The organism is Pseudofrankia coriaricola, from assembly GCF_001854805.1.
Lineage (GTDB): Bacteria > Actinomycetota > Actinomycetes > Frankiales > Frankiaceae > Pseudofrankia.
Map to the genome: position 1 here is coordinate 1 of NZ_MBLO01000004.1, position 56,549 is coordinate 56,549.

General features: G+C 70.1%; 53 protein-coding genes and 1 pseudogene (1 of these 54 running past the window's edge). 23 read left to right on the forward strand and 31 right to left on the reverse strand.

The genetic code is table 11. The features are described 5' to 3' along the window. Nucleotides 1–185: 185 nt before the first annotated feature. Entirely contained in the window at nucleotides 186–2,606 is a 2,421-nt protein-coding gene (locus BCD48_RS00660; protein ID WP_083417998.1) for a phosphoketolase family protein, read from the reverse strand. A 1,064-nt stretch (nucleotides 2,607–3,670) separates the two neighbouring features. Here BCD48_RS00660 and BCD48_RS00670 point away from each other — a divergent pair. After that, on the forward strand, nucleotides 3,671–4,177 hold the full coding sequence (locus BCD48_RS00670) for a universal stress protein (protein ID WP_131803690.1): 507 nt from the start codon (nucleotides 3,671–3,673) through the stop codon (nucleotides 4,175–4,177). A 50-nt stretch (nucleotides 4,178–4,227) separates the two neighbouring features. Here the strand turns inward: BCD48_RS00670 and BCD48_RS00675 are convergent, their stop codons facing one another. Beyond that, nucleotides 4,228–5,187, reverse strand: a complete 960-nt coding sequence (locus BCD48_RS00675; protein ID WP_071046254.1) for an NAD(P)-dependent alcohol dehydrogenase — start codon at nucleotides 5,185–5,187, stop codon at nucleotides 4,228–4,230. Between the two features lie 880 nt (nucleotides 5,188–6,067). On the opposite strand from BCD48_RS00675, the gene BCD48_RS00680 reads away from it, so the two are divergent. Continuing rightward, entirely contained in the window at nucleotides 6,068–7,990 is a 1,923-nt protein-coding gene (locus BCD48_RS00680; protein ID WP_083417990.1) for a phosphoenolpyruvate carboxykinase (GTP), read from the forward strand. A gap of 33 nt (nucleotides 7,991–8,023) precedes the next feature. After that, on the forward strand, nucleotides 8,024–9,622 hold the full coding sequence (locus tag BCD48_RS00685; RefSeq protein WP_071046255.1) for an aspartate:alanine exchanger family transporter: 1,599 nt from the start codon (nucleotides 8,024–8,026) through the stop codon (nucleotides 9,620–9,622). Between the two features lie 169 nt (nucleotides 9,623–9,791). Here BCD48_RS00685 and BCD48_RS56300 read toward each other — a convergent pair. Further along, a pseudogene (locus BCD48_RS56300) lies at nucleotides 9,792–9,839 on the reverse strand (hypothetical protein); the annotation flags it as partial. 88 nt (nucleotides 9,840–9,927) lie between these two features. Then, nucleotides 9,928–10,260 carry a helicase associated domain-containing protein gene (locus BCD48_RS00690; RefSeq protein WP_116271385.1) on the reverse strand — a complete coding sequence of 111 codons (333 nt, stop codon included), beginning with the start codon at nucleotides 10,258–10,260 and terminating at the stop codon, nucleotides 9,928–9,930. Nucleotides 10,261–10,756: 496 nt separating this feature from the next. Between BCD48_RS00690 and BCD48_RS00695 the strand changes: the two genes are divergently transcribed. Then, the gene (locus BCD48_RS00695; RefSeq protein WP_071046257.1) at nucleotides 10,757–11,869 is read left to right on the forward strand and encodes a nuclease-related domain-containing protein; all 1,113 of its coding nucleotides are present in this window, start codon (nucleotides 10,757–10,759) and stop codon (nucleotides 11,867–11,869) included. Between the two features lie 567 nt (nucleotides 11,870–12,436). Here the strand turns inward: BCD48_RS00695 and egtD are convergent. The 6 genes from egtD to BCD48_RS00725 form a co-directional block, all read right to left on the reverse strand. Further along, nucleotides 12,437–13,432 (reverse strand): L-histidine N(alpha)-methyltransferase, encoded by a 996-nt coding sequence (egtD, locus tag BCD48_RS00700; protein ID WP_071046258.1) that lies wholly within the window; start codon nucleotides 13,430–13,432, stop codon nucleotides 12,437–12,439. Then, nucleotides 13,425–14,792 carry an ergothioneine biosynthesis glutamate--cysteine ligase EgtA gene (gene egtA, locus BCD48_RS00705; RefSeq protein WP_071046259.1) on the reverse strand — a complete coding sequence of 456 codons (1,368 nt, stop codon included), beginning with the start codon at nucleotides 14,790–14,792 and terminating at the stop codon, nucleotides 13,425–13,427. The genes egtD and egtA overlap by 8 nt, the downstream gene beginning before the upstream one ends. A 524-nt stretch (nucleotides 14,793–15,316) precedes the next feature. After that, on the reverse strand, nucleotides 15,317–15,592 hold the full coding sequence (locus BCD48_RS00710; RefSeq protein ID WP_071046260.1) for an anti-sigma factor family protein: 276 nt from the start codon (nucleotides 15,590–15,592) through the stop codon (nucleotides 15,317–15,319). A 966-nt stretch (nucleotides 15,593–16,558) separates the two neighbouring features. Then, nucleotides 16,559–16,843, reverse strand: coding sequence for a hypothetical protein (locus tag BCD48_RS00715; RefSeq protein WP_071046261.1), 285 nt, complete (start codon nucleotides 16,841–16,843; stop codon nucleotides 16,559–16,561). 213 nt (nucleotides 16,844–17,056) lie between these two features. Next, nucleotides 17,057–17,911 carry an SAM-dependent methyltransferase gene (locus tag BCD48_RS00720; RefSeq protein WP_083418000.1) on the reverse strand — a complete coding sequence of 285 codons (855 nt, stop codon included), beginning with the start codon at nucleotides 17,909–17,911 and terminating at the stop codon, nucleotides 17,057–17,059. 234 nt (nucleotides 17,912–18,145) lie between these two features. Then, nucleotides 18,146–18,682, reverse strand: a complete 537-nt coding sequence (locus BCD48_RS00725) for an MmyB family transcriptional regulator (protein ID WP_198543013.1) — start codon at nucleotides 18,680–18,682, stop codon at nucleotides 18,146–18,148. Between BCD48_RS00725 and BCD48_RS00730 the strand changes: the two genes are divergently transcribed. After that, nucleotides 18,681–19,037, forward strand: a complete 357-nt coding sequence (locus BCD48_RS00730) for an MFS transporter (RefSeq protein WP_198543014.1) — start codon at nucleotides 18,681–18,683, stop codon at nucleotides 19,035–19,037. The genes BCD48_RS00725 and BCD48_RS00730 overlap by 2 nt on opposite strands. Nucleotides 19,038–19,373: 336 nt before the next feature. Next, complete coding sequence (locus BCD48_RS00735; RefSeq protein ID WP_131803692.1) at nucleotides 19,374–20,438, forward strand: hypothetical protein; 1,065 nt, start codon at nucleotides 19,374–19,376, stop codon at nucleotides 20,436–20,438. A gap of 62 nt (nucleotides 20,439–20,500) precedes the next feature. Here BCD48_RS00735 and BCD48_RS00740 read toward each other — a convergent pair whose 3' ends face one another. Beyond that, on the reverse strand, nucleotides 20,501–21,067 hold the full coding sequence (locus BCD48_RS00740) for a TetR/AcrR family transcriptional regulator (RefSeq protein WP_198543015.1): 567 nt from the start codon (nucleotides 21,065–21,067) through the stop codon (nucleotides 20,501–20,503). Nucleotides 21,068–21,232: 165 nt separating this feature from the next. Between BCD48_RS00740 and BCD48_RS00745 the strand changes: the two genes are divergently transcribed. Continuing rightward, nucleotides 21,233–22,219, forward strand: a complete 987-nt coding sequence (locus BCD48_RS00745) for an aldo/keto reductase (protein ID WP_071046264.1) — start codon at nucleotides 21,233–21,235, stop codon at nucleotides 22,217–22,219. 121 nt (nucleotides 22,220–22,340) lie between these two features. Here BCD48_RS00745 and BCD48_RS00750 read toward each other — a convergent pair whose 3' ends face one another. Then, the gene (locus BCD48_RS00750) at nucleotides 22,341–23,531 is read right to left on the reverse strand and encodes an RNA-guided endonuclease InsQ/TnpB family protein (RefSeq protein ID WP_071046265.1); all 1,191 of its coding nucleotides are present in this window, start codon (nucleotides 23,529–23,531) and stop codon (nucleotides 22,341–22,343) included. A gap of 221 nt (nucleotides 23,532–23,752) precedes the next feature. After that, nucleotides 23,753–24,256 carry a MarR family winged helix-turn-helix transcriptional regulator gene (locus BCD48_RS00755; protein ID WP_071046266.1) on the reverse strand — a complete coding sequence of 168 codons (504 nt, stop codon included), beginning with the start codon at nucleotides 24,254–24,256 and terminating at the stop codon, nucleotides 23,753–23,755. Between the two features lie 109 nt (nucleotides 24,257–24,365). On the opposite strand from BCD48_RS00755, the gene BCD48_RS00760 reads away from it, so the two are divergent. From BCD48_RS00760 to BCD48_RS00780, 5 genes are all read left to right on the forward strand, one after another. Further along, nucleotides 24,366–24,806, forward strand: a complete 441-nt coding sequence (locus tag BCD48_RS00760; RefSeq protein ID WP_071046316.1) for a MarR family winged helix-turn-helix transcriptional regulator — start codon at nucleotides 24,366–24,368, stop codon at nucleotides 24,804–24,806. 73 nt (nucleotides 24,807–24,879) lie between these two features. After that, the gene (locus BCD48_RS00765) at nucleotides 24,880–25,293 is read left to right on the forward strand and encodes a nuclear transport factor 2 family protein (RefSeq protein ID WP_071046267.1); all 414 of its coding nucleotides are present in this window, start codon (nucleotides 24,880–24,882) and stop codon (nucleotides 25,291–25,293) included. 600 nt (nucleotides 25,294–25,893) lie between these two features. Then, nucleotides 25,894–26,400, forward strand: a complete 507-nt coding sequence (locus BCD48_RS00770) for a hypothetical protein (RefSeq protein ID WP_131803693.1) — start codon at nucleotides 25,894–25,896, stop codon at nucleotides 26,398–26,400. A 30-nt stretch (nucleotides 26,401–26,430) separates the two neighbouring features. Continuing rightward, nucleotides 26,431–28,455, forward strand: coding sequence for a sensor histidine kinase (locus tag BCD48_RS00775; protein WP_131803694.1), 2,025 nt, complete (start codon nucleotides 26,431–26,433; stop codon nucleotides 28,453–28,455). Next, entirely contained in the window at nucleotides 28,452–29,105 is a 654-nt protein-coding gene (locus BCD48_RS00780; protein ID WP_116271386.1) for a response regulator, read from the forward strand. The genes BCD48_RS00775 and BCD48_RS00780 overlap by 4 nt, the downstream gene beginning before the upstream one ends. Before the next feature lie 135 nt (nucleotides 29,106–29,240). Here BCD48_RS00780 and BCD48_RS00785 read toward each other — a convergent pair whose 3' ends face one another. From BCD48_RS00785 to BCD48_RS45175, 9 genes are all read right to left on the reverse strand, one after another. Beyond that, nucleotides 29,241–30,356 (reverse strand): fatty acid desaturase family protein, encoded by a 1,116-nt coding sequence (locus BCD48_RS00785; RefSeq protein ID WP_071046270.1) that lies wholly within the window; start codon nucleotides 30,354–30,356, stop codon nucleotides 29,241–29,243. 11 nt (nucleotides 30,357–30,367) lie between these two features. Continuing rightward, nucleotides 30,368–31,447, reverse strand: a complete 1,080-nt coding sequence (locus tag BCD48_RS00790; protein ID WP_071046271.1) for a ferredoxin reductase — start codon at nucleotides 31,445–31,447, stop codon at nucleotides 30,368–30,370. Between the two features lie 228 nt (nucleotides 31,448–31,675). Further along, nucleotides 31,676–31,816 carry a hypothetical protein gene (locus BCD48_RS48430; RefSeq protein ID WP_198543021.1) on the reverse strand — a complete coding sequence of 47 codons (141 nt, stop codon included), beginning with the start codon at nucleotides 31,814–31,816 and terminating at the stop codon, nucleotides 31,676–31,678. 462 nt (nucleotides 31,817–32,278) lie between these two features. Beyond that, a complete protein-coding gene (locus BCD48_RS00795; RefSeq protein ID WP_241841420.1) occupies nucleotides 32,279–33,724 on the reverse strand; it encodes an FAD-binding oxidoreductase in 1,446 nt (481 codons plus the stop codon). Then, on the reverse strand, nucleotides 33,721–34,917 hold the full coding sequence (serA, locus tag BCD48_RS00800; protein WP_071046272.1) for a phosphoglycerate dehydrogenase: 1,197 nt from the start codon (nucleotides 34,915–34,917) through the stop codon (nucleotides 33,721–33,723). The genes BCD48_RS00795 and serA overlap by 4 nt, the downstream gene beginning before the upstream one ends. A 364-nt stretch (nucleotides 34,918–35,281) precedes the next feature. After that, complete coding sequence (locus BCD48_RS00805) at nucleotides 35,282–36,931, reverse strand: purine-cytosine permease family protein (RefSeq protein ID WP_071046273.1); 1,650 nt, start codon at nucleotides 36,929–36,931, stop codon at nucleotides 35,282–35,284. A gap of 182 nt (nucleotides 36,932–37,113) precedes the next feature. Beyond that, nucleotides 37,114–40,374 (reverse strand): hybrid sensor histidine kinase/response regulator, encoded by a 3,261-nt coding sequence (locus tag BCD48_RS00810; protein ID WP_071046274.1) that lies wholly within the window; start codon nucleotides 40,372–40,374, stop codon nucleotides 37,114–37,116. Then, nucleotides 40,371–41,708: a BTAD domain-containing putative transcriptional regulator gene (locus BCD48_RS00815; protein ID WP_071046275.1), complete on the reverse strand. Its 1,338-nt coding sequence runs from the start codon at nucleotides 41,706–41,708 to the stop codon at nucleotides 40,371–40,373. The genes BCD48_RS00810 and BCD48_RS00815 overlap by 4 nt, the downstream gene beginning before the upstream one ends. 146 nt (nucleotides 41,709–41,854) lie before the next feature. Beyond that, nucleotides 41,855–42,019 carry a hypothetical protein gene (locus BCD48_RS45175; protein ID WP_241841421.1) on the reverse strand — a complete coding sequence of 55 codons (165 nt, stop codon included), beginning with the start codon at nucleotides 42,017–42,019 and terminating at the stop codon, nucleotides 41,855–41,857. A gap of 156 nt (nucleotides 42,020–42,175) precedes the next feature. On the opposite strand from BCD48_RS45175, the gene BCD48_RS00820 reads away from it, so the two are divergent. Continuing rightward, nucleotides 42,176–42,475, forward strand: a complete 300-nt coding sequence (locus BCD48_RS00820) for a DUF1905 domain-containing protein (protein ID WP_071046276.1) — start codon at nucleotides 42,176–42,178, stop codon at nucleotides 42,473–42,475. Nucleotides 42,476–42,738: 263 nt separating this feature from the next. Here the strand turns inward: BCD48_RS00820 and BCD48_RS51860 are convergent, their stop codons facing one another. Then, a complete protein-coding gene (locus BCD48_RS51860; RefSeq protein ID WP_198543016.1) occupies nucleotides 42,739–42,900 on the reverse strand; it encodes a hypothetical protein in 162 nt (53 codons plus the stop codon). A 327-nt stretch (nucleotides 42,901–43,227) separates the two neighbouring features. On the opposite strand from BCD48_RS51860, the gene BCD48_RS00825 reads away from it, so the two are divergent. Genes BCD48_RS00825 through BCD48_RS00835 form a run of 3 tightly spaced genes read left to right on the forward strand, consistent with a single transcriptional unit; the run spans nucleotide 43,228 to nucleotide 44,280 of the window. Continuing rightward, nucleotides 43,228–43,590: a DUF2089 domain-containing protein gene (locus BCD48_RS00825; RefSeq protein ID WP_071046277.1), complete on the forward strand. Its 363-nt coding sequence runs from the start codon at nucleotides 43,228–43,230 to the stop codon at nucleotides 43,588–43,590. Continuing rightward, nucleotides 43,587–43,847, forward strand: coding sequence for a hypothetical protein (locus BCD48_RS00830; protein WP_071046278.1), 261 nt, complete (start codon nucleotides 43,587–43,589; stop codon nucleotides 43,845–43,847). The genes BCD48_RS00825 and BCD48_RS00830 overlap by 4 nt, the downstream gene beginning before the upstream one ends. A 10-nt stretch (nucleotides 43,848–43,857) precedes the next feature. Next, entirely contained in the window at nucleotides 43,858–44,280 is a 423-nt protein-coding gene (locus BCD48_RS00835; protein ID WP_071046279.1) for an SHOCT-like domain-containing protein, read from the forward strand. 462 nt (nucleotides 44,281–44,742) lie between these two features. Here BCD48_RS00835 and BCD48_RS00840 read toward each other — a convergent pair whose 3' ends face one another. Then, a complete protein-coding gene (locus tag BCD48_RS00840) occupies nucleotides 44,743–45,075 on the reverse strand; it encodes a hypothetical protein (protein WP_071046280.1) in 333 nt (110 codons plus the stop codon). Nucleotides 45,076–45,427: 352 nt separating this feature from the next. Here BCD48_RS00840 and BCD48_RS00845 point away from each other — a divergent pair, with 352 nt between their 5' ends. From BCD48_RS00845 to BCD48_RS00860, 4 genes are all read left to right on the forward strand, one after another. After that, the gene (locus BCD48_RS00845; protein WP_071046281.1) at nucleotides 45,428–45,664 is read left to right on the forward strand and encodes a hypothetical protein; all 237 of its coding nucleotides are present in this window, start codon (nucleotides 45,428–45,430) and stop codon (nucleotides 45,662–45,664) included. A 435-nt stretch (nucleotides 45,665–46,099) separates the two neighbouring features. Then, nucleotides 46,100–47,314, forward strand: coding sequence for an amidohydrolase family protein (locus BCD48_RS00850; RefSeq protein WP_071046282.1), 1,215 nt, complete (start codon nucleotides 46,100–46,102; stop codon nucleotides 47,312–47,314). 92 nt (nucleotides 47,315–47,406) lie between these two features. Next, entirely contained in the window at nucleotides 47,407–47,856 is a 450-nt protein-coding gene (locus BCD48_RS00855; RefSeq protein ID WP_083417992.1) for a Zn-ribbon domain-containing OB-fold protein, read from the forward strand. Further along, the gene (locus BCD48_RS00860) at nucleotides 47,853–49,031 is read left to right on the forward strand and encodes a thiolase C-terminal domain-containing protein (RefSeq protein ID WP_071046283.1); all 1,179 of its coding nucleotides are present in this window, start codon (nucleotides 47,853–47,855) and stop codon (nucleotides 49,029–49,031) included. The genes BCD48_RS00855 and BCD48_RS00860 overlap by 4 nt, the downstream gene beginning before the upstream one ends. 101 nt (nucleotides 49,032–49,132) lie before the next feature. Here the strand turns inward: BCD48_RS00860 and BCD48_RS00865 are convergent, their stop codons facing one another. The 6 genes from BCD48_RS00865 to BCD48_RS00890 form a co-directional block, all read right to left on the reverse strand. After that, entirely contained in the window at nucleotides 49,133–49,993 is an 861-nt protein-coding gene (locus tag BCD48_RS00865) for an ABC transporter ATP-binding protein (RefSeq protein ID WP_071046284.1), read from the reverse strand. Nucleotides 49,994–50,027: 34 nt separating this feature from the next. Continuing rightward, on the reverse strand, nucleotides 50,028–50,864 hold the full coding sequence (locus BCD48_RS00870; protein WP_071046285.1) for an ABC transporter permease: 837 nt from the start codon (nucleotides 50,862–50,864) through the stop codon (nucleotides 50,028–50,030). Continuing rightward, complete coding sequence (locus tag BCD48_RS00875) at nucleotides 50,861–51,556, reverse strand: hypothetical protein (protein WP_071046286.1); 696 nt, start codon at nucleotides 51,554–51,556, stop codon at nucleotides 50,861–50,863. Before BCD48_RS00875 ends, BCD48_RS00870 begins: the two co-directional genes overlap by 4 nt. Continuing rightward, nucleotides 51,553–52,479, reverse strand: a complete 927-nt coding sequence (locus BCD48_RS00880; protein WP_071046287.1) for a zf-HC2 domain-containing protein — start codon at nucleotides 52,477–52,479, stop codon at nucleotides 51,553–51,555. The genes BCD48_RS00875 and BCD48_RS00880 overlap by 4 nt, the downstream gene beginning before the upstream one ends. Then, complete coding sequence (locus BCD48_RS00885; protein ID WP_071046288.1) at nucleotides 52,476–53,036, reverse strand: RNA polymerase sigma factor; 561 nt, start codon at nucleotides 53,034–53,036, stop codon at nucleotides 52,476–52,478. The genes BCD48_RS00880 and BCD48_RS00885 overlap by 4 nt, the downstream gene beginning before the upstream one ends. 230 nt (nucleotides 53,037–53,266) lie before the next feature. Further along, the gene (locus tag BCD48_RS00890; RefSeq protein ID WP_071046289.1) at nucleotides 53,267–53,821 is read right to left on the reverse strand and encodes an SDR family NAD(P)-dependent oxidoreductase; all 555 of its coding nucleotides are present in this window, start codon (nucleotides 53,819–53,821) and stop codon (nucleotides 53,267–53,269) included. A gap of 194 nt (nucleotides 53,822–54,015) precedes the next feature. Between BCD48_RS00890 and BCD48_RS00895 the strand changes: the two genes are divergently transcribed. Further along, complete coding sequence (locus BCD48_RS00895; protein WP_071046290.1) at nucleotides 54,016–54,516, forward strand: hypothetical protein; 501 nt, start codon at nucleotides 54,016–54,018, stop codon at nucleotides 54,514–54,516. A 197-nt stretch (nucleotides 54,517–54,713) separates the two neighbouring features. Here the strand turns inward: BCD48_RS00895 and BCD48_RS00900 are convergent, their stop codons facing one another. After that, nucleotides 54,714–55,133, reverse strand: a complete 420-nt coding sequence (locus BCD48_RS00900) for an SRPBCC family protein (RefSeq protein WP_071046291.1) — start codon at nucleotides 55,131–55,133, stop codon at nucleotides 54,714–54,716. A 116-nt stretch (nucleotides 55,134–55,249) separates the two neighbouring features. Here BCD48_RS00900 and BCD48_RS00905 point away from each other — a divergent pair, with 116 nt between their 5' ends. Then, on the forward strand, nucleotides 55,250–55,792 hold the full coding sequence (locus tag BCD48_RS00905; protein ID WP_083417993.1) for a MarR family winged helix-turn-helix transcriptional regulator: 543 nt from the start codon (nucleotides 55,250–55,252) through the stop codon (nucleotides 55,790–55,792). A gap of 9 nt (nucleotides 55,793–55,801) precedes the next feature. Continuing rightward, on the forward strand, nucleotides 55,802–56,549 hold the 5' portion of the coding sequence (locus tag BCD48_RS00910) for an MBL fold metallo-hydrolase (RefSeq protein WP_071046292.1). It continues 299 nt past the right edge of the window; the window shows 748 of its 1,047 coding nt (coding positions 1–748); it begins with the start codon at nucleotides 55,802–55,804; the stop codon falls past the right edge of the window.

The window sequence follows — 56,549 nt, forward strand, 5'->3', positions numbered from 1 at the left end:
CTGGGTGGCTGGTCATAAAGAGGCCGGATGATCAGCAGAAGGATCCCCGGTGGTCTGCGCCGTGCGCAACAGTAGGGAGACTCCGGCCCTGCTGGCGACGTGCCGGGGGTCTTCCCAGACCGGTGGTGGAGCGCGGTCCGGGAAGACCTCTGCGGTCGCGGCCTGGCCGGATGCCGGCGAATGGGTCAGCCGGCCGCTTGCGGGCCGGGCCAGGTCCAGTCGCGCACCTCGGGCATGTCCTCGAAGTGCTCGGTGATGTAGGCCTGGTGGCGGGCGATCTGGCTTTCGCAGTGGGTGACCAGCCGGTCGGTGCCGGGGTGCGTGGCGCGGGCGAACTCCACGGCGAGCTGGGCCAGGTGGTAGCGGCTGACGTTGTTGCGGACGACCATGTCGAACGGGGTGGTCGTGGTTCCCTGTTCCATGAAGCCGCGGACGTGGAAACGGTGCGGATTCCTGCGGCCGTGTAGCAGCTGGTGGACCGCCCGGCTGTAGCCATGGAAGCCGACGATGACGTCGGTGCTGTCGGTGAACAGCGCCCGGAACATCGGGGTGGAGAAGCCGTGCGGGTGCAGGTCCGGCCGCAGTAGCGCCATCAGGTCGATGACGTTGACGACGCGGACGGCGAGGCTGGGCACGAACCGGCGTAGCAGCTCTGCGGCCGCGAGGATCTCCATGGTGGGCACGTCACCGATGCCGACGAGGACCACGTCCGGGTCCCGTTCCAGGCTGGTTTCCGTGCCCGCCCAGTCCCAGACCGAGCCGCCGCGCGCAGCGTGCTCGGCGGCCTCGTCGGCGGTCAGGTATTGCAGGTGTGGCTGCTTGTCGGCGACGAGCAAGTTGACGTGGTTGTAGCTGCGGAGGCAGTGATCGGCCACGGACAGCAGGCTGTTGGCGTCCGGTGGCAGCCAGACCCGCACCACCTCTGGGGACAGCGGCACGACGGTGTCGATGAGGCCGGGCCCCTGGTGGGAGAATCCGTTGTGGTCGTTGCGCCAGCAGGTGCTGGTCAGCAGCACGTTCAGGCTCGGTACCGGCTCCCGCCAGTCCAGCTTGGCGCCTTCCTGCAGCCATTTGGTGTGCTGGATGAGCATCGACGCCGACACCATCGCGAACGCCTCGTAGGTGGCGAACAGGCCGTGCCGGCCGGTCAGCGTGTAGGCCTCGAGCCAGCCCTCACACAGGTGCTCGGACAGCACCTCCATGACCCGGCCCTCTGGGGAGACCCTGTCGTCGAGCGGATCGATCGGCGCGACCAGGCAGCGGTCGGTCACCTCGAGGATGGCGCCGAGCCGGTTGCTGGTCAGCTCGTCCGGGCTGAACACCCGGAACGTCGTCGGGTTGTCCCGGTAGACGTCGCGTAGCAGCTCCCCGAGCGGGCGGGTCGTCTCATACGGATCACCGCCCCGACGCTCCGCGGCGATATCGAGCGCGTAGTTGCGCCAGTCCGGCACCGCCAGCGGGACAGTACGCCGGCCGCCGTTGGCGTAACTCGTCGCGCCGAGCCGCTTGTCGCCCGCTGGCGCGAGCGCCGCCAGTTCGGCGGCCAGTCGGCCGTCGGCGTCGAAGTGCTGCTCCGGCCGGTAGGACCGCAGCCAAGCCTCCAGCTGCGCGAGATGCGCCGCGTTGTCGAGCACGCCGGACAACGGCACCTGGTGGGCGCGGAACGTGCCCTCCACCGGCACCCCGTCGACCTCGGCCGGCCCCGTCCATCCCTTCGGGGTCCGCAACACGATCGCCGGCCACCGCGCGGCCTCGGTGACCTTGGCGCCGGGACGGCGCGCCTCCTCCTGGATCTGACGGATCGACCGGTAGGCCCGGGCCAAGGCGGCGGCGAAGTCCCGATGTACTTGGTGGACGTCGCTGCCCTCCACCCAGAGCACCTCGTAGCCGTGACCGGTCAGATAGGCGGTCACGCCCTCCCGGCCTCGCCTGCCGAGCACCGTCGGGTTCGCGATCTTGTACTGGTTGAGGTTCAGAATCGGCAGAACGGCGCCATCCCGGCCCGGGTGCAGGAAGTCGATGCCCTTCCAACTCCCCTCCAGGGGGCCGGTCTCCGCCTCCCCGTCGCCAACGACCGCGGCCGCCAGCAGATCGGGATGATCGAAGACCGCGCCGAACGCATGGACGAGCGCGTAGCCGAGCTCACCGCCCTCATGGATCGAGCCGGGGGTCGGCACACTGACATGGCTAGGGATCCCACCCGGCGTGGAGAACTGCGCGACCAGCCGCGTGAGCCCAGCCAGGTCCTGCGAGACCCGCGGATAGATCTCCGAGTAGGTGCCCTCCAGGTAGGTGTTCGCGACCAGCGCCGGGCCGCCGTGCCCCGGACCCGCCACGTACAGCACGTCCTGGCCCGTCAACTGGACAAGCCGGTTGAGGTGCACGTACACCAGGTTCAGCGCCGGCGAGGTGCCCCAGTGGCCCAGCAGCCGCGGCTTGACGTGCTCCCGTGCCAGCGGCTCGCGCAGCAGCGGGTTCGCCCGCAGGTAGATCTGGGCGACGGTCAGATAGTTCGCCGCCTCCCAGTAGGCGACCAGCCGGTCAAGCTCGCCGTCCTGCTGACCGGGTATCAGGCGGTCTAGCGGTTCGATGCCCAAGGTGTTCACACTGGCGGTCACGGTGCGATGCCTCCCGTTGTCCTTGTCCGCGCTGGGTGCGTCGGCTCCCAAATCGGTGATGTCCTCGATCGCGGGCCAGTGGCCTCGGTGAGGTCGCCGCCAGGTAGGCCAGCGCTATCGGCTGTTCACGGCCGGTGGGAACGGATGCTGGCCTCGCCAGCGTGACACTCGCGACGCCCCATGTACGGGCCGCCGCGCCCGGTGGCATCGGTCAGCTCCGTCGCCTCGGCCGGCCGTACCCGGGCACGCATCAGCCTTGTTCTCCCCGACGTCGGCCACCGTCGTCCGGTTCAGGTGACCCGATGCCACGTCGTATCCCCAGCGGAAAGCAGGATCCCATGGGCCTGACCGACTACTCCCCACCAGAGTCCGCCGACCGCCTTCCGTCCAGAGTCGGCGGAGCCTCCATGTGTCCGACCTCACCCGCCACCGTGGCCGACGGGCCCGTCCCATCCCATTCCATCGCCGACGGCGGCGCCGAGAACCGGCCTAGACGTCTGCTGGACACAGTCCGAACGACCCACTGGATCGCCATCTCAAGGCACTCATCATGAGCACCCTCGACACCACGATGACTACCAGGCCATGCGCGCAGGGAGATGGCACGCCCGGGAACAGGAGGTGGTGGGCATGCAAACGACATGCCAGGCCAGCTCAGACTCCGCCAGCCGGCCCACTCGGGACGAGGTGTCAGGCGGCATACCGGCTACCGGCCGGTGGAGACCGTTCCTCGACCACCGGCGCCATCGTGCCGTCAGCCCGCGTGACAACGCACCCTCCGGCGTCCTGGCCGGCACCGCCGGCGTGGTCGGCGCCGACCCGCGGGTGGCCGCGGTCATGACCACTCCCGTCCTGGCACGTCTCGTCGGCGCGGGGATCGACGGGACCCCGCGGAACCGGCACGCAGGCCAGAGGCAATCAAGCGATCGCCCAGCCTTCGGTGGTCATACTCAACGCCGGGCCAGTAAGACTGCGCCAGGCAGGATGTTGGTCCCGGCGGCGCGGTACGCGCGGCGGTGGCCGACGGCCCCATTTCGAGCGACGGTAATTCCATGGTGAGCTATGACGAAAAGATGAGCGGAAACCAGCTACTGGACCGCGCGACTGGCAGGACGAGCGAAGCGCTCTCGACCGTCAGCGGGACGCGGATAGTGGTCGGCGTCGACGGATCCTTGGCATCCGCGGCCGCCCTGCGATGGGCAGCCACCGAGGCGCGGCGCCGGGGGGCACAGCTGTCCGTCGTCGTTGCCTATCGGCATGACATCACCTTGCAGCCACCAGTTGGCAGCGACGCCTGGCACGCCGCTACCCAAGCCCTTGACCGTGCCCTACGCGCCGCTGGCGTGGACCCCGAATCGGTCGAGGCACATCTCGTCGACGGATCACCCGCCACCTGCCTGGCCGCCGTGGCTCATCGCGCGGACCTGCTCGTCATCGGCCACCAGGAGCACGGCCCGCTGAGCCGGACCCTGCTCGGCGCCTTGAACACCGACCGCGAGCCGGCCTTCCGCTGCCCGGTGGTCGTCGTCCCACCTGGGTGCGAGCCACAGGCCGAATGACGAGACGCTTCCGATTCGATAGGCGGCAGGCCACGCGTTCGAGATTGGCCTCATTCCGGCGGCCGGACTGTGATCACGACGTTGCCGGTCTTCTGGCCCGACTCGACGTACTGGTAGGCCTTCACGATCTGCTCCAGTGGGTACTCACGGTCGACAAGTGGCCGGAACTGTCCCGAGGCGAGCAGATCCCCGATGTACTCAACCATCGCTCTGTCGATCACCGGAAAGGGGAACACCACCTTCCTGCCGCGCAGCAGCAAGGTGAACATCGCCAGTACCGGGTTCTGCGCGAACCGGCCGAGCTCGGTCGAGGAGTACACCCCTCCGGGGCCGAGCAGTCGCCGGCACCGGCCGAACGAGCTCTTGCCGACCGCGTCGAGGACCGCCTCGTAGACGTGCTCGTCCCGCGTGAAGTCCTGTGTGGTGTAGTCGATGACGCGGTCGGCGCCCAGCCCTCGCACCAGGTCGACGCCATCCGGACCGCATACCGCGGTCACCTGAGCACCCAGGCACTTCAGCAGCTGAACCGCCGCCGAACCGATGGCCCCGGTCGCCCCGTTCACCAGGACCTGCGTTCCGTCTCGGACCGAGATCCTGCGGATGAACGACAGGGCGTAGTGCGCGCCCTCCGTGGCGGCAGCGGCCCGCCCGAAGGCGACCCCTGCCGGCACCCGTGCAAGTGGGCCGTCGGCGCGGACGGCCAGGTACTCCGCGTGGGCGCCGAAGGGACCCTCGTTGTAGCCGAAGACCCGGTCCCCGATCCGGAAGGCGGTGACGTCGGTGCCGACCGCCTCGACGACCCCGGCGAACTCGTTCCCGAGGATCGTGGCCTTCGGCCGGATGAGCCCCGCGGCGAACCGGATCACGAACGGTCTGGCAGCCCGGTAGCCGCAGTCGGTGCGGTTCACCGTCGCCGCGTACACCCTGACCAGCACCTCACCGACACCCGCCGTAGGCCGGTCGATCTCCTGGAGCCCTACGACCTCCGGCGGGCCGTACCTGGCATGCACCGCTGCCCTCATCCGCTGCCGACCCCTCTCGCACGCCCATCGTGACCTGCGGACGTCATGTGGATGATGCTCACGACCTCGATGGTGATGGTCCACGACGTCACTGGCATGACCCATAGGGACGAAACCCACAGGGACGAATTCCTGGCGCAGGCGGGGCACGGTCCACCTCGCCGGCCGGACGTAGGTCTCGGTCGCCGGGCACAGGCTCAGCCGACGCAGGCCGGCGGGCGCGCCGAATCCATTCTCGCAGGTTGTCCTCGGGCTCCGTTGCATCGAGCGGGTCCGAGACATGGGGGCAGGTTGGTTGCCCGATCAGATGGCCAAAGCGGCGCTGACGCCCCCATCGTATGGGCGTCACCGCCGCTCGGACTAGCGGCAGACTCCAGTGGACTCCGGCATGCGTACAGCCGGCAGGTGTAGCCGTAGTGACTGGTCAGGACTCTCCGGCAGGGCGGGTCGGATTCGTGTGGCGTTTTTGGCGGCCGAGTCGAGGCGATGGATGTCATCGACGTTTGTCCGCCCGGCCGGTGTCCGACGGGTCGCTGCGACGTCCGCGCAGCTGGGTCTGCATCAGGTCGACCGCCTAGTACATCGTTTTCGCGGTTGCGCGAGCCTGAAAATGGCGGCCGTCAACGTCGATGCCAGCTTCCGCGACAGCCGTGCATTCGGAAACGGTCCGGAAAGATAGCCGTTACACCACTGGTGGATGTCTGCCTCGTCCTTGACGATGTCAAAGGTAGGGCCGGGGGGCCAAACGGTGTCCTGTGCCGGGTCCGAAGGACCCATGCGGTTCGTGCATTCGGTCGGACGCGGCGCCCTGGCATCCGCTGCTGTACTGATCGTATTGGAACGAGCACGGGATGCTAGGGAGCGCGCCATGGAACGGCAGCCGACAGCTCACGCCGGTCTGATCTCATGGGTGGCGGAGGTGGCAGCTCTTACCCAGCCGGAGCGGATTGTCTGGTGTGACGGTTCCGCGGAAGAATGGACAAGACTGACCGACGAGTTGGTTGCGGCCAGGACGCTTGTCCGGCTCAACCCCGGGCTGCGGCCGAACAGTTTCCTTGCCCGGTCGCACCCGTCGGACGTCGCCCGGGTTGAGGACCGTACGTTCATCTGCTCGCGCTCGCCGGATGACGCCGGGCCGACGAACAACTGGGCCGACCCGGACGAGATGCGGGCGAACCTGCGCGGCCTGTTCGCCGGGGCGATGCGGGGACGGACGATGTATGTCGTTCCGTTCTCGATGGGTCCGCTCCGCTCACCCATCTCCCAGCTGGGTGTGCAGATTACCGACTCGCCCTACGTCGTCGTGTCCATGCGGATCATGACCCGGATGGGCGATGGGGCACTCGACCTGATCGGCGCCGACGGCGACTTCGTCAAGGCGCTGCACAGCGTCGGCGCCCCGCTGCGGCCCGGCCAGCCGGACGTGGCCTGGCCCTGCAGCGACACGAAATACATCGCGCATTTCCCGGAGACCCACGAGATCATCTCGTTCGGGTCCGGCTACGGCGGCAACGCGCTGCTGGGCAAGAAGTGCTTCGCGCTGCGCATCGCCTCCGCGATGGCCCGTGACGAAGGTTGGATGGCCGAGCACATGCTCATCCTGAAGCTGACCAACCCTGCCGGCGAGGCGCGGCACATCACCGCCGCCTTCCCGTCCGCCTGTGGCAAGACCAACCTCGCGATGCTCGTTCCGACGATCCCTGGCTGGACCGTGGAGACGGTCGGGGACGACATCGCGTGGATGCGGTTCAACGCGGCCGGTGAATTGCGCGCCATCAACCCGGAGAACGGCTTCTTCGGGGTGGCTCCCGGCACCGGCCCGACCACGAACCCGAACGCCGTCGCCACGCTGCAGGCCAACTGCATCTTCACCAACGTGGCGCTGACCGACGACGGTGACGTGTGGTGGGAAGGCCTGACCGACCAGCCCCCGGCGCACGCCATCGACTGGAAGGGCAACGACTGGACGCCCCAGTCGGGCACCCTGTCCTCGCATCCGAACGCCAGGTTCACCGCACCGGCGTCGCAATGCCCGGCCATCGCCGACGAGTGGGAGGACCCGGCCGGGGTGAAGATCGATGCCATCCTGTTCGGCGGGCGCCGCGCATCCGTGATCCCGCTGGTCACCGAGGCACGCGACTGGGCGCACGGCGTGTTCATGGGCGCGACCGTCTCGTCGGAGACGACCGCCGCCGCCACCGGAGCGGTCGGACAGCTACGCCGTGACCCCTTCGCCATGCTGCCGTTCTGCGACTACAACATGGCTGACTACTGGGCCCACTGGCTTGACGTCGGACGGACCGCGGGCGCGACGCTGCCGAAGATCTTCTATGTCAACTGGTTCCGCAAGGCCGCCGACGGCCGCTGGCTGTGGCCCGGCTACGGCGAGAACAGCCGCGTGCTGGCGTGGGTCTTCGGCCGTACCGCCGGCACCGCCCGCGCCGTCGACTCCCCGATCGGATATCTGCCGTCCCCGGACGCGCTCGATCTCGTCGGCCTCGGCCTTACCGCCGATGACGTCGCGGACCTACTTGCGGTCGATATCGACGAGTGGCTGACCGAAGCAGATTCCATCGCCAAGCACTTCGTACGCTTCGACCGGCTCCCCGTCGAGCTGCACGGGCAACTCCACGCGCTGCGCACGCGCCTGGCGTGCGCCGACCACGGAAACGCCGCTGTGCCGCGCACCCGCCCAGCCGGCCGTCGTACCCCGGCGACCATGTCCATCGCACCACAGTCCGGCGCGCGCCCGGCCGCCGCAGCCTCCACCCGGGCGGTAGGCGGATCGTGACGATCCGCCTACCGTCCTAGGAGGAGTGCCGCGATGGTCGTCGACGTCCTCGCCGACAACCCGCTGCTGGTCCTGTTCATCGTCGCGGCCGGCGGCTACTGGATCGGCCGGATCCGCGTCGGCGGGTTCGGCCTCGGAGTTGCCGGCGTGCTGTTCACCGGCATCGCCGTCGGCGCGGTCGACCGGCGACTCAGCCTGCCTGACATCGTCTACCAGTTCGGTCTCGCCCTGTTCGTCTACACGATGGGCCTCGCCGCCGGTCCCGGTTTCGCGTCCTCGCTGCGCCGGACCGGCCTGCGCTGGAACGCCCTCGCACTAGGCGCCATCGCCGCGGGAGCCGGGATCGTCGCGGTCGTCGCCGAGGCGCTGCATTTCGGCGCCGCCAAGGGTGCCGGCTTCTTCACCGGCGCACTCACCAACACCCCGGCGCTCGCCGCCGTCGTGGAGAAGCTCCAGGGCACCCCGGACGCGAACCTGCCGGTCGTCGCCTACTCGCTCGCCTACCCGGCGAGCGTCATCTCCAGCATGGTCGCCATCAGCGTGCTGCAACGGCGCTGGCGCGTCGACTACTCCGCGGACGCGACCGCAGCCGGGATCGCCGCAGAACAGATCGTCAACGCCACCGCCGAGGTCGAGCACCCGCTGAGCGTCTCCGAGGTCATCCTCGCCTCGGCCGGGCACACCCTCATCGGACGCGTCCGCCACGACGAGCGGCTCGCCGTGGCCGAGCCGGGCTTGCAACTACACCCGGGCGACCAGGTGACCGTCATCGGCACGCGGGACGCGATCGCCGACGCCACCAGAATCCTCGGGCATCCCGTACCCGACCGCCTCGACGCGGACCGTTCCCGCCTGGACTTCCGCCGCATCTTCGTTTCCGATCCGACGCTGGTCGGGCGTCGAATCGGCGACTTGGACCTGACCGGCCGTTTCGGCGCCCTCATCACCCGGGTGCGCCGCGGCGACACCGACCTGCTCGCCGATGACGCCACGGTCCTCGAACTGGGCGACCGGGTGCGCGTGGTCGCGCCCCCCGAACGGATGGGCGAGGTCAGCCGCTATTTCGGCGACTCCTACCGACAGCTCGGCGGCGTCAACATCGCCTCACTGTCCGTCGGTATGGGTATCGGCCTGCTCGTCGGGGCGATCAGCGTTCCGCTGCCCGGCGGCGGCCATTTCAGCCTCGGCTCGGCCGGCGGACCCCTCGTCGTCGGCCTCCTGGCCGGCGCGCGCCGCCGCAGCGGCCCGTTTGTCTGGCAGCTCCCCGCCGGCGTCAACCTCTCCCTGCGTCAGATGGGCCTCGTGCTCTTCCTCGCCGGGATCGGCACCCGCGCCGGCCGGTCGTTCGCCTCGACCATCACGACCGCGGGCGGATGGGCGCTGGTCGCGCTCGGATTCGGACTATGTATGACCCTAGCGTTCGGTGTCCTCACCATCGGCCACAAGCTGCTGAGGATGCCCATGGGAGTGACAACCGGCGTACTCGGCGGCCTGTGCACCCAGCCCGCCACACTCGTGTTCGCCAGCGAACAAGCCGGTAACGACACACCCGAACTCGGCTACGCCACCGTCTTCCCGGCCGCCATGCTGCTGAAAATCCTGCTCGCGCAGATCCTCCTCGCGGTGCTTTGAAGTCCAGACTCGCCACACCGCCCATCGGCGGCCGCTCCGCCGCCTCGAAACCTCGTCCCACGCGGCCGATCCGGCGGGTTCCCCAAAATAGCCTTCGAAGAGGTGCCCCAGTGGCCCACAGCCGCAGCTTGATGTGCGCAGGCTCCAACGGATCCCGCAGCAGCGGGTTCGCCCGCAGGTAGATCTGGGCGGCCGTCAGGTAGTTGGCGGCATCCAGTACTTGATCAGTTGATCCAGCGTCGTATCGTCCAGGTCCGGCGCTAGCCCGTCCAAGTTTTCGGCGTTTTCCACGCTCGCGGTGGCGGTCACGTCCCAAACCTCCCTAGCTCGTCCCGGCCGGTGGAGGTGGGTGTCCAACTCCACGCTGCGACCCGCTCCAACGCCTCACGGCGAGCGTCCGCGAGCCGGCTTTCCAGATGCGCCAACCGTTGGTCGGCGACCCACACCCCGAGCCGGAAACCCGCATCGTCGACATGGCCGCCCGGCACCGCCGTGTCACCGTGCCGCCGCGCATATGCCGTAACCGCCGCCATGCCCTGGTCGAACTCGTCTGCCTCGGCCTGCCGGTCGGCCGGGCTCAGATGACCGACCGCCCCTTCCCACCGGTGACTGCCCGCCCCGTCCGGATGAACCGCCAAGGTGATCCACCGCCTTTCGTCTCCCGCCGGATCCTGCCCGGCGGGTTCGCCGGGAGCATCAGTGTCTCCAGTCCGCCGCCCCTGGGGACCGACAGGTCATCCGCGTGTCCGACCTCACCCCCACCCACGGCCGCGGCCCGCACGCCGGGCGGATCCGGCACGGCTCGCCGGCGGGGATGGAGACCGGCCGGACGTCCACCCCGCCGTCGACCCGGGCGCCCGACCGGTCGTTGGTCGAGCCTTTGGTTCGGGCCGGGCCTCGCACGTCCCAGTGCGAGACGAACCTTGACAGGACATGTCGACGCCGGGTGAGAGGATTCTGGCTGTAGAGATGGGGGCCGTCCGGCCAGTTGCCGGCGGGACCTGTTCTCCCCGGCCCGACGACGTATGACGCCGCATTGGTCGGGTGGGGTCGTAGCACGCTGTCCGCATGGACAATGCGTTCAGGAAGCGCGATGACAAATCCAGCGGGAGTAATGCCGGTCACGGATCTGGGGTGCCGGTCATCCAGCGTCCGTTCGAGGCGGCGGGTGAGCGGGCAGTCGGCGAACCATATCCGCGCCGGACCGCGGCACGCAGCGGGGCGCCCGGCAACTGGGCGTACGAGGAGTATCTCCAGGAGAAGGATGCGTACAAGGGTGAGCGTCGGGACCGTCACGCACGCGCGATTACGGTGACCGCGTTGCTTGCCGTCGCCTTCGGGCTGGTACTGACCCTGCTGGTGGCGAGCGGGCTACGCGCGCCGTTGCAGGTCGCGGTTCCCATCGGCGGTCTGGTCACGGTGACCTGGATGCTCGTCGGCGCCCGGCGCTTTTACGCCACGGTGCCGGAGATCGAGGCTTGGCGGCGGGCGGCGACCGCGCAACGGCGCACAGCCCGCGTACTCGGGCAGCTTCGCCGGTCGGGGTACGCGGTGCTTCACGACCGTACGATCCCCGGAGCTGCCCGGGTTCTCCACCACCTCGTTGTCGGCCCGTCCGGCGTCCACGTGTTGACCGATCATCCTGGTAGCGGCGAGCTGCGTTACCATCCCGACGGGGTATGGTTGCAGTCGGTTCCCCTGCGGGGCATCCTCGCCAACACCGCCGCGCTCGCCGATGAAGTCACACGTCAGCTCGCCGAGGTGACGCCTCGGCCGGCCGTGGAGCCCATTCTGGTGGCGGTCGACGCCACCGTGCTGTGGCGGGACGGCGCGGTCGACGGAGTGACCGTCCTGGGCCTACGTGACCTGGTGCCCCACGTGTTGCACGCCCGGCCGCGGCTGACCGCCTCGCAGGTCGCGCACCTTGCCCAGACGGCGAACCGGCTCTTTCCACCGGCCGCCTCACGGGCCGACCACACCGTCACGATCGACGGCGCCGAATGCGCCGCGTTGACTGGGCTCCTCCGCGAGATCAAGGACCGCGGCGGCGACGCTCGTCCGGTGCTCTCCGAACTCGGCCGGCTTGCCGACTACCTGGACGGCCGACGGTACGCCTCGTCGCCGACCGACTCGGCGACACGAGGGAGTGGTTCGCGACGTCGGTCGTCGCGGTGGCGGACCCAGGCACTGGCCTCGTCGACTACATCAACGTCGGGCGTTCGGCGCCGTGCGTATCGCCGGATTTGACCCGAGCAGGGGCGACCACAGGGGCGCCGTTCAACTACCGGGTCGAAGATCTGGAGTCCGAGCGGGAGTGTCTGTCCGGACGCCCGGTGAGCAGGGCTGTGGGCACCGGGAGGTTGACCGTGTGCCGTGCCAGAACTCCGTCTCAGGCTGTTGACCTGGAGTTTCGACCTCCGCCGCCGAGGTAGATGATCGTGGTTGTGATGGTTCGGCTGGTGTATTTGACCATGGTGTTGCGCCACGAGGCTGGCTGCGGAGTCGCAGGTCAACGGCTCGAAACCGAGTTCTGGCACGGTACAGGTGCAAGCCCGATGTCACACGGTGCGGGCGATTTCAACGAACGGGCACTGTTGCATCCGGCGAAGGCAATCTTCACGCTAGATCTTCCGGCTCGGAGATCTCTCCGGCGGCCGACGGGACCCTCGAGGGCGGTTCAACGTGACCCACCGCTTGGCATGCGCCCGCAGTTGAGCTTGAACAGGGACACGGTGTCCACCGTAAAGGGGTCAAGCTCAGTCCCACGCTCCGTCCCGGCGCGTCAGACGTTGCGCCGGGACGGAGGTGGCCGGGTCAGATCGGGACGGACAGGCTGACGGCGAAGTCGCCGTCAGGGTCGGTCCACCAGTGGGTCATGCTCCAGCCGGCGTCGGCCAGTTCCTTCTCGATGCCGTCCCGGCGGAACTTTGCGCTGATCTCGGTCCGCATCTGCTCGTCCGCTTCGAACGGGACAGTCAGGTCCAGCGCGGCGATCCGTGCGGTCTGGGCGCGGATGGACCGCAGCCGCATCTCGATCCACTCGGCGTCGGGATTCCACGCAGCGACGTGCACGAAGTTTTGCGGGTTGAGGTCGCCGCCCAGTTCGCGGTTGACCACCGTCAGCACGTTGGCGTTGAACGCCGCGGTCACCCCGGAGGGGTCGTCGTAGGCCGCGACCAGCCGACGCGGGTCCTTGACCAGATCGACGCCGAGCAGCAGCACGTCGCCGTCGGACGCCGTGGCGCGCAGCCGGGACAGGAAGGTGTGGCGCTCGTCCGGGCGCATGTTGCCGATCGTGCTGCCAAGGAAGGCCACCAGCCGTGCTTCGGCGGACGGCAGGAAGTCCAGGTGGTGGTCGAAGTCCCCGACGAGGGCCGACACCCGCAGCGCGGGGTGTCTCGTGCGGATGGTGTCGGCGGCGTAGCGCAGGACGGTCTCGTCGACGTCGAAGGGGACGAACCGGCGAAGCGAGCCGGCGTCGCGCAGCGCGTCGAGGAGCAGCTGGGTCTTCTCCGAGGTCCCCGAACCCAGCTCGATGAGTGTGTCCGCGCGCGAGAAGGCGGCGATCTCGGGGGCGTGCGCGGTGAGGATCGCCCGCTCGCACCGTGTCGGGTAGTACTCCGGCAGGCAGGTGATCTCGTCGAACAGAAGACTGCCGGTCTCGTCATAGAACCATTTCGGCGGCAGCTCCTTGGGGGTAGCGGTGAGGCCACGCCGTACGTCGGCGGCGAGCTGGGCAGCCCGGTCGGCCGCGGTGAGGTGGATGGCAATGTGCTGACTGTCCGTGCCACTCAGCTTCGTCTCAGCCATTGAGGCGATCTCCTGTTCTGGGGCCGGCCGGCAAGGTCAGTTGGGGTGCGTCCACTCCCGTCGTCGCGTCGATCAGGACGGCGTGTGCTCCGCCGGCCCGCCAGGAGGCCAGCGCGGCATCGGCGGGGCACCGACCGCGCCACACGAACGTGTCAGCGAAGTCGGCGACCGCCGCCACCAGGTCGGGGGAGACTCCTAGCCGCGCGGCCGCCTCGACCGCGGCGGTGACACATCTGCGCGCCGCTGTGCGCAGGGTGGGCTGGGCGAGGCCGAGGACGGACGCTTCCACCCATCGGCCGGCCACGCCTTCGCACGCGTCACGGGCCACGTCCGCGGCCTCCGGGTCGTCGAGCAGAGCGGTGGCAACCGTGACCGCGACCGGCCACAGCGCCGCCGACTGGGCGTCGAGGTAGCGAAGCTCCAGCCAGCCGCGGGGCCGCACCGGCGGGAACACCGTGCTCGCGTGGTAGCTGAGGTCGTCGACGGTCGGGCGGCGCCGCACCGGCCCGCGGCCCGCCACCCAGTCGCCGAAGGTCGATCCGTCACGGACAGGCACATACTGGCCGTCGCCGTCGCGGACCAGCATCAGCCGAGCGTCGAGCAGGTAGCGGGCCCACTGGCCGCCCGGGCCGCGGGCCGAAGCTGGCCCAGGAACGTCGGCGACCGGCGCGGTGCGGGTGGAGTCGATGGCGGACCAGACGCGCTGGCGGGTGGAGACCTGGCCTGTCCGTCTGCCCGCCAGCACTGGCGACGAGGCGAACATCGACAGCAGCACCGGTCCCAGCGCGTGCGCGAGCCGCCATCGCTCGTCCCATCCCGCCGCCGGTCCCGCCTCGAGGTTCACCTGCAGCGCCGCCGTCGAGCACATCATGACCCGGCCGGCCGGAAACCCACCTTCACGAAAAAATGCCTCCATCGCGATATATCGACTCTGGGTGAGCAGTCGTCGCGGCGCGCGCAGTGGGTCCACGCCGAGGCCCGCCAGCAGGAGGCCGTCGTCGGCGAGCCGAACGCGGACAGCGGCGAGGTCGGCCGACATCGCCCCTACTGCCTCGGGCAGCGCCAGCGGAGGACCGGACAGCTCCAACTGCCCACCCGGCTCAAACGTGATCCGACTGCCGCCAGACAGGCCCGGGTCAGAACCACCCAACGCCGCGTAGGTCCGCTCCAGTGCGACAGGTCGGTCGGGCAGCCGCGGGTTGACGACGAACCATTCGGTCTCGATCCCCACCCGGCCGACGGCCGCGTCGGTGAGCGTCGTCCGTTCGGCGAAGTCGAACACGTCGGCGGGACTGCCGACCACCTCTCGAAGGCCGTCCGTCGTGACCATCGGTGCGTCTGACGCGTGCCGTCGTGCCATGAACCCTCCAGGTCCGGACCGGTCAGCGGTGGTAGCTGACCGCGGGTCGGTGCGGGTCGGTGCAGGTCGGTGCCGGCGGTGCGGTTGGTGCGAGCGGTGCGGTCGGTGGTGGCCGGGCCTGCCGGCAGGTTTCGGCCACAACGCAGGACTACGTGTCGCGGGTGCGTATGGACGTGGGCAATGCCAGGAATCGCGGCGGGTTCGACTACCGACGGTCGCCGAGCGCGGCCAAGGCGGTACGCGCATCTCCGCTGCATCTGGTAGGCGGTTGATAACTAGTTGTGAAACATCGCGCTGTCGTGGACGGATCGGGCCAGATGCCAGGCTCACTCACGATGGTTCTGTCGCGCCAGCAACCGGAGCGTTACATGCCCCACGTACTATTCCTCGTCGCCTGGACGCACCTGGCCGGGCGGTGCCATTCGCTGGCGTCATGTCGACGGCGACCCGTCCACGATGGTGACGCCGGGCTCGTCCACCGCGGGCCGGGCGGAGCGCCGCCCACCAACGCCAGCCCCGGGCTGTCAGGGGGAAGGTGTGGTGCCCGCCTTCCATCCCCAGAACGCCGCGAGCAGCTTGTCTCGCACGTCTGGGTGCAGGTCGTCCTCCCGCGGCGCGCCGGCCAGCCGCGCCGTCTCCCGCATCTGCTCGACGTATGCGTCGCAGCCGGCACACAGCTCGAGATGCTCGGTGAAACGGCGGCGGGTTTCCGCGTCCAGCGTGCCTTCGAGATAGTCCGTGACGACCTCGACAACTGCCCGCGCCCGGCGGCCCCGCCAGCGTCTACCGCCTGAACACACCCTGCGACCCGGATGCGCCGCTCGCCGTCGACGCGGACGCGGCCCGCCGCATCGCCGACTGGTATGCCCTCGGTGACGCGGCGCTGCGCCAGTGGCGCGCCGAGATCCCCGGCGACGATCCCAGCGGTGTCACGCTGTGGCCGGAGCGCCCCGACGTTGCCATCCGCGCCGCGGACATCAACTATGGTGCCTCACCCTGCGACGAGTACGTCGCCCAGCCCTACCTCTACGTCGGTCCTCCGACGCCACCGCCGCCGTCCCTGGACGGGTTCTGGAACGCGCCCTTCGGGGCCTACCTCACCTGGGACAAGGTCCACTCCGTCACCGACGCCGTCGACTTCTTCCGCCAGGGCCGCGGGCTTTCCCGTGCCTGACGCACCGCCGGCGTGAACCGGCCCGCGCCCCGACCGCCGCGGCGGGCTCCGTGGACATTCGGGTCAGGGTCACGGGGCTCACTTCCAGGTGAGCCGGCGGGGTCTCCACAAGGGGCAGGAGCACGGCCGCCAGCCGGGAGTGGTGTCGTCGGGCTGCCGGCCGGCGCAGTCGGTGCCGGGCCGGTAGTGCCGGTGCCAGTGCCGGCCATGGCCACAGGCGCAGACCAGATGGATCTTCGGCCTCCGAGATCGTGAGGTGCGCGTCGCGGACCTGGAGGCACGGGTCTGGACCGCCTCGGCCCGCCAGCCGAGACACGACCGGCCGCGCAACAGCGCTCCTCGCCTCACCGTGACCGGCCTGGCGACCGGCACCTCCTGCCGACCCGGCATCTCGATCCTCATGACGTCGAGTAGCGCATAGGTACATGAAGGCGGCGTGTGAACAGGAACCGAGAACCGTACGGGTTCGATCAGAATCCGCGGCGAACGCAGCGGGACCGGCGGGAGAGGGACCGACTGGCCGGCGCGGTCGCGTGGCTCTCGGAGGCCGGCTGACAGCCTGTAGGACTCTGTTCTCTGTTGCCCAATCCGGTTACGCGGCGAGGCCGAAGTCGAGTCTTGCGAGGTGACTGGCCCGAGGCCGGTCGAGTGGGGTGCCGGTCCACCATGCATCCAGCCGGATCAGGTTGAGGGCGGTGGCGGCGAGGACGTGGGCGAGTCGGGTCTTGGGTAGTCCGGGGCTCGGCGCCGCACTCGCGACCGCCGCCACCGCCGCAACCCCGCGGCCCACCGCCACCGTCCCCGCCGGGAACCGCCCGGACGGCGCCGCCAGCGACGGCCACACCGCCACCGCCTGACGACGCCGGTCCGGCTCCATCGTCCAGTGAACCCCGGCGCCCCACGGCCACCACACTCCGCGCCGCCAGAACGCCCGACAGGAGGCAACCGGCGCTGACGCAAGCGCCACAGCGCAGGCAACAGGGCCGTCTGATCAGGTAACCAACCAGCCCCCGCCATCTTCCGAGCCGGCTCAACGCGACTGCGCCACTGTGGGTTCACACCGCCGGGTCGCTGGGTCGGCGATGGCGTGCTACCGCTTTCGGGCGATGCCGCCGTACATGTGTACATGGGCATCGTCCACGGCGGCACGCTCGTCAGCGTGCCAGTGGTTGACGAGCACCACGCCGGGGTCGATCAGTTCCAGTCCGTCGAAGAGCCGCTCGACCCGGGCCAAGTCCCGGGCGACGAGCGGAATGCCATTGGCGTTGTACGCGGCCACCCCGACGCGGACCTCCTCCGGCGCGCTGTCGGCCGTACAGGTGGACAGCGCCAGAATGCTCCCCGACGGAAGCGGGCTCATGATCCGCTGGACGAGGTCCTTGACAACGGCGTCATCGGCAATGAAATGCACGATCGCGATCAGGCTGACCGCGAGAGGTTGACCCAGGTCAAGCGTCTCTCGCAGCTGCTCGGACGCAAGTATCTTCTCAGGGTCATGGAAGTCCGCGTCGAGATACATGGTCCGGCCCTCGGGAGAGCTGGTGAGCAGGGCTCTGGCATGCAACAGCACGATCGGGTCGTTGTCGACGTAGAGAATCCGCGACTCGGGCGCGACCTCCTGGGCGACCTCATGCAGGTTCGGTGCGGTCGGCAGGCCCGTTCCGATGTCCAGGAACTGCCGGATGCCGTGGTCCGCCGCCAGCACCCGGGCCACCCTGGCCATGAAGTTCCGGTTGGCCCGCATGGACGTGGGCAGGTTCGGCCACGATTTGGTGATCTCCGCGGCGGCGGCCCGGTCCGCGGGAAAGTTGTCCTTGCCGCCGAGGATGTGGTCGTAGACCCGGGCCGAGTGAGGGACGCCAGTCTTCAGGTCGACCGTCTGCCGCTGCTCGCCCGCCGGCACCGCCGAGCTGTAGTCCCACTCGGCCTCGTCGCGATCAGCCACGACCTCCCCCTCCTCCGACACACCCCTGCACGGACCGCATCAGTCCTGTCACCGAATGACCCTCTCATCTTCTATCAAGAGCGCACCATCGGGTCGGCATGGACATCTCCGACCCGGCTGAGCGGGCACGGTTCCGTCCGCGCATGCCGGGAGTGCCTGGCGGCGAAGTCGCAGGTCAAGGCCCCGAAATCGAGTTCTGGCACGGTACAGGCCGGGCCGTCGCATCAGCCCAGTTCACAGGCCCAGGCCGACTTCTGGTGCCTCACAGGGTGGCGGTGGCTGTGTCGCGGTGAAGCTGGCAAGGAAGTTGAGTGCCCGCCCGGCGGGACTTCCTGGTGCTGCCGTGTAGATCACGAGGAGGTGGTGGGCGGGCCCTGGGACGTGGAAGGTCTGGTAGTCGAGGGCGACGTCGCCGACGGTGGGATGGCGGAAAAGTTTGCGACCGTGTGTCTTCTCGTGCACGTGGTGGCTGGCCCACAGCGCGCGGAAGGTTTCGCTGCCCAGCGACAGTTCGCCGATCAGGCGCACGAGTCGCCGGTCGTGTGGTCGGCGTCCGGCGGTCATGCGCAGGATTCCGACGGTGGTGCGGGCGGCTTCGTCCCAGTCGGGGTGGACCCTTCTCGCGTCGGGGTCGAGGAAGATCCGGCGGGCCATGTTCCGCTCGTCCGGTGGGAGGTGGGGGAAGTCCGCGATCAGCGCGGCGGCCTGGTCGACGTTGGCGGTGCCGCTGCTGCCCTTCGGCGCGGGTGTGGGCCTGGCGTTCGGGGTCATGGACAACGCCGCCGTCAGCACCGTCCCGGTCGACAACGCCGGGACCGCCGCCGGCATCTTCAACACCATGCGCATCACCGGCGAGTCCGTAGCCGTTTCCGCCGCCGCCGCCGTGCTCACCACGCTCACCGCAGCCCGGCTGCGAGGCACGGGCATCCCTTCCCACACCGCGACCCACCTCGCCGGACAGGCCATCCACGGCCAGGTGACCGGAGCCCACCACGCCGCCGTGGCCGGGGGCTTCGCCGACGCCTTGCATACCCTCGGCCTCGTTCTCGCGGCTCTCTCGACCGCTGGCGCGACCCTCACCTACCTCGCGCTCGCGCCCCGCGGCGAACATCACACCCGCGAGTAACCGCGCCACATGCCGACATTCGTTCACCCACTCGGAACTTATCTGGCTCCGGACGTGCCGAAGCGCAGGACCTCGACTTCAAGGCCACGCGCTATGGCACCGGCGACCTAGTCCCGCGGCTGCCGCGGAGAACCCCACCTGGGCCACGGCCGGATCCAGAGCGAGCTGGTTCGGCTGGCCACCGGATCCGTGTCGCAACCGTGGCGGACCAGCCCCTCCACCACGAGCCCAGGTGTTGTTTTCCGTCGTGCCACTCGGTAGTTTGACCCTATGGTCCGGCCATCGATGCTTCACGGACCCTGGCACCTGGCTCCGGCCACCAAGCAATTCGGCTGGGTGGGTAAGCAGCGTCCGTTTCCTCTGGCCATCCGCGGAATTCTCGCCGCCGCGGCAATCCTTACCCTCCTTCCCGTCGCGTTCCACATCCCGGTCGCCGAGTCATCTGACATCTGGGCGCTGTTCGATGAGTTCTGGCTCGCGTTTGTCGCGCTGCCGGCCGCGCTGCTGGTGGCCATCCTCGGACGCTCGGCCGGCGGGCTGCGCGACAGCGCGGCGGGCTTCGCCGTCGGCCTGTCCGCCGCCATCCTCGGCCAACTCGGAGGGATCCGGGAATACGAGGCCGGGGACGGCTATCTGGACAGCGGCTTCTGGATGCTGTCCGTCGCCTCCCTCGCTACCGTCGCGACTATCGGCGGGTGGGCCGCGGTCAACTCAGGGTGGGCCTTCCCACGCTGGCTGGCACTCGGAATCATGCTGCTCGGCCTTGCCAACATCGCCATCGGCCCCGGCCTGTGGATGTTTGTCGCCGGCGGCTTCGCCGCCGTCATATCACTCGGTGTGTGGTGGGGGGCCACGTCACGTTGGAACCCCGGACGATGGCTGGCATTCGGGACCGTGATGCTCGGCGTACTCGTCGCCTCAGATTGGCTGGGTCCACGCGTGGACTACGACCCGGAGTCAGCGCCGTCGAATCTCGTCCTGCTCACTGTCCTCGGTGTGTTCCTGCTCGCCACCGTACTGAGACCGAATGATTGGGCGACATACGCCATCGCCTTCTGCGTGATCGCGCTGATCGGCACCGACTGGCATGGCTTGCAGGACCACGACTTCAGTCTCCTCCCGGAACCCTGGCAATCCACCAGCGGCGTCATGGTGTTCCCCGGATGGGCCGCTGTCGCGATCGGCCTTCTCGGGCTGGGCGTCATCGGCGATCGCGACAGAGACCGGTTCTTCCTGTGCACCGCCAGGCTCGCCGCAACACTCGGGCTGCTGCGGCCGGGCGGCACTTTACACCTGGACGGCCTGGACCGGCGGCACCTGATGGCGATCGCGGTAATTGCGGTACTCGCCGTCACGACGATTGCACGCACAGCCCCGGCGGCGGCGACGCCACCAGGGTAGCCGTCACGCTGACCGTCGCCCGGACGTCATCAAGCTCGACGTCATCAAGCTCGACCGCGTCCTCACCCCCGGCCCCTCACCTTGAGGCGGCCGGCGAGGACGCGGGTGATCTCCTCGGGGTCGTGGCCCAGCTCTTCAGGCAGGTTTCCGGTGAGCCACAGGGATGCGATCCCGTGGACGATCGCCCAGGCCGCGACACCGGCGGCGCGCTGGCCGTCGTCTGGATGATCCGTGCCGTAGAGCAGTGTCGAGGTGACCGCCTTCGCCGCGCGGAGTTCGGGGTCGTCGCGGTGGTGCAGCTCAGGCTGGAACATAGCCCCGAAGTGGGCACGGTGGGTCACGGCGAAGCGGACGTAGGCGACTCCCACTTCCAGGAAGGTGCGGCGGGTCCGGTGCGCTTCTCGGAGCGTGTCGCCCAGCATCCGATAACCATCGGCGGCAAGGGCCGTGAGTAACCCGGCCTTGTCGCCGAAGTGGTACGTGACAGACGCGTGGGAGACGCCCGCCCGCCGAGTGACGTCCCGCAGGGTCATGGCTGCCAGGCCCACGTCCTCGGTCAGGTCGACGGCCACGTCCACGAGGGCTCGCCGCGTCAGCGGCGAGGAGCGGAAGCCACGCGGCAGCACCACCCACCCGACCCTGCGGTCGGTGACCAGCTCGGACCGTCGACCGCGGGCTTGGTGAGGTGGCTCGCGCCACCAGGGCCGGTGATGCCGTTTACGCCCGGTTGACATGGAGCGCGCTCTAATACCTAGCGTCGTGGGCAGACGGTTCCGAGCCCAGGAGGCAGCAGCATGACCGACGTCCCCACCCGGCACCTAGGCGAACTGGCGGTTTCCGCGCAGGGCCTGGGGTGCATGGGCATGAGTCACGGCTACGGCGCCGTGGACGACGCGCAGTCGATCGCGACGCTGCACCACGCCCTCGACCTCGGGGTGACCTTCCTGGACACCTCCGACTTCTACGGCGCCGGGCACAACGAGGAGCTGATCGGACGGGCCATCGCCGGGCGCCGCGACGAGGTGGTGCTGGCCACGAAGTTCGGCTTCGCCAACCGTCTGGGCGAGTCCACCCGGATCCGCGGCGACGCCGCCTACGTGCGGCAGGCGTGCGAGGCGTCGCTGCACCGGCTCGGGGTCGACCATATCGACCTCTACTACCAGCACCGGGTCGATCCGCAGGTGCCGATCGAGGAGACCGTCGGCGCCATGGCCGAGCTGGTGCGGGCCGGGAAGGTCCGCCACCTCGGGCTGTCCGAGGCCGGCGCGCGAACCATCCGGCGGGCGCACGCGGTGCACCCGATCGCCGCGCTGCAGAGCGAGTGGTCGCTGTGGACCCGCGACCTGGAGGCGGAGATCGTGCCGGTCTGCCGCGATCTTGGCATCGGCCTGGTCCCGTTCTCCCCGCTGGGGCGCGGCTTCCTGACCGGTCGGTACAGCTCGGTCGAGGGGCTGGCGGAGACCGACGTGCGGCGCAGCCAGCCGCGTTTCGCCGACGGCAACCTCGAACGGAACCTGGCGATCGTCGCGAAGCTGAACGAGCTGGCTGCGGCGAAGGGAGTCACCGCCGGCCAGCTGGCACTGGCCTGGGTGCAGCACCGGGGCGACGACGTGGTGCCGATCCCTGGGACCCGGCGGCAGCGGTACCTGGAGGAGAACCTCGCGGCTCTGGCCGTCGAGCTGTCCACCGAGGACCTCGCCGCCATCGAGGCCGCCGCCCCGCCCGAGCAGGTCGCGGGCACCCGCTACGACGCGACCAGTCTCACCTTCGTCAACGGCTGAGGAGCTGTAGGAGTCCCCGAGGCCATGGCGGTGCGGGCGCTGGATGGGGCGGACGTCGATCCGGGGTGCCATACAGGGATTGACATCCTCCCCGCCCGAAAGGACGGGGATTCCAACCAAACTACGCAGCCACCAAGGGAGGTGCGGTTCGTTGAGGTTCACGGTTCACAGGCTCCGGCAATCCGACGCCTCCCCGCGCAGCCACCCGGTGCCCCCGGGCGATGTTCTTGGCCGCGTTCACATCGCCGTTGTCCTCATGCCCGCAGGCGACGCAGCGGAAAGTCGCTTGGCTCTCGCGACTCTCGGCGGCCACATGCCCGCAGGCAGAACAACGCTGAGATGTGTACGCGGGGTTGACCTTCTCGATCCGGCCGGGCGCCTTCTGCTCCAGCCGCTGGACGAGCAGACCCCAGCCGTTCGCAAGAATCGACCGGTTCAGACCGGCCTTCTGCCGGACATTCCTTCCAGGCTCGGCGACCGTACCCCGCGCCGACTTGGTCATGTTCTTGACATTGAGGTCTTCGACGCGGATCAGGTCGAAACGCCGGGCCAGGTCCGTGCTGGTCTTCTCGGCCCAGTCCTTGCGCCGGTCGGCGTCGCGGGCGCGGAGCCGGGCAATCTGGACCTTGATCCGCCCTCGCCGGTTCGACCCACGCTTCGTCTTCGCAAGGTGGCGCTGCAGCCTGGCCAGCCGTTCGGCTTCCTTCGGCCGCAGGCCGGGACAGCGCAGCAGGTCACCGGTGCTGAGCGCCGCCGAGACCGCGACGCCACGATCAACGCCCACGACCTCGCCAGTACCCGGCGCGCCCACCGGCTCGGGGGGCGCAGCGAACGCCACATGCCAGCGCCCGGCGCGGTCCTTCGTGACCCGGTAGGACCTGGCGTCGGGCACGGAGCGCGAGCGGCGGAAGCGGACCCAGCCGACCTTGGGAACGCGCACCTCGGACCAGCGCCGGTTGAGAACGCGAATATCATCCGGCTTCACGGCGACGATCCGGAAGCCTTCGGACCGGCCACGTTTCCGGAACGTCGGTTTCCGGTGGGGGCCCCGGAAGAAGCTGGCGAGAGCCGTGGCGTAGTCCCGCAAAGCCTGCTGTTGGACGATGACGCTTCCCTCGGCGAGCCAGGGGTTCTCGTGGCGAGCCTCGGTCAACTGTCGGTTCTGCTCGGCATACCCCGGAGCCGGTCCGCGTCGCGGCGTCCACCAGCTTTGCTGTTCAACGGCAAGGTTCCACACCAAGCGTGCATGTCCGCAGTGGGAGTCCAGCGCGGCGGCCTGTTCGGGCGCCGGGTAGAGCCGGAATCGGGACATGCCGTTATTCTACCGAAAGGATAGGAACGTGCGTTCAAGTGTGGGGCGGCGTTTCCTCCCCGGCCTGAAGGCCGGGGCCTCCACGCCGCAAACCCGGTGAGCGGTCTTGCCGACGCCGTTTGCGGGAGTCAGCATCAAGGCCCCTGGCCGAGGGGCATCGAGCTCGCGGGACATTTTCGCCGGCCCTCGCCCGGGTCGCCGCCCACCGCGTGATGCCGGGGTCAGGGGATCGGGGGGTGGGGTGCCTGCTGCGTGTGGTGGTCCAGCAGGCGGGTGAGCTGTTGCACGAACTGGTCGCGTTCGGCGGGGGTCAGCGGGGCGAGCAGCTCTTCGTGGAGGTCGTCCAGGACCTTGTCGAGGCGGCGGAGGTGCCGGCGGCCCTGGGCGGTGATCGTGATGACGTTGCGGCGACGGTCGTCGGGATCCGGCGCCCGCTCGACGAGGCCGCGCTCGGCCAGTTCGTTGAGGACGCCGACCATGTCGCTGCGGTAGATGCCCGTGCGTCGGCTCAGCGTCGCCTGGCTGCCCGGGCCGAATTCCTGCAGTGAGGCGAGCACGGCGTAGTGCCACTTGCGGGCGTCGACCTGGGCCAACCCCTCGTTCATCAGCCGGTCCGCCTGCGCGGACATCTGTGACAGCAGGCGGCTGGCCCGTCGGCGCAGTCTGTCCGGCGTCTTCGTCTCGCCGTCGTACGGCATGTCCGCGGCTTCGGCTCTGCTGGTCATGACCCTGATCCTACCCGGTTGCGTTAGTCTGACTAACGATGTAAGTTCGTTCACGATAGAAACGTTAGAGATACAAACGTTAGCCTAGTGAACGGATTTGGAGATCATCATGGCGACCACCGCCCAGGCCTTCGGTACCGCGCTCGTCGGCCAGACCGAGAAGGCGCTCAACGCGATCCTGGACCGGCAGCTCGCCGGGACCGGCATCACCGAGCCCCAGTGGGTGACCCTCACGCTGACGGTGGTCAGCGGCGGGACCATCGACCGCGCCGAGCTCATCCGCCGGGTCAGCGGTGCCACCCAGTTCAGCGATGCGTCGGTGGCCGAACGCATCACCGAGCTGACCGCCGCGGGGTTCCTGCGCGACGGCGGCGACGGCCGCGTCCAGGTCACCAACGAGGGGCGGGCGCGGTGGACGGAGGTCCGCACCGCCATCGGCCCGATCACCCAGGGACTGTGGGGCGACCTGCCGGCCGAGGACCTGGCCACCGCGGGCCGCGTCCTGGGCATCGTCCTGGACAGGGCCAACGCGGTGCTGGCCTGCGCCTGAACCCTTCCTTCCCCGGAACTCGCCGCCTGGTGCAAAGACACCATCACCGCCCTCCAGAAGGAAAGAGGATGCCATGTCCACGGATACGCTGATCGCCGACCGTATCGAGATCGCCGACCTGTTCACCCGCTTCGCACGCCTACTCGACGAACAGCGGTGGGAGGATGTGGACACCGTCTTCACCGACGATGTGGTGGTGCGCTCGCCGCGCGGGGGCGAACTCCGCGGCATCGACGAGGTCGTCGGTTTTATGCGACAGGCCGAGGTCGAGGGGGAGCACACCCAGCACGTGACCACTGATCTGCTGGTAGACGTCGACGGCGACCGGGCGGCTGCCTCGGCGAACTCGCTCGTGTACTTCTACCGCGACGGCCAAGCACCCCACCAGGCAAGCGGCCTGCGACTGGCCGGCACCCTGGTACGGACGCCGACGGGCTGGCGATTCCGCGAGCAGCGGACCACGCCCGCCTGGATACGCAAGAACTGATCTCTCTCCGCGAGGCCGAGGACACACCGGGGAGGCAGGCGACCGCGTCGCCGTGGCGGCTCCGCCCGGCCCCGCGGCCCCGACGTCGGCGGTGTAGAACCCGCGGTCCATCCTGGCGGCGATCACCCCGGCCAGGAAACGGGCCGCGCCCTTCGCCGAGACCGCGTTGCCCGCGCGTAGCGGGGCACCCGCGACCAGCGGCGGCGCGGTCGGGGTCGACACCGTCCCGATCATCGCGTTCAGGCTCCGCACGAACACCGACCTACTGGCGATTTTGGTGTGGCCGAACGCGGCGCCCTGTTTGCCGGGGCCGAAGCAGAAATGTGCGCCAGCCGAGAAAGCAAGGAAGACCGACACACGGACCGCTCGGCTCGGCACGGACGGGACGGTGGGGACATCGCGTCTCTGGTGCCCGGGACGCGGGGACGGACATCGTCGTGAGCCATGAACATGAATGTGATTGCACAGGTCAAGACGTCATCGGACGAGCGCCCACGGGACGCAGTGCGGGTTCGGCGGGCCGGATGGCTGCTGGCACTGTCGCCGGTGTTGTTCGTCGCCTGGGTGGCCGCCGTGGTGGCCACGATGTCCGGGTCCGGCGTGAGCCAGGCGGCCGATCTGACCAGGGACCAGCTGGACGCGATCCGCCTCGGTTGGCTTGTGGCGTGGCCTCTGTACGGGGTGGCGGTCATCGGCGGCGCCGCCGGGCTGGCTGCGCTCAACCGCTACCTGCGTGCTGGTCGGCTGACCGTGGCGTCGCGGGCAGCGCTGGGTCTCGCGGTGGCGGCGGTGGTCGTCTGTGCCGTCCTGCATGAGGTGGCGCTTGGGTTCACCGAGCCGCGGCTTGGCGACAACGGTGCCTACAACGTGTCGCTCGTGTTCAGCTATCTGGCCGTGTGGGCGATGACGCTGGCCGTGATTCTGACCGGGCTGGCTGCCCGATCGACGGGGGTGCTTCGTCGTACCGGCCTTGTCGTCGCGGTCTGCGCGGCGGTGCTGCTCGTGCTGGATCTGGTGACGCGGGCGCTGCCGCCGTGGTTCGTCGCCTTCTATCTTCTGGCGTTCGGTATTGGTCTGTTGCGCCGTCCCGTACTGTCCGGGGCGTGACGTACCGCGGTGCGTGAACGGACGGTGGCCGTGAACTCGGGGTCGACGGCTGCGGCCGGCCGCGGTCTGCGGGCCGGCCGCGGCGTCGTGTACGTCGCGGCCGGCGTCCTGCTGGTGGGCTTCGTGGCCGGTCTGGCGATGTGGGCGGCGCGGGCCGCCGAGCTGCCGGACCAGCCGCTCGCCGTGCTGGCCGACGTCGGGGTACCGCTTGGCTGGTACGTCGGCTACTACATGGCGCTCGAGCTGCTGCTCGTGACGACGAGCCTGGTGGCCGCCTACTACATCCTGCGCGGCGTGCTGTCCTGGTTCCGGCTCTACCTGGTCTTCGTGCTGGTCCTGTTCGCCACCGCCGGTGGGGCGGTGCCAGGAGTCATCGGGCAGCTGTTCCCGTCGGTCGCCGACGCGGCGGCGCTCGTCCAGGGGGTTGCGTGGATCGCGCTGTTCCCGCTCGGCTACGTCTTTCCCGACGGACGACCCGTGCCTGGTCGCAGCCGGTGGCTGGTGCTGGGCTGGGCGGGCTGGCTCGGCTACGTGACCGCCGCCGACTCGGCTGGTGACGGGCCGGTGGAGTCCGGGGTGCTGCTGCTGCTTTTCGGCAGCTGTGTGGCCGCGCAGGTGTACCGCTATGCGCGCGTGTCCGATCTGGTCGCCCGTATGCAGACCAGATGGGTGATGTACGCGGTCGCCCTGCGGCTGGCCTACAGCATTGTCACCGTCGCGACCCCGATCGGCCGGATGCAGGACGAGGTCAGCCCGCGCGGCCTGGCCGTGCGCGCGGTGACGATGCTGGTCAGCTACCTGATCGCGGCCGCGCTCCCGGCGGCGATCGCGATCGCCGTTGTACGACACCGGCTTTTCGATATCGACGCGGTGATCAGCCGGACGCTTGTGTACGGCGTGCTCACCGCGTTCGTGGTCGGTGTCTACACGTTGGTCGTCTCGGGGCTCGGCGCGTTGTGGCGGGGCGGGACGGCGTTGCCGTTGCTGGCCACCGGGCTGGTCGCGGTGGCCTTCAGCCCGCTGCGGGAGCAGGCTCAGAGCCGGGTCAGCCGGCTGGTGTACGGGGACCGCGGCGACCCGTATGGGGTGCTGTCGCTGCTTGGCCGTCAGCTGGCCGGGGCCGTCGCGCCGGAGGCGGTCGCGCCGACCATCGTCGCGGCGGTGGCGCGGACGCTGAAGGCGCCGTTCGTGGCGATCGACCAGACAGAGATCGGCGCGAGCATCGGCCGCGAGGTCCCGGACATCCAGACCTTCCCGCTCGTCTATCAGGGCGAGGCGCTCGGTCGGCTGGTGGTCGGCGGCGAACGGCTGTCCGCGGCCGACCGCCGTCTGCTCGCCGACCTCGCCGACCACTGCGGCGCCGCCGTCTACGCCGCCCGCGAGTCGGCGCACACCCGGCAGCTTGCCGTCGTCCTGCAGCGCACCCGGGAGGAACTGGTCACCGCCCGGGAGGAGGAGCGCCGTCGCCTGCGCCGGGACCTGCACGACTCGCTGGGCCCAGCGCTCGGCGGCCAGTCACTGACCATCGACGCGGCCAGAGCGGCGCTCACCACCGACCCCGCCACCGCCGACCGCCTCCTGCGCGATCTGCGGGACCACACCCAGGAAACCCTCGCGGAGGTACGTCGGCTCGCCCGCCAGCTACGCCCGCCGGTACTCGACGAGCTCGGGCTCGCGGGCGCACTCACAGGTATTCAGGATCGCTACGAGCGGCCGGGCCTGCAGCTGTCCGTGGACGTCACGGGGCTGCCCGAGCTGCCCGCCGCCGTGGAGGTGGCCGTGTATCGGATCGCGCAGGAGGCGCTGACCAACGTGATCCGGCATGCGGACGCAGGCGCCTGCCGGCTGCGCGTCACCACCGGCGAGGGAGAGCTGGTCCTTGAAGTCGCCGACAACGGCCGGGGGATCGGCTCCGACGCGGCGGCTGGCGTCGGCATCCTGTCGATGCGCGAGCGGGCCGAGGAACTCGGCGGCACGCTGCTCATCGAGATCCCGGACGGAGGCGGCACCCGGATCCGCGCCACGTTCCCGCTGCGACGCCCGGAGGTCGAATGATCCGCATCCTGGTGGCGGACGACCATCCGATGTTCCAGTACGGACTGCGGGCCGTCCTCGAGTCCGACCCCGCCGTCGAGCTGGTCGGCGAGGCGGGCACCGGCGAGGCGGCGGTAGAGCTGGCAGCCCAGCTGCGTCCGGACGTCGTGGTGATGGACCTGACCATGCCGGGGCTCAACGGGATCGAAGCGACCCGCCGCATCATGGCAGCCCAGCCGGACGTCGCCGTGCTCGTAGTGACCATGTTCGATGACCGAGCCTCGGTCATGGCCGCGATCCGCGTCGGCGCCCGCGGCTACCTGGTCAAGGGAGCCGACCGCGAGGAGATCCTGCGCGCCGTACACGCCGCGGCGGCCGGAGGAGCGATCTTCAGCGCCACGGCCGCGGACCACCTCGCCAGCCACCTCGCCTCACCCGGCCCAGCCAGCCAGGCGCCGTCCCCCTTCCCGGTGCTGACCAATCGGGAGAACGAGATCCTGGGCCTGCTGGCCGACGGCCTCACGAACGCGGCCATCTCCGAACGTTACCGACTTAGTCCGAAAACGGTTCGTAACTACGTCTCCACGATCCTGGCGAAGCTCCACGTGGACACCCGCGCCGACGCGATCGCCAGGGCCCGCGCCGCCGGGCTTGGTCAACCCGACCGCTGAAACGAACAGCTGGGCAGCGTTGCGCAGTGGGGGAGTCGAGGCATACCGGCTCGGGGAGGCGTAGGAGCCAGACGGCGCGGCCGAGGGCACTGTTGCGTAGGCCGAACTGAGCGAGTGCCAGGTCCGCGGGTGCGGTCAGGCCGCGGCGAGCACGGGCTCTGGCTGCGATGTGGCGGTGTCGGCAACCTGTCGGGCGGGTCCGGGAAGCGAGAGTCGGATGATGCGCTTCCATACGCTGGTCGTCTGCCGCAGCAGGCCCCCGCTGGTGTAGGGGAGGCCGAAGCGTTCGCAGAGGGCGCGTACCTGCGGGGCGATCTGGGCGTACCGGTTGCTGGGCAGGTCGGGGAACAGGTGGTGCTCGATCTGGAAACTCAGGTTCCCGCTCAGCAGGTGCAGGAGCGCCGGGCCGTCGATGTTGGCCGAGCCCAGTACCTGCCGTGTGTACCACCCGCCGCGGGTCTCGCCCTCGACCTGTTCCTCGGTGAAGACGTCCGCTCCCTCCGGGAAATGGCCACAGAAAATGATGGTGTGCGCCCAGACGTTGCGGGCGACGTTCGCGGTGAGGTTGCCGAAAAGGACGGGCAGGAACGCCGGGCCGGCGAGCAGCGGGAACGCCACGTAGTCCTTGGCCGCCTGCCGTCCCATCTTGCGCAGCGACACCCGGAGCTGCGCCCACGTCTGGCCCCAGCTCTTCTCCCCCCGCCAGGCCCGTTCGATCTCCGTGTCGTAGAGGGCGATGCCCCATTCGAAGACCGCCGCGAGCGCCAGGTTGTAGACCGGCTGGGCGAGGTACACCGGGTGCCAGCGCTGCTCCGGGTGGACGCGCAGCAGGGTGTAGCCGATGTCCCGGTCCTTGCCGAGGACGTTGGTGTAGGTGTGGTGCACATAGTTGTGCGAGTGCTTCCACTGCTCGGCGGGCGAGGCCGAGTCCCACTCCCAGGTGGTGGAGTGGATCTCAGGGTCGCGCATCCAGTCCCACTGCCCGTGCAGGACGTTGTGCCCGATCTCCATGTTCTCGAGGATCTTGGCGGTGGCCAGCATCGCCGTGCCCGCCAGCCACGCCGGCGGCAGCAGGGACGCGAACAGGACCGCCCGCCCACCTGCCTCCAGGCCCCGCTGGGCGGCGATCACCCGGCGGATGTACTGGGCGTCGCCCTCCCCCCGGCTGGCGATGACCGCCTCCCGGAGACGATCGAGCTCGCGGCCGAACTCGTCGACCTCAGCCGCGGTGAGACCGGTTCTGCCTGCCATCCGTCGACCCCTTACACATCGATCTCGACGTCGCCGACCGCGGTCGACACACATGTTTGGACGAGGTCGCCCTCGTCGCCGTATTCCCGCCCGGTGCGCAGGTCGCGCACGCGTCCGGAGGTGAGCCGTGCCATGCAGCTGTGGCAGATACCCATGCGGCAGCCGCTCGGCATGAGCACGCCGGCGTCCTCACCGACCGCCAGCAGCGGGGTGTCGCCGTGGGTGTGTGCCTGCCGGCCACTTCTGGTGAACCGGACTCGGCCCCCGGCCCCGCCACCGCCACCGGGGGCGGGTGCGGGATGGAACCGCTCGACGCGCAGCCGGTCCGCGATCCCCGCGTGGCACCACCGGGCCTCGGCGTCGGCGAGCAGCCCCGGGGGTCCGCAGGCCCAGGTCGGCCGTTCGGCCCAATCCGGGCAGATCACGGGCAGTGCCGCCGCCGTGAGGCGCCCGGCGTACCGGCCGCCCGCCCTGGTGTGGTGCTCGTATAGCCGAAGGGTCGGGAACCGGGCTGCCAGGTCCCGTAGTTCGCTGCCGAAGATGACGTCGTCCCGGGACGGAGCGGAGTGCACAAGGACCACGTCCGGCATCTCGCCACGCAGCGCAAGGCTGCGCAGCATCGACATCACCGGCGTGATGCCGCTGCCGGCGGTCACGAACAGCAACCGCGGCGGGATCGCCCGCGGCAGCACGAACCGGCCCTGTGGGTGCTCGAGGCGGACGACCGCGCCGGGTCGGACCCGCTCTACGAGGTGCTGGGACAGCCGGCCGCCTGGGACGGATTTGACCGTGATCGAAACGACACCGCCCGGATCTCCCGGGGCGGAGGACACCGAGTAGGGACGCCAGTGCCACACGCCGTCGACGGCAACGCCGACCCGGACGTACTGACCCGCGCGGTGTTCCTTCCAGCCCGCGCCGGGACGGATCACCAGGCTCGCGGCGCCAGCGGCCTCCGGATGGACAGCCACGACCCGCCCCCGCGACCCGCGCCGCGACCAGAGCGGGTCGACCAACCCGAGGTAGTCATCGGGCAGCAGCGGCGTCGTCAGCGACGCCGCCGCGTCCAACAGGATTCTTCCGACGGCCACCCTGCATCTCCTCCCGGTTGTCGAAATCTCGGGAACGACATGGCCTCGCCGGGTACGTGGAGGAGGAACGGCATGGTTCGATGGGATTCCCGGTCGGGCACCCCGCCTCGATGACGCACGTCCTTGGCGACGCGACACTACAGCCGTACGTCACTGTCCGCGACCGGGAAGCCGCCGTACCAGACCGTCGGTGACGATCTCGGAGATGCCGTGGGCGACGGATACCTCCTATTCGGCGAACGTCCTCTTCGCCCCGGCCGGGTGGTGTCGTCCAGCGGTCAGGTGGTGGTTGAGGCGCTGGGCTTCGGCGAGTTGGTCATCGAGGATGACGATGCGGCAGGCGGCCTCGATCGCGGGGGCCCTGCCCACGGGGCCCGTCCCGTGACTGCTGGTCTCACTGCAGGGCCTGCCATATGCCTGTCGTCATCTCCCGGAACTGTTGGATCTGTGTCGAGGAGAGCCCGGTGGTCAGCCGGCGTTCGATGTCGTCCTGAGCGGCGGCATATTCCCGCAGCAGTGTCCGGCCGCTGTCGCTGATGTGGACCAGCAGTTCACGTCGGCTCCGCGGGTTCGGGGCGGTGCCCGGCCCTCCCGCCGAGATGCCGCTTCCGCCGCCGCTTGTGCCGATGGCGCAGGTGCCTCGACACCACCCTGCGCAGCCGCATCGAGGACTTCGAGAGCCAGCACGACCTCGCCGCCTCCACCGACCACCCACCCGGCGAGTGAGGGAGTGTCCGACGCGTGGATCTGTCTCACAGTCGGACAATTCCTCTACTGGCCTGAAGTGTCAGGATGCCCGGCCGGACAGCCCGGACAACGCATCGGAGCCGCTCAGGCTGGATCGAGCAGGACGCCCGGGTTGAGTAGCCCGTCAGGGTCGAGTCCCCGTTTGACCGCGCGCATCATCGCGATCTCCTGAGGCGACCGGGACAGCCCGAGCCACGCGCGCTTGGCCCGGCCGACGCCGTGCTCGGCGCTGATGCTCCCGCCGTGCGACGCGACCAGCCGCAGCACCGCGTCCGTCACGGCTTCGGCGTCGCTGGTCGCGTCGAGCACGTTGACGTGCAGGTTTCCCTCGTTGATGTGACCGAACAGGATCGGCCGGGCGGTCTGGCAGGCGGCCGCTATCGTGGCCGGAAGCGACGCCACCATCTCGGCCAGCGCCGTCAGCGGGACGGCGACGTCGAGTTTCACCGGGACGCCGGCGGCGTTGATCGACTCGGTGTGCGCCTCGCGGTAGGCCCAAAGCGTGTGGCGGCCTCGGGCATCGGTGGCGACGGTCGCGTCCCGCACGGCGTCGCTGTCCGCCAGTGCCTCGAGCAGGTCCTCGGTCGGGTCGGTCCGGCCGGCGCACTCGAGGACGAGGTAGGCCGGGTAGGTTTCGGCGAACGGAGCGGACAGGCCGGTCTTTTCGCGGACCAGCGCGAGGCCGTCGGCGAAGAACAGCTCGGCGGCCTCCAGCGACGGCAGCCGGTTGCGCGCCTTCCTCACGACCGACAGCGCCGCGGTGATGTCGTCCACGGCGACCAGGGCCACTGCCCGCTCGGTCAGTCGGGGGACGAGCCGCAGGCGCAGCCGGGTGATGATCCCCAGCGTGCCTTCGCTGCCGGTCAGCAGCGACATCTCGTGGTAGCCGGTGTTGTCCTTCGGGAGCCCCGTGAGCCGGCTGATGATCGAACCGTCGGCGAGCACCGCCTCGATCCCAAGCACTTGGGCCCGGGTCGTGCCGTACCGCAGCACCCGCTCGCCGCCAGCGTTGGTGGCGACCAGACCGCCTACAGTGGCCGAATCCCGCGCCGCGAAGTCGACCCCGAAGTCGTAGCCCACGGCGCGGACGTGCCGTTGCAACGCGGCCAGGGTGACGCCCGCGCCCACGGTGACCTGGCCGGAGATCACCTCCACCGGTTCGAGCGCGGTCAGCCGGGCCGTGCTGAGCAGGATCGCGCCGTCGACGGGCACGCTGCCTCCGACCAGGCCGGTGTTACCGCCCTGGACGCAGATGGACGCCTTTGCCCTGGCGGCGGCGGCCATCACCGCCGCCACCTCCGTGGTGTCGGCCGGACGGACCACGCAACGAGCGCGGCCGCGGAACCGACCGGTCCAGTCGGACTCGAAGGAGGCGATGACCGAGGGGTCGGTAAGCAGATGGGCGGCACCGACGGCGGCGCGCAGCTCCTCCGCCAGGGCCGAGGTCAGCGTCCGGTCAGAACCCGGTGCCGTGTCAGAGGTTGCCGCCACGTCAGCAGTCGGCGTCAGCCCGGCGGTCGGCGCGTTCATCCCAGCCGCCGTACCCGGACGGTCTCCGGCAGCGCGGCCAGTGAGTCGAGGACAGCGGCCGGGTAGTCGAGGGCGACATCCGTCAGGACGTACCCGTACTCGCCGCGGGTGTCGAGGAGCTGTCCGTCGATGTTGACCTTGTGCTCGGCCAACAGGCTGTTGATCTTCGCAAGCACGCCGGGCACATTGCGGTGCAGATGAGCGATCCGACATCCGCCCGATCGCCGTGGCAGGGACAGATGCGGCAGGTTGACGCTCATCGCGGTGCTGCCGTCGTGCTGGTAGTCCCGCAGCTTGCCCGCGACGTAGCGGCCGATGTCCTGCTGGGCCTCCTCGGTCGAGCCGGCGATGTGCGGGGTGAGGATCACGTTCGGCAGGTCTCGAAGCTCAGAGCGGAACTCGTCGCCCCGCCCGGCCGGCTCGTGCGGGAAGACGTCGATCGCCGCGCCAGCCAGATGCCCGCTCTCCACGTTCTCGCGCAGCGCACGATGATCCACGACGAAGCCGCGCGAGAGGTTGAGGAACAGGCTGCCGGGCTTCATGCGGTCGAACTGCTCCGCGCCGAACATCCCGCTGTTGCCGGAGCGTCCGTCCACGTGAAGCGTCACGACATCCGCGACCGTCAGCAGATCATCGAGGCTGGCGCAGCGGCGGGCATTGCCGAGCGCCAGCTTGTCGGCGGTGTCGTAGAAGTACACGCTCATCCCGAGCGCCTCGGCCAGCACCGACAGCTGCGCGCCGATGTTGCCGTAGCCGACGATGCCCAGCCGCCGGCCGCGGACCTCGTGGGCCGCCTCGGCCGACTTGTCCCACACGCCGGCGTGCATGCCGGCGTTCTTGGGGATCAACCGCCGCGTCAAGGCGATGATCTCCGCGAGCGCGAGCTCGACCACGCTGCGGGTATTGGAGAAGGGGGCGTTGAACACGGCGATGCCTCGCTCGCGCGCGGCGCCGAGATCCACCTGGTTGGTGCCGATGCAGAACGCGCCGACGGCGAGCAGGTCCGGCGCCTGATCGAACACCGCCTCGGTGACCTCGGTCTTCGACCTGATCCCCAGCAGTTGGATGCCGTCCAGGGCCGCGATCAGCGCTCGTTGGTCGAGCGCCCGGTCGATCGTCTCGACCTGCGCGCCGGCGGTCCCCAGGATCGCGGCGGCGTCCGGGTGGACATTCTCGACTAGCAGTGCGCGCACAGCGGGAGCCTCATCAGCCGGTGACAGTTGACCCGCAGTCTATGGAAGGCCCGCGGCCTGTCCTCCGCGTGCCACGGGAGGCGATTCTCACCCGCCGCTGGCGGACGCTGCCTGCCCGGACGGTGGCGTGGCCGTCGAATCCGGGCCAATGTGACCAGCAGCATCCGATCGGACGGGGTGTATCGCGGCCGAGCGACTGACGACGCGGCACGGCCGGCGCTGGTCTGGAGGGTGCTGCGACACCGTTGCCGATCATTGCCTCGCCAGGAGGCGACGTCGCCCGGCGGCCTTCCCGGGCTCCCTGTCGGGGTCGACACGAAAGGGTGCCCGGGTTGGCCGCCGGCTGATCAGTCGGCCGGGCGGGTCAGAGCTGGGCCGGGAGCACGTGGTCGCCGACCTTGTCGGTCGAGAGGTCGAGCGAGCAGATGTAGGCATCGTGCGTCTGGCACTTGAGCATGTCCGGCCGTTCGTACTCCTGCCGGCAGACGTGGCAGGTCAGGGTCTCACCTGACGGATTGCCGTACTCGTCGTACATCGGCAGGTCGATGCCGTCGTCCGTGCGGCGCAGGTAGTACTTGCCCTTCGTGGCCACGGCCAGGATCGGTGGCAGGACGAGGGCGAGCACGATCGCGACGAGCGGGGAGTAGGGCTTGAGACCGGAGCCGAGGCCGCCGTAGAAGTCGATGATCGAGATGCCCGCCGCCAGCACCATCGCCCCGAACCCGACCGGGTTGACGGCGTAGAGCATGCCCCGGCGGAACTCGGGCTTCAGCGGCGAGATCTTGAGCAGGTACTTGTTGAAAACGATGTCGGAGGCGACCGCGACCACCCAGGCCATGCCACAGTTGGCGTAGAAGGCGAGGATCGTGTTGAGGAAGCTGAACATGTCGGCCTCCATCAGGATCAACGCCACGAGCAGATTGAAGCCGAGGAAGACCAGCCGGCCGGGGTAGGTCCTGGTGATCCGGGTGAACGAGTTGGTCCAGGCCAGCGAGCCGGAATAGGCGTTGGTAACGTTGATCTTGACCTGACTGATCACGACGAGCGCGACGGCGAGGGCCAGCGCGCCCCAGTGCGGCAGAATGTCCTGGTAGATCTCCAGGAACTGGTGCACCGGCTGGTTGGCCACGCCAGCGCCGTCCGCGACGTTGGCGATGATGTAGACCGCCAGGAACATGCCGATGATCTGCTTGATGGCGCCGAAGACCACCCAGCCCGGACCGGCCAGCACCATCGCGGTCCACCAGCGGCGCGAGTTCTCCGGCGTGCGCGGCGGCATGAAGCGCAGGTAGTCGATCTGCTCGGCGATCTGGGCGATCAGCGAGAGGCAGACGCCGGCCGCCAGGAAGACCGAGCCGAGGTCGAACCCGCCCTTGCCGTCCTGCCCGCCGTAGTCGAAGAACGCGCTGATCGAGTCGGGGTGGCGGATCAGCAGGTAGGCGAACGGCAGCACCATCAGCACGAGCCACAGCGGTGTCGTCCAGAGCTGGAGTGTGGAGAGCAGCTTCATGCCGTAGACCACGAGCGGGAAGATGACGATCGTGGAGGTCGCGTAGCCGGCCCACAGCGGGATGTGGAGGCCCAGGTTCAGGCCCTGGGCCATGATCGAGCCCTCCAGGGCGAAGAAGATGAACGTGAAGGATGCGAAGATCACGTTCGAGACGACCGAGCCGTAGTAGCCGAAGCCGCTGCCCCTGGTGATCAGGTCGAGATCCAGGTTGTAACGGGCGGCGTAGAAGGCCAACGGGAAGCCGGTCAGGATGATCACAACGGCGAAGACGGCGATGCCCCACAAGGCGTTCGTCGTTCCGTAGGAGATGCCGATGTTGGCCCCGATGGCGAAGTCCGCGAGGTAGGCGATGCCACCGAGGGCCGAGATCGCGACCATGCCCGTGCCCCAGCGCCGGTAACTGCGCGGCGCGAACCGGAGCGTGTAGTCCTCCAGGGTCTCCTTCGCGGACCCGGTGCTGGGTTGGTGGGTTGCGGGGTCGTGCGGGGGGCTGACGGTGCTCATCGCGGGCTGCCTTTCTGCGGGCGCGGGCGCGGGTCCGAGGCCGCCGGACCAACGGGCGACGGGGGCGGCGCTGACCCCTGCCGATCAGCCAACATCCGGGCGCTAAACAACCGCCAAGCAACGGCCAAGTGCCGGCCACCGCGCAGTGGGGCGGCTTCAGCTCTGCGCGCGGGGCGACCGCTTCAGCAGAGCGCGCGCAGGGCGACGGCGACGCGTTCGTGTTCGGCGACGATCTCCCGAACCAGTGGGCCCACCTCGTCGGCGGCGCCGGTGTGGGTCTCGACCCGCTGGCACAGCCGGGCCAGGTCGGTGGCCCCGAAGCTGGCGCCGAGGCCCTTCAGGGTGTGCGCGGCGCGGTGCACCGAGTCGGGGTCGGAACTGGCCGCGGACAGCGTGTCCACCAGCCTCGGCGCGTCTGTGAGGAAGTCGGTGATCAGGCCGGACAGGGCTGCCGTGGTCCCACCGAGAAGCTCGCTCAGCCGCTCGAGCGCGGCCGGATCCAGGACGGGCCGGCCGCCCGGTGGTTGTGCCCGAGCCAGAGCGGCGACGAGGTCGGGGCGCACAAGTGGCTTGGTGAGGTAGTCGTCCATGCCTGCCGCCAGGCAGGCCTCCCGCGCGCCGGGCTGTGCGTTGGCGGTGAGCGCGATGATCCACGGCCCCCGGCCGCCAAAGTGAGCCCGGATCCGGCGGGTGGCGTCCAGGCCGTCGATGTCGGGCATCTGGACGTCCATGAGCACGACGTCGTACCGCCCGCGCCGCACCGCGGCCACCGCCTCGGCGCCGCTGCTTACGAGATCGGCACGATGGCCAAGTCCGGTGAGCTGAAGGAGCACCAGTCGCAGGTTCACCGCGTGATCGTCGGCCACCAGGAGCCGCATGGCCTCGGCTCCGTCCGCTGCCCGCGCCGGGTTCGCGGGGCCGGCAGTGGACGGGGCCACCGACGCCCCGACGGCGGCCGGGCGGGCGACCGCCGCGGTCATCGCCCGGAACAGCGGGGCTGGGCGGATCGGCCGGGTCACCACCGAGACGTCGCGCGGGGCGTCGGGCCCAGGGAGACGGCCGAAGGAGGTGATCAGCACGATCGGCACCTGCTCCCCGGCGGGGATGGCGCGCAGCGCCCTGGCCAACGCCAGCCCGTCCATCCGAGGGGGGCGATGATCGAGAACCACCGTGTCGTACCGGCGTCCGGCGCGCAGCCACCGAAGCGCGGTCTCGGTCGGTGCCGTGATGGTGATCCTCATGCGCCAGGACCGGACCAGCCAGTTCCCGACCAGGACGCGCGTCCGGGAGTCGCTGGTCACCAAGAGCACCTCCCGACCGGCCAGGGCGGAGGTGTCCTCAGGTACCGGATCCCGCCGCGCCAACGTCGCCGCCGCCGCCGGCATGGTGACGGTCATGGTGGTGCCGGAGCCGGGTTGGGAAGCAGCGGTGATCGTCCCGCCCATGAGGGCGGACAGCCGGCGGCAGATGGCCAGGCCCAGCCCGGTGCCGCCGTAGCGCCGCGAGGTGGACGTGTCGACCTGGCTGAACGAGTCGAAGATCGACTCCAGGCGCTCGGGTGGGATGCCGATGCCGGTGTCGCGCACGATGAAGCGCCACTCGTGCGTGCCTTCGACGCCACCCGAGGACGCGTCGACCGTGACGGTCACCTCGCCTCGTTCGGTGAACTTCACCGCGTTGCTCAGCAGGTTGAGCAGGATCTGCCGGATCCGCGTCGGGTCGCCGACCATGGCCGCCGGGGTGCCGGGTTCGATGTTGCAGGCCAGTTCGATGTTCTTGGCGCCGGCATCGGCCGAGACGAGATCGATGGCGGCCTCCACGCATTCGGCGACGTGGAACGGCACCTGTTCCAGGCTGAGGCGGCCGGCCTCGATCTTGGAGAAGTCGAGGATGTCGTTGATCAGCAGAAGCAACGAGTGCGCGCTGTCGTGGACGACCTCGGTGAGGTGTCGCTGGTCGGCGTCGAGACGGCCGTCCAGGAGCAGCCCCGACATGCCGATGACCGCGTTCATCGGGGTCCGGATCTCGTGGCTCATGGTGGCCAGGAAGGCGCTCTTGGCGGCGTTGGCGCTCTGGGCGGAGGAGGCGGCGTGGCGCAGCGCATCGGCGGTGCGGACCCGATCGGCGACCTGGCCGAGCTGCGCCGCCAGGTCCGACAGGAGGGCCAGCAGAGCGGTGTCCGGGGCGGTGGGGTCGGCGGTGAGGAACTCCATCACGGCGACGACCTCCGCGCTGTCGCCTCGGCCGGTACGCACCGGGACGGCGATTCCCGCGCCCGGCCCCCGCGCCGTCCCGTGCTCGGAGGCGAGTTCGGGCAGCCAGACGGCCTCCCCGGTCGCCAGTGCCCGACCCGGCAAGCTCGACGGGCCGGGCGAGGCGGCGCTCGCGCGGAGGTCGGCGGACGTCGTCAAGGGCACCAGCCGGTCGCCGTATCGGTGGTAGGTCCGGCCGACCGGCCATCCGGTGTGAGCGCGGACCAGGTCGACCACGTCGGCCGCCGCCTCGGAGAGGTCGGTGGCTCGATGTGCCGCAGCGGCAACATGGTGCAGCAACCGCAGCTCGGCGGAGCGACCCTGGACCCTTTCGGTCATCTCGTTGTAACGCATTGCCAGGGAACGCAGTTCACCTACTCCCGCGACCCGCGCCCGGACATCTGCCTCCCCGGCGGCGATCCGGGCTGTCGCGGCGTCGAGCTCCGCGACCGGGCGCAGCACCGCCCGGCGTGTCACGAGGGCGAACACCGCCATCCCCGCGAGGAGCAGCAGCCCCGCCACGACGGCGGCGACAGACCAGGCCCGGGCCTCGTCCGTCGCCCGCGCGGTCTCCCGGGCCGTGCGGGTGTCGACGAGCGTCAGCACCTGCCCGATCGGCTGCATGATCTCGTCCTTGGCCCGCAGATAGGACGCGTCGAACAGCATGTCCGTCGCCTGCTTGCGGTTGGCGGCACCGCCTTGGGCGGCCAGGGCGAACGCCCGCTTCTCGACGATGGCCAGGGCGTCCGAACGCTCCTTGGCCGTGGCGAGCAGGCCCAGCTCCTGGCGGGTGAACCCGGCCTGCGCGGCCAGCGTGGCGAAGGCAACCGGAGGACCGAACGGCGTGGGCCGCCGACCGGTGTCGGTCACCACGTCCCAATAGATGTTGTCGTAGTTCTCCGGTCTTGGTGCCGTGCCGTCCCGGATCTCCAGGATCTCCTGAAACCAGGCGCGGTAGCGCGGCTGGCCGGTGACCACGTACGTCCGCGCCATCCGGGTCAGATCGTCAGAGGTCTGCCGCAGCTCGTAGGCCAGGCGGAGCGACTGCGACCGCCGGGCCTCGGCCTCGGCCGCCCGCCGCGTGCTGCTCTCGGCCTTCAAGCTGACCAGCAACAGCGCCGCCAGCAGGACCACACCGATGCCGACGCCGCTACGGACCAGACCGCGCAGCGACATCGGCGAGGAGTTCACGGGTGTTCGAGCCCGCTGCCGATCCGACCCCGGGAGACCTCCGCGCGAAGCGCGGCGATCTCAGTCCGAAGGGCTGTCTCCCGCTCAGCAGCCGACCGCCGGGCCTGGAGCGAGGCGCGCAACCGGGCCCGGAGCATCGTCGAGCTGTACGGCTTCGGCAGATAGTCGATCGCGCCCAGCTCGATGCAGCGCACCACGCTCTCCAGCTCCGGCACAGCCGACACCATGATCACCGGGACAGCCGCCAGGACGGGATCTGCCTTGATCTCAGCCAGAGTCGCATACCCGTCCAGTACCGGCATGAGCAGATCCAGCAGAACGATGTCGAACCCGCGCGGACCGTCATCAGCGGCCCTCAGTATCTCGAGAGCCCGGTGGCCGTTCTCGGCCGTCTCCACCTCGTGACCGAGCCCGGCCACCGCGGCCGCGAGGAGCTTGCGATTGATGGCGGTGTCATCGACCACCAGGACCCTGCCCGGCCGATCCGCGGACGGCGGCTCGTGGTCCGGCGTCGCCACCTCGGCCGTGACGACCGGCACGGCCGGCGGCGTGGGCGGCTGCCAGGCCAGGACCGGGTCCTGCCGCAGCACCGCCTGCTCCAGCTCGCGCAGCCGGACGCCCGGCTCGAGCCCCAGTTCGTCGTGAAGCACCCGGCGGGTCTCGCGATAGGTGGCCAGCGCTTCCACCTGCCGCCCGCACCGGTACAGCCCGAGCATCAGTTGTGCCCGGAGCCGCTCTCGCAGCGGGTGCCGGCGCACCCGCTGTTCCAGCTCGGCAACCAGTGCGGCGTGCCGGCCCAGGGAGAGCTCGGCGTCGATCCGGTCCTCGACCGCGCCAAGGTGCAGTTCCGTCAACCGGGCCGCCGCGGCCCGGACGAACGGCGTGACGGGGACATCGACCAGTGCCGGGCCGCGCAGCATCGCCTCGGCGCGCAGCAGCGACCGCGCCGCCCGCTCGGGGTCCCCGGCGTCGAGCGCCTCCCGGCCACGCACGACCAGGTCGGCGAAAGCGTGCGCGTCCACGGCATCGGGCTCGACGTCGAGCAGGTAGCCGGGAGACGCCGTGACCAGGACGGTCGCCGCTCTACCACGGGAACGCTCCGGTTCGAGCGCCCGGCGCAGCTGCGAGACGAAGACCTGTACCGTGGCCGCGGCCCGGGCCGGGGGCTGTTCCGGCCACAGGTCGTCGATGAGCTGATCGACCGAAACCACCCTGCGTACCCGGAGCAGGAGCGAGGCGAGAACAGCGCGCTGCTTGGGGCCACCGACGTCCACCGGCTGTCCGTCCCGGTACACCTCGACGCGGCCGAGCAGCCTGAACTCGAGGCCTGGCATCTGTCGATCGTCACCAGCAGGTATTCACGACATGTAAGCGACAAATTACGTTTGCATGGCGGGTCCCTGTGGCTGGGTTGGTATTGCGCCAATGCGCCGTCACGCCGCTCGGGGCGGTCGTTCGAAGACCGCGGCTGGCGATGGTGCTAGCGGCGGCGGGTGGGGCCGGCCGCCGTGGCGGTGGGGAGGTCGCGGCTCGGAACGCGGCCGCGTGCCTGGCGTGTCGCGATCGCGGCGGACTGGACCAGGCGGTGGCCCAGTTCCAGGATGTGGTCGATCTGGATCGGGTGCTCGGGTCCGGTGATGCTCAACGAGAGCAGGACTCGGCCGATCGGGTCGAAGATCGGGGCGGCGATGGTCTTGACCGCGATCTCGTCTGAGCCGGCCAGGCCGTCGAACCAAGCTCCGCGGCCGCGCCGGCGGCCTCGCCTCGATCGACTGTCGGACCTGGCTGTGACACTGAGCTGGTGGTCGTCGTTTTCGATAGCGAGCTGTGGATATGGGATGCCCGGCGTACGGACAGCTGGACGTTCGTAAGCCTGCCTGCCGAAGCTTCCGAGGAGATCCGCGAGCGGGCTGGCGGGCTGCGTCGCGGCTTCGGGTCACTGCGGGTGCGGGTCACGGTCGGCGGCAGCTCGTGGACGACCTCGGTCTTCCCCGACAGCGCTCGTGGCTACGTGCTGCCTGTCAAGCGCGCCGTCCGCCAGGCCGAAGCGCTGGAGCCGGGTGACATCGCGACCGTGACCGTCGAGCTCGTCGACCTGTGACCCTCGGTGACGGCGGTGCCTTTGGCGAGGAGTTCTTGCGCTCTTCTGGCGGGCTGGTTGACGAGCGGCCGGCTGGCGGACGCGGGCGCTCGCTGTCCTGACGGATGCGCTGGCGACCGCAGGCCACCACGACCGCGTAGTCGACATCGACAACGGCAACCGCCTGACCGCCTACGCCATCCCCGGCCCGGCCGGCGCCGGGCGTGATCGGTTGGAGCGTTGCCACCCGGCGTGCGCGCCGCCGCGCCCCATGTCCGGCTGGTTCAGACGGAGCTGGTGGTGTCGGTGACGACAGTGGAAAGGCCGTTGCCGAGGGCGCCGAGCCAGCCGACTGCTGTGTGCACGAGAGCCGCGGCGTCGCCGGGCGCGGTCATGACGTAGAAAGCCGCGAAGATCCAGAATGCCCATGGCAGTACAGCCTTCATCGTTGCGCCAACCCCCCCATGGACAGCATGTGGTCAGACCATAACCGTCCGCTGTCGGCGCTGCTGGCTCGATGGTGATCGTCTCGGCGTCGGTCGTGCACCACGGCACCCGGTCGGCATCAAGACAGCGGTACCGGATCTCCGGGATTGGCCGAGACCGTGGTCGACCCAACTCGGCATACCGGATCTTGGCCGGAGCGAACGTGCGCCCCGCGGGGTGGCGGACGAGCCGGGAGCTGGAGGAAGCACTGATCTAAGAAAATCAAGATCAACTTCTTGAAAATTGAAGTTTCTGCGAGTACAACTTGATATATGACAGAGCGGGCGATGGATTGGCAGGAACTCACGAACCTGACCAGGGGCCAGCCGTTCGTCGTCGAGCGGGTGCGTCTGGCGAGCAGCGGCGTCGCGGTCGAGGGCGAGTTCGAGCTACCGCAACTGGCCCAGCTGGGCGTCGAGGATCAGGTCTTCGTCACGGCGTTCGTGCGGTGCCACGGTTCCATCAAGGAGATGGAGCGGATCTTCGGGGTGAGCTACCCGACGATCAAATCGCGACTGAACCGGATCATGCAGATGCTCGACTTCGTCGAGACGGATCCGGCGCCGTCGCGGGCCGACATCATCGATCGGCTGCGCCGCGGCGAGATCACCGCCCAGCAGGCACTGTCCGCCTTGGAGGGTCGCACATGATGCCGCAGTTGGTGACCGCACGGGTCAAACGCCCGGACGGTCGTCCCATCCGGATCTGGGTCCCGGTACTCCCCGTAGTGCTCGTGTTCTCACCGGTCCTGGTCCTGGCCGTACTGGTAGCGGCCGTGGCCTGCCTCGTGTACCGCGTCAGTGCGATGCGGGCACTCGGCACCGGTTGGCGCATCGTCTCCGCGTTGCCCGGCACCCGGGTCGACGTCGAGCAGGGCCGTACGGCTGTGCTCGTAACTATCCGATAAGAGAGGTCCGATGAACGAACAGCGCAAGGACATCCTCGACATGCTGGCTGAGGGCAAGATCACCGCCGAGGAGGCGGAGCAGCTCATCGCCGCGCTCGAACGGGACCAGCCGCCGGCGGCGGCGAGTCTCGACGCACGGCCGAAGGGCAAGGCGAAGTATCTGCGGGTGGTGGTGGACACCCTTGAGAACGGTGAGCCGGGGCGGGTCAACGTGCGGGTGCCGCTGCAGCTGCTGCGGGCCGGCGTGCGGCTGGCGGCCCTGATCCCGCCGCAGGCACTGGGTAAGGCCAACGCCGAACTGAACAAGTCGGGCGTGCCGTTCGACCTGACGCAGCTCAAGCCCGAACAGCTCGAGACGCTCGTGGAGCACCTCGACGAGATGACCGTGGAGGTCGACCAACCCGATGCCAAAGTGCGTGTCTTCTGCGAGTAGGCACCGTCCAGTTGGACGGACCCCGAGAGGGTGCTCGAACACCCTCCCGAGGCCGCGCCCGCTACAGCAGAGCACAGGTGAACTGCCAACCCGAAGTCTAGCCACTCGTCGGCGCGTAGCGGAGGGGCCACTCGGACGAGTGGCCCCTCCTCCTGTTCAAGCGTCCACAGTGGTCAACGAAAGTCCGCGCGACCTTGATCTCGTGCCGTTCGTTGTCCCGTACCCGCAGGACGGCGCCGATCGGTGTGCGTGGAATGTCGGTGCCTGGCCGCATCCTGGCCACAGGTTTGTGGCCACCGAGGGAGCGCCGTGTTCGTCCTGGCAGTAGCGCGGCACCGCCATCCGCATCGAGATCCCGACACCGCCACCGGCGGACGCACGATACGGCGAGTCCCCCACGATCATCCTGGTTGCCGACCTAGACCTCCACGGCGGCCGGCTGCGCCTGTCCGTCGCGAGAGCTCACGGTCGGCCACGACCATCCTGAGCAGGGCCGATGACGTGTCCGGCAAGCACGGTGTCGCGCAACGCGGCGGCGCGGACGTTCGGGCCGGTGGCGGAGGTCCTTGTTGATCGCCACGGCCGGCTCCATTGCCGCTGTCCGACGAGGAACGCCTGTGGGTCGCCGTCGGGGCAGTCCCTCGACGTGAGCGCCCCGGCAACCAGCGCGGCGGCTCGCTCCATGGCCGCGATGCTTTCTCTGTCACCGATCGCGACACCGTAGAAGCGGAAGAGCCGGTAGTGCAGATCTTCACGGAAACAGGGCGCCGCTGGGTCGTGGTCGCTGCACACCACCGCCCGTCGCCCTTCGGGCAGCCGGACCTCCAGACGGCGAGCAGGCTCTGGAAGCTGCCCACAGGCGACACATTGCTCAAATATGACAATCATTTATTCCCCCGTCGCGGCTGCTTAGTGCCGCATCGGAATTGTGGCACACAAGTCGGACAAGGAGGCCAAGACCCTGCGTCTCCTCGGGCGACGACCCCGTGAACGAGCCTGTGACCGGCTGGATGGTGTCGCCGCGGTAGGGACTGAACCTGGCGGCGAGAAGGCGCCAGTGATCAATTAGCTTGGTCGTTGTCTCCGTCCGCGGTGGCGTGCTGAGGGTGGTGTTGCGGGAAGTCCGGAGACGAAGTCGAGTGCCGCTGTGAGCAGGCTGGTCCATTCGTCGAACCTGTTCGCCGGAATGGCGGCCCACTGGCGGAAGGTTCGCCCCGCTGGGGCGAAGGGTTCGGCGGTGCCGTCGGCGCGCAAGCACGGTCCCGCGGGGCGGTGTCAGTTCGACCTGGCCGCTCGGCGGCACGGCCGCGCCACCAACGGCGGCTGGTGGCGCCTGCCGCGGCGCCCACCCGAGGCGGGGGCGGACGTCCTCAAGCTGACCTGAGCCACGGTCCGCGAGGACTGACGCCCCCGCCTCGACACTGGCCCGCTGATCGGCTCGCCGACCCGGCGGGGCCGGACCGCCTGTCTGGCCTTGAGTCTGGAATGAGTACATGCTTACTCTCATCGACTGGTACGGCGCCCCGTGGCCGTGCTCGCGGGCAGGAGGATGTCGGGCAGGAGGATGTCATGTCCGTTCCATCGGCTGAGGACTTAGATCCGTTCGATCTGGCTCAGGCGGGGCGCCATCACGAGGTGCTGGCCGACATGATGCCGACGCCCTCGACGCCCTCGACGCCGCCGGCCCCGCGTATCGGCGCCCCACGGTGAGGGACCGACCGCTGATCGTGATTCATCGAGACGCCTGTTCACCACCAACATCGCGCTGTTCGGCCGCTGGGAGCCCGGCTCATCGGCCCACGGAGTCGGGAGGATCCCTGTGAGTACCGAAACCGTCTTCGCCCATCCGGACCTCGGCTACGAGCTGATCGACGCCGACCATCACTACTACGAACCGTACGACTGCTTCAGCCGCTTCATCGACCCTGCGTTCGCCGACCGAGTCATCAATGTGCGCGTCGACCAGAAGGGCCGTGGCAAGCTCTACTTCGGCGACCGGCAGTTCCGCTACATGCGGGTGATCCAGACGGACTACATCGGCGCGCCCGGTTCCCTGCGGACGATGCTCGACAACCCGGACAGCACCGACGGGTTCGTCCACCGGGAGCTCATCCGGGGGTGGGACTACCCGGACATGATGCGGCGCGCCCCCCGGCTGGCGAAGATGGACTCCGAGCGGGTGCAGGCGGGCCTGATGCTCGGTACCGCGATGCTGCAGGCCGAGAACGAGCTGCACGACGACATCCCCGCCCTGTACGCGAACATCCGCTCCTACAACCGGTGGCTGGACGAGGAGTGGGGCTTCAACCGGGACAACCGGATCATCACCGCGCCGATGATCTCGCTGATGGACGCCGAGCTGGCCATCGCCGAGATCGACCGGGTCATCGCCGCCGGCGCGCGCGCCGTCGTCATGAAGCCCGGCCCGCTGTGGGGCCGCTCCCCGGTCGACCCCGTCTACGACGGCTTCTGGTCGCGGCTGCGGGACGCGAACGTGAAACTCGTCTTCCACAGCACCGACCCGCGTTACCTGGCCACCCTCGGCGTCCAGTTCGGTGAGTCGGCGACGCCCCCGCTGCAGGGCCAGACCCCGTTCCAGTGGTACCTCACCGCCGGCAAGCCGGTTGCCGACACGCTTGCCTCCTACGTCCTCAACAACCTGTTCGGCCGGTTCCCGGGCCTGACCGTCGTCGCGCTTGAGTGCGGCATCAACTGGGTCGTCCCGCTCCTGCACGACGTCGACCACGCCGCGCACATGGGCCGCAAGGGCTACTGGCCCGGCGGTGAGGTGATCGGGCGGCCGAGCGAGGTCCTCATGGAGCACCTCTACGTCTCGCCGTTCTACGAGGAGGACGTCGTCGGGCTGGTGCGGGCGATCGGTCCGGAGCGGGTGCTGTTCGGCTCGGACTACCCGCACCCGGAGGGCGTCGCGCACGCGATCGAGTGGGTGAACAAGCTCGACGGTCTCGACGACCGCGAGGTACGCATGATCATGCGCGGCAACGCGGCGCGCCTGCTCGGCCTCGAGGACTGACGCCGCCGGCCCGAGACCGGACCGGCATCGCCGGGTCCCGACGCGGCGAGCGCCTCCATGCCACAGGCACCAGAAAGGGAACGGACGTACAGGTGAGCGATGCCGTCAACCGCCCAGCCGGCATGCCCGATCCCGTCGTGGCACCGATCAACGAGGGGATGTGGCGCGCGGCCGCGGCCGGACGCCTTGACGTGCAGCGGTGCGCATCCTGCGGTGCGCACCGCTATCCGCCCACTGACGGCTGCTACCGCTGCGGCTCGGTGAGGTGGGACTGGTCGACGTTGCCCGGCACCGGCACCGTCTATTCCTACATCTGGGTGCCCGACCGGACTCGGACGGGCACCCCGGAGGCGCCGGCGGTCTACAACGTCGCCGTCGTCACGCTCGAGGGCACCGAGGGAGATCCCGCGCGCATCCTCAGCAACGTGATCGACGCCTGGAGTCCGGACGATCTCCACGTCGGAGACCGGGTCGCGCTCGCGCCGGTCGGTTTCGGTGACGGGGACGACCTGGCCCTGCCCTGCTTCCGGATGCTGTCATGAGCGAGTTCCGCCGGGACGCGGCCTGCGTCGTGGGGATCGGGCACTCGGCCTACGGCACCCGGGGCTCGCTGGCGCCTCTGGGCCTGGGCCGCATCGCGCTCGACGCGGTCCTCGACGCCTGTGCCGACGCCGGTCTCGACGCACCCGACATCGACGGGTTCGCCGGCTACTGCGACGACCCGACCTGGCCGGCCGACCTCGCCGTCGCGCTCGGTACCAAGGAGTTCCGGTACTCGGGCCTGGTCTGGGGCGGCCGTGGATCGGGCGTGCCGGGCGCGGTGGCCAACGCCTACGCCGCCGTCGCGACCGGCCTGGCCGACTATGTCGTGGTGGTGCGTTCGCTCATCCAGCAGGCGCGCCTCGGTCAGTCGGTGGCCGCCGGCGTGCAGCCGGGGCAGGCGATCCCGCTGGCGGCGTCGTACACCGCGCCGTTCGGGATGGCGCTTCCGGCGGCGATCTACGCGTTGAAGGCGCGCCGGCACATGGCGCTCTACGGCACCACCACCGACCAGTTCGCCGAGGTCACCATCAACGCGCGGCGCAACGCCGTGAACAACCCCGACGCGCGGTTCCGCGAGGAGATCACCGTCGAGGAGCACCACGCCTCCCGGCTGGTCTGCGACCCGCTCCGGCTGCTGGACTGCTGCATGGAGTCCGACGGCGCCGCCGCGCTCATCGTCACCACCCCCGAACGCGCCCGGGATCTGCGCCACCCGCCGGTGAGCATTCGCGCCGTCGCGACGACCGGCGAGTACAAATGGGCCACCGCGTCGTTCAACACCATCGACGAGGACTACGTCAGTACCGGTCACCGCCGCGCCGCTCGCGACCTCTACCACCGCGCCGGCCTGGGACCCGATGACGTCGACGTCGCGCTGTTCTACGACGGGTTCACCCCGTCCGTCATCATGAGCCTCGAGGACTGGGGCTTCTGCGACATCGGCGAGGGCGGCCCGTTCGTCGCCGACGGCGGCATCCGCCGGGAGGGCCGCCTTCCGGTCAACACCCACGGGGGAAACCTCGCCGAGGTCTACCTGCAGGGCATCACTCATCTGCTCGAGGGCGTCCGGCAGCTGCGCGGCACGGCCATCAACCAGATCGCCGACGCCTCCGTCGCGCTCTACGCGTCGGGCGTGGGCGCCTCCCCGGGTGGGGGAGTGCTGCTGTCCCGGTAGCCGCCAGCGGAGGCGCGGCCCGCCAGCGGAGGCGGGGCCTGCTCCAGGCAGTGCGCGGGAGCAGGCCCCGGACGATCGACGTCGTCGCGTCGGCGGGCGCCTCACCGTGTGGTCAGCGCGAGGTACCCGTCCTCGATGGCGGGCTCCACCGGTCGGGCCCGCGGGTCCGGCGCCGCGGGCGCCACGACCCGGTACCGCGTGCCGCCCTCGTGTGGCAGCGCGGACACGACCATTCCCTCGGCCGGCGGCGGCCCATCGGTGACGACCGACCACACCCGGCCCCGCGCGCGGTGGGTCAGCTCGTCAACCGTGCCGCGGAAGATGAGCCGGCCCCTGGCGAGCACCGCCACCTCGCCGCAGGTCTGCGCGATGTCGTCGACGATGTGCGTGCTCAGCAGCACGGTGCGCCGGCCGGCGAACTGGGACAGCAGGGTGCGGAAGCGAATCCGCTCCTGCGGGTCAAGTCCCGCGGTCGGCTCGTCCACGATCAGCAGTTGCGGGTCGGCGAGCAATGCCTGGGCGATGCCGACCCGTTGCCGCATCCCGCCGGAGAAGCCGCGCAGCCGGCGGTCGGCGTCCCCGGTCAGGGCGACCACCTCGAGCAGCTCCCCGACGCGCCGGCGGCGCGTCGTACGGTCGTCCACGCCCTTGAGCAGCGCGAGGTAGTCCAGGAACTGACGCGCCGTCAGGTCGGGATAGACGCCGAGGTCCTGCGGCAGGTAGCCGAGACCGCGCTGCACGGCGGTGCGCCCCGCGCCGGTGCTCATGTCGTGCCCGCCCACGGTGACCCGCCCGGACGTCGGCCGTACCAGGCCGGCGAGGATGCGCATCAGCGTGGTCTTGCCGGCGCCGTTCGCGCCGAGCAGCCCGAACATGCCGGTGGGCACGGTCAGGTCCAGGCCGTCGAGGGCGGCCACCCCGCCGCGGTACGTCTTCGTCAGGCCGGAGATCTCGATCCGCATGGGGTTTCCTCTGCTTGTCGTCGTTCGGGTGGCTTCAGGCTCGACGGGCGCGCACCGCGTGGCCTCCGGCGAGTGCGGCGGCCGCGACCACCAGCAGCACCGCGATGGACAGCCAGGCGGTCGTCGGTGTCGGGGCCGGCCGCAGGAAGTTCAGCGTGGCGCCGGGCACCGGGCCGGCCCAGGTGTCGTCGCCGTCGATGCCGTGGAAGTCGAGCAGCGCGTCGAGCGGGTAGCCGCCGAGCGGGTGGACGAGGGTCCGCGCGAGCGTCGGCATCATGTCCGGCACGACCACGTTGCCCCAGAGCCAGTAACCGACGAAGATCACGCGGAACAGCGGCGCAGGCATGACCAGGGGCAGCGTCAGCGCGAAGGCGGCCACGAACAGCAGGCCCGGCACGATCACCACGGCGCAGGTGGCCAGCGCCCAGCCGAGCGCCTGGGGGGCGTCGGTGTGCACCGCGTACGCCGCGGCGAAGCCGAAGTACACCACCAGGATCGGTACGGCCGTCGCGGCGCCCGCGCCGAGGTACTTGCCGACGAGCCGGGCACCCGGCCGGGCGGGCGTGGCGTCCAGGATCGGCGCCACCCGCAGCCGGTCGTCGCGGATGAGCCGATCGGCGAGCAGGCAGCCGAACCCGATCGACAGCAGCGCGTGCACCTGGACCGCCAGGCCGACGACGGCGGTTCTGGCCTCGGCCGGCTGCCCTTTCCTCTCGTTGGGGTCGAACAGGTCACGCAGCAGGCTGCCGCCGATCAGCAGGAACAGCACGACGGTCAGTGCGGGCACGATCCACACCGACCGTTTGCGGACCTGCATGCGGAACTCGTACCTCAGGCTCGCGCCGAGCGTGCGCGCGGTCTGGCTGGTCATTCGTCCTCCTCGCCGATGAGCCGTTCCGAGCGGGCCAGCACGACCAGGGCCAGCGCGACGAGCGCGGCCGCCGCGCCGAGCAGCGCCAGCCGGTTCTCGGTCCAGTCGCCGGGCACCGCGCCGCGGGTCGTGGCGAACAGGTAGAGCAGCCGTCCTGGCAGGTGCCGCTGCGCCAGGTCACCGAAGAACTGCTGGATCGTCCAGAGCGTGGTGACCAGCGCACCGGCCGCCGCCGGGCCGCGGAACACGGCGCCCGCCGCGAAGCCCACGGCCCCCAGCCCGGCGGTCGGCGCCACCCAGGTGAGCTGCCCGGCGAACGGCCCGTGGTTGGCCGGCCAGCGCGCCCACCAGCCGGTGGCGATCAGCACGGCCGCCGTCAGCCCGGCGACCACCGCGGCCCAGCCCAGCGTCACCACCATGCGCCGCAGCAGCGTGACGCGGTACGGCGTGGGCGCGGCGAGCTGCAGCTCCACCGCCGGGTCCCGTCCGACCAGCGAGGCGCAGGCGACACCGGCGGCGAGCGGCACCGCCATCTCCAGGGCGCCGAGCAGGATGCGGGCCGTCGTCGCGTCGCCCGGCCGCGGGTTGGCGAGCGCGGCCGAGACGCCCAGCGCGACGGCGATCGGCGGACCGAGCAGGGCCGCCCATCCCGCCCGGCGCGCCTCGTACCGCCAAAGCGTCAGTGGTCTCACATCGGATGGGTAGCGCGCCAGCCGCCCGACGGTTCACCGTCGTAGGGACCAAGGCGCCCGGCCATCACCACCGCGGCGATCCCGAACACGGCGCTCACGACGAGGACCGCCGCGTTCGTGGACCAGGCGTCCACGATGAACCTCGCCGGCCAGTCGTCGCTGGCGAACACACCGCCCGCCAGCACTCGCGTCGCCCACAGTCCGATGGCGGCGCCGACCGCGACGTCCGGCCCGAACCGGACGGCGACCAACAGGCTGACCGAGGACAGCAGCGCCATCGGCCCGAGCCAGGCGGCGATCAGCGCGTGCAGGCTGGCGGCCCCGTCCACCGCGGCGGCGGTCAACGCGGCGGAGGCCGCCACCGCGAGCACCAGGTCGTATCCGAACACCAGCGCGAGGCGCACCAGCAGCAACAGCGGGCCGGCCGTCGGGGTGGCGGCGACCAGTTCGGCGGCCGGGTCGCGTCGTGACCGGTACGTGCCTGCCACACCCGCCGCGGCCACGATCGGGGCGACCAACGCGAGCACCACGTCGGCGCCGGTCGCGGGCCGCGGGGCGGCTGCCGCCTGAACCAGAACGATGGCCACGCCGAGCGCCATCACCAGCGCCGAGGCGACGGGCACGGCCAGCCGGATCAGCCGGGCCTCGGCCACGACCAGCGCCCCGGCGTACCGCGGCCGTCTCGTCCAGGAACCGTCGCCCGGTGGGTCGGCGGGCCCCTCGATCGCGCTCCGGGTCAGCACGGCCCGCACCATCCACGCGGCGTCCGGTGCCGCGTCGCCCGGCGCCGCGGCATCCGCGATCGCCCGCCAGGCGGCGAGGTCCGCGCGGCAGCGCGCGCAGCCCGCCAGGTGCGCGCGGACCCGGTCGCGGTCCGCGCCGCGCAGCGAGCCAGCGGCGTACGCGGGCAGCATCTCGTTCATTCGGCCACCTCCTGAGCGGTGAGCGCGGCGGCGACGGCGGCCCGGGCGTGATGCAGCCGGCTCTTCACCGTGCCGACGGGGATCGCGAGCACCTCGGCGACGTCGGCGAGCGGCAGACCGGCCACGAACACCAGCGCGATCACGTCGCGGTGGTGGTCGGGCAGCCGGTCGATGGCCGCGGCCACCGGTGTGCCGCCCGCCGCCGCGATCGCCAGCTCGTCGGGGCCGGCGCCCTGGTCGGGCCGATCGGGCAGGGGGACGCCGAGAGTCTCCGGGCCGGACCGGCCGCGCAGACGGTTGTGCGCCTGGCGGCGGGCGATCCCGAACAGCCAGGTGGTCACCTTCGAGCGGCCCTCGAAGGCGGCGGCCGACCGCCAGACCGCCAGCATCGTGTCCTGGAGGATCTCCTCGGCGGTCATCCGGTCGCCGGCCAGCCGGTAGAGGTAGCCGAACAGCGCGCCGGCGTGCCGCTCGTAGAGCCGGGTCAGCGCGCCAACGTCGCCGGCGGCGACCGCGTGTAACAGCGCCTCATCGCTGTCCGGCTCAGGTCGCGCCATCCGCCCACCTCCTCCGCCTGAAGGTAGGTAGCGAGCGGAAGGGCGAACGGTTCACCACGGCTCCGGCCGCTATTTGGCCGCGGGAACGTGGACTGTCAGCCGTTCTGTACTGAGATCCATGATCTCGGAGCCGGGCATGGCGACCGCCTTTCGAGATCAAGATTGGAACGGACAAAGTGTCCATCCACCGCCGGGTCCTGGGCCTCCGGCCCGGACGGGCGTCGAGCGCGTCAGTGGGTGTTGTCCGGGCGGACCGACCGCTCGGCGATCCGGATCACGGCGGGGCGGGGCAGCGTCCGGGGCAGCCCCGCGACGAGCTTGTTCATGGGGCCGTCGACGACGGACGGGCGGCCCTTCTCGAGGCCGCGCAGGGCGGTGGCAACAACCTGCTGCGGAGTGCGGCGGCGGCCGACCGACGCTTCCTCGGCGCCGACCACGTCGAAGAACGGGGTGTCGGTGGCGCCGGGGGACACCGCCAGCACGCGGACGCCGGCAGGCTTGGCCTCCGCCCACAGGCCTTCGGTGAAGGAGAGGACGAATGCCTTGGTCGCGGCGTAGACGGCCATGTGCGCCACGGGCTGGAACGCGGCGGTGCTCGCGACGTTGATGATGATGCCGTGGCCGCGCGCGGTCATCGCGGGCAGGAATCGTGCCGTCAGCTCCACCACGGCGATGCAGTTGAGCCGTATCTGCGCCGTCAGGCGGGCCGGGTCGGCCGTCGCGACGTCGCCGTGGGTGGCGAAGCCCGCGTTGTTGACGAGGATGTCGACCGGTCGGTATGTCAACCCTTCCCGTGAAAGGCCGTCAATCGTGCGGATCGTTCGTCGAGCCCGGCTCGCCCGACACGCCCGGCACGTCGGCGCGCGCAGTCGGCTGGCGCCGGCGTGGATCGTGGTCTCGGTCAGTGGTAGCCCTGATGACCTTCTGCCCGCCGTTGCCGCATGCTGGCCTGCGGCACCCGGCGGAGGGGGACGCACCGATGGCAGCCACGGCAGGCCGGCACCCACCCAACGTGTTGTTCAACATCGTCGGCCTCGCGCTCATCGTGGCCGGCATCGGTCTGACGGTCTACGGCATCGTCGACATGCTGCGGGTCATGGGCGGATTCGACCCGTTCCGCGGCGACGGCCCGCCGGTGCGTGTCGCCGACGGCGCGGCGCTCGCCTTCTGGGGGATCATCGTCTTCACCGTCGGACGCTACTGCTGGCGCGGCGCCCGCCGGCGCGGCGTCCGCGACCGCTTCGGCCGCCTGCTGATCATTGCGGGGTACGTCCTGCTCGGCGCCGGCCTCGATGCCGGCGTGCACGCCGCGGTTCTGCTCTGGGGCGGCCGGACCGAGGACTCGATGCAGTCGGCGGTCATCCACGCCGTGCTCGTGTTGGCGCTCTGGGCCCTGCCGGGCGCGGTGCTGGCGGCGATCGGGTTCCGGCTGGCCGGCGAGAAGGCGCTCGCCGAGGCCGAGGTCAACGCCGGCCTGTAAGCGGGTTACGGGAGGCTACGAGACCTGGTCGTGGGTTCCCCGTCGCGTCGGGGTGTGGCGGGGGACAGGTGAGCTCAGTGATCTCGACTCGTGCGGACCGATGATCACGTCCCGCACCGAGGGCCCGTCACCTGGTTGAGGACATCAGCCAGGCCGGGATCGAGACGCGCCCTTCGGCGCGTCGTCTTCCAGGTCCGTCATGCGGCGGCCAGGTAGGCGGTCAGGCTGTCCAGGAGCATGGTGCTGCCCTGCTCGGCCTGGTCGCGGTCCTCGGCGGTGTCGAAGGTCTGGGACAGAGTGATCTGGGTCCGGTCGCCGTGGGCGGCCAGGTCGAGGGCCATGAGGACAGGCTCGTCACGGTCGGGGACGTTCATGCCCATCACCAGGCGCTTGTTCTCCACGACCTCGGTGTAGCCGCCCGACAGCGGGATGCGGGTTCCACCCGGGATGACCATCACCGAGCTCCAGGCGCCGCCGGGCCGGACGTCCAGGACGACCTCTTCGGCGCTGGCCCACTGGCCGTAGTCCTCCGCGACGGTCCAGGCGCGCCAGACCGCCTCCGCTGGGGCGTCCAGGTCGCGGGTGAGGGTGTAGTCGAAGCCGGCGGTGCTGGTCATGATGGTCTCCTTCGGGCGCGGCCCCGGCGTGTGGGGCGGTCAACTGCACTGCAAGCAAAGTATAGTAACGATCATTGACCGTCAAGAGTCGTTACTAATCTTTTCAGGAGTCGAGCATGCCAAGCGACACCTCGCTCCCCGACCTGGGCATGCTGACCGGCCAGCTGATGCGTGCGATCCAGAAGGAGCTGTTCGCGGCCCTCGCCGAGCAGGGACACCCGGACGTCAGCCCCCGACACGGCTTGGTCCTGGCTCACCTTGATCCGGAGGGGGTCCGGGCCACCGACCTGGCCGAGCGCATCGGCCAGCACAAGCAGATCGTCGGCACGATCGTCGACGAGCTGGTCCGGCTCGGCTATGTCCGCCGGGAGCCGGACCCGGCCGACGGGCGCGCCAAACTCGTCGTCCCCACCGACCGCGGGCAGGACGAGATCGCCAAGGCGCGCGCCATCCTCGCCACCATCGAACGCCGACACGAAGAGTCCCTCGGCGCCGACGCCTACGCCGACTTCAAGCGGACGCTTGTGCAGGTCACCAATGACCAGCGCTCCTGGCGAGCCCACAGTGCCATGCCCGACCCAGCACACCAGACCTCAGACGCGCTCGTCGCTGACCCGTACGGATCTGGTGGCGGACGGCGGCGACCCGGGGCGGCCTAAGGTCGGGGTATGTGCGATGACGACGCGTCGGGTGTGCTTGCCGCCGCTCCACGGCCCGTGACCGGTACGGCTGTCGACCCGGTGTCGTTGGCGCCGGTGGACGAGGTCGTCATCACCACGCTGATGGACAACACCTTCGACGGGCTGCTGGCGGGGGACGATCGGGTGCGGCGGCCCCCGCGGGGTGCCGGGCTGGTCGAAGCTCCCCAGTTCGAGGATGGGCTGACGACGGCGGGCCTGCGGGCCGAGCACGGCTTCTCGGCACTGGTCCGGGTCCGTCGCGGCGAGACGGTCACCACCCTGCTGTTCGACACCGGTGTGTCGCCTGACGGGATGGTGAGCAACGCCGAGCGGCTCGGCATCGATCTCGGCGAGGTTCAGGGCGTCGTGCTCAGCCACGGCCACTTCGACCACGCGGGCGGCCTGGCCGGCCTGGCCGGCCGCCGTGGGGTCCGTGGCCTGCCGATGACGGTGCACCCGCTGGTCTGGACGCGTCGGCGGCTGGCACCCCCCGGGCTCGACCCGTCCGCGCTGCCGACGCTGAGCAGGCGTGCGTGCGAGTCGGAGGGGTTCGAAGTGATCGAGCGGCGGTCTCCGTCGCTGCTGGTCGACGGCAGCGTGCTGATCACTGGCGAGATCGACCGCACGACCGACTTCGAACGCGGAATGCCGCCCGCGCATCAGGCCTGGGACGGCGCCGGCTGGCGCCATGATCCCCTCGTGCTCGACGACCAGGCGCTTGTCGTGCATGTCCGAG

What these genes read in the sequence shown, in the direction of transcription:
- BCD48_RS00805 (WP_071046273.1), bottom strand. Translation starts at nt 36,931, where the DNA reads ATGAGCACCGTCAGCCCCCCGCACGACCCCGCAACCCACCAACCCAGC.
- BCD48_RS00815 (WP_071046275.1), bottom strand. Translation starts at nt 41,708, where the DNA reads ATGCCAGGCCTCGAGTTCAGGCTGCTCGGCCGCGTCGAGGTGTACCGG.
- BCD48_RS00885 (WP_071046288.1), bottom strand. Translation starts at nt 53,036, where the DNA reads ATGGCGCGACCTGAGCCGGACAGCGATGAGGCGCTGTTACACGCGGTC.
- BCD48_RS00860 (WP_071046283.1), top strand. Translation starts at nt 47,853, where the DNA reads ATGAGCGAGTTCCGCCGGGACGCGGCCTGCGTCGTGGGGATCGGGCAC.
- BCD48_RS00865 (WP_071046284.1), bottom strand. Translation starts at nt 49,993, where the DNA reads ATGCGGATCGAGATCTCCGGCCTGACGAAGACGTACCGCGGCGGGGTG.
- BCD48_RS00745 (WP_071046264.1), top strand. Translation starts at nt 21,233, where the DNA reads ATGACCGACGTCCCCACCCGGCACCTAGGCGAACTGGCGGTTTCCGCG.
- BCD48_RS00755 (WP_071046266.1), bottom strand. Translation starts at nt 24,256, where the DNA reads ATGACCAGCAGAGCCGAAGCCGCGGACATGCCGTACGACGGCGAGACG.
- BCD48_RS00835 (WP_071046279.1), top strand. Translation starts at nt 43,858, where the DNA reads ATGAACGAACAGCGCAAGGACATCCTCGACATGCTGGCTGAGGGCAAG.
- BCD48_RS00685 (WP_071046255.1), top strand. Translation starts at nt 8,024, where the DNA reads ATGGTCGTCGACGTCCTCGCCGACAACCCGCTGCTGGTCCTGTTCATC.
- BCD48_RS00895 (WP_071046290.1), top strand. Translation starts at nt 54,016, where the DNA reads ATGGCAGCCACGGCAGGCCGGCACCCACCCAACGTGTTGTTCAACATC.
- BCD48_RS00830 (WP_071046278.1), top strand. Translation starts at nt 43,587, where the DNA reads ATGATGCCGCAGTTGGTGACCGCACGGGTCAAACGCCCGGACGGTCGT.
- BCD48_RS00785 (WP_071046270.1), bottom strand. Translation starts at nt 30,356, where the DNA reads ATGGCAGGCAGAACCGGTCTCACCGCGGCTGAGGTCGACGAGTTCGGC.
- BCD48_RS00715 (WP_071046261.1), bottom strand. Translation starts at nt 16,843, where the DNA reads ATGGAGCCGGACCGGCGTCGTCAGGCGGTGGCGGTGTGGCCGTCGCTG.
- BCD48_RS00730 (WP_198543014.1), top strand. Translation starts at nt 18,681, where the DNA reads ATGGACAACGCCGCCGTCAGCACCGTCCCGGTCGACAACGCCGGGACC.
- BCD48_RS00825 (WP_071046277.1), top strand. Translation starts at nt 43,228, where the DNA reads ATGGATTGGCAGGAACTCACGAACCTGACCAGGGGCCAGCCGTTCGTC.
- BCD48_RS00750 (WP_071046265.1), bottom strand. Translation starts at nt 23,531, where the DNA reads ATGTCCCGATTCCGGCTCTACCCGGCGCCCGAACAGGCCGCCGCGCTG.
- BCD48_RS00780 (WP_116271386.1), top strand. Translation starts at nt 28,452, where the DNA reads ATGATCCGCATCCTGGTGGCGGACGACCATCCGATGTTCCAGTACGGA.
- BCD48_RS00795 (WP_241841420.1), bottom strand. Translation starts at nt 33,724, where the DNA reads ATGAACGCGCCGACCGCCGGGCTGACGCCGACTGCTGACGTGGCGGCA.
- BCD48_RS00870 (WP_071046285.1), bottom strand. Translation starts at nt 50,864, where the DNA reads ATGACCAGCCAGACCGCGCGCACGCTCGGCGCGAGCCTGAGGTACGAG.
- BCD48_RS00900 (WP_071046291.1), bottom strand. Translation starts at nt 55,133, where the DNA reads ATGACCAGCACCGCCGGCTTCGACTACACCCTCACCCGCGACCTGGAC.
- BCD48_RS00670 (WP_131803690.1), top strand. Translation starts at nt 3,671, where the DNA reads ATGGTGAGCTATGACGAAAAGATGAGCGGAAACCAGCTACTGGACCGC.
- egtD (WP_071046258.1), bottom strand. Translation starts at nt 13,432, where the DNA reads ATGGCTGAGACGAAGCTGAGTGGCACGGACAGTCAGCACATTGCCATC.
- BCD48_RS00880 (WP_071046287.1), bottom strand. Translation starts at nt 52,479, where the DNA reads ATGAACGAGATGCTGCCCGCGTACGCCGCTGGCTCGCTGCGCGGCGCG.
- BCD48_RS00680 (WP_083417990.1), top strand. Translation starts at nt 6,068, where the DNA reads ATGGAACGGCAGCCGACAGCTCACGCCGGTCTGATCTCATGGGTGGCG.
- BCD48_RS00905 (WP_083417993.1), top strand. Translation starts at nt 55,250, where the DNA reads ATGCCAAGCGACACCTCGCTCCCCGACCTGGGCATGCTGACCGGCCAG.
- egtA (WP_071046259.1), bottom strand. Translation starts at nt 14,792, where the DNA reads ATGGCACGACGGCACGCGTCAGACGCACCGATGGTCACGACGGACGGC.
- BCD48_RS00760 (WP_071046316.1), top strand. Translation starts at nt 24,366, where the DNA reads ATGGCGACCACCGCCCAGGCCTTCGGTACCGCGCTCGTCGGCCAGACC.
- BCD48_RS00765 (WP_071046267.1), top strand. Translation starts at nt 24,880, where the DNA reads ATGTCCACGGATACGCTGATCGCCGACCGTATCGAGATCGCCGACCTG.
- BCD48_RS51860 (WP_198543016.1), bottom strand. Translation starts at nt 42,900, where the DNA reads ATGAAGGCTGTACTGCCATGGGCATTCTGGATCTTCGCGGCTTTCTAC.
- BCD48_RS00725 (WP_198543013.1), bottom strand. Translation starts at nt 18,682, where the DNA reads ATGACCCCGAACGCCAGGCCCACACCCGCGCCGAAGGGCAGCAGCGGC.